The organism is Streptomyces sp. NPDC021562 (genome assembly GCF_040640875.1).
In the GTDB taxonomy this organism is placed as follows: Bacteria; Actinomycetota; Actinomycetes; order Streptomycetales; family Streptomycetaceae; genus Streptomyces.
Window position 1 is genome coordinate 1 of the sequence record NZ_JBFACN010000001.1, and the last position, 57,671, is coordinate 57,671.

Annotated in this window: 49 protein-coding genes and 1 rRNA gene; 39 read left to right on the forward strand and 11 right to left on the reverse strand. The window is 72.3% G+C overall.

Annotated elements, in window-relative coordinates; translation table 11 throughout:
• Positions 1-176 precede the first annotated feature (176 nt).
• The 3 genes from rrf (at position 177) to AB0G52_RS00015 (ending at position 2,374) form a co-directional block, all read left to right on the forward strand.
• Positions 177-293 (forward strand): 5S ribosomal RNA (gene rrf, locus AB0G52_RS00005).
• A 150-nt stretch (positions 294-443) separates the two neighbouring features.
• Positions 444-1,595 carry a hypothetical protein gene (locus AB0G52_RS00010; protein ID WP_361332334.1) on the forward strand — a complete coding sequence of 384 codons (1,152 nt, stop codon included), beginning with the start codon at positions 444-446 and terminating at the stop codon, positions 1,593-1,595.
• Positions 1,577-2,374, forward strand: coding sequence for a tetratricopeptide repeat protein (locus AB0G52_RS00015; RefSeq protein WP_361332337.1), 798 nt, complete (start codon positions 1,577-1,579; stop codon positions 2,372-2,374). Before AB0G52_RS00010 ends, AB0G52_RS00015 begins: the two co-directional genes overlap by 19 nt.
• Positions 2,375-2,469: 95 nt before the next feature.
• Here the strand turns inward: AB0G52_RS00015 and AB0G52_RS00020 are convergent, their stop codons facing one another.
• On the reverse strand, positions 2,470-3,753 hold the full coding sequence (locus AB0G52_RS00020) for a DUF1015 domain-containing protein (protein WP_361332340.1): 1,284 nt from the start codon (positions 3,751-3,753) through the stop codon (positions 2,470-2,472).
• Between the two features lie 83 nt (positions 3,754-3,836).
• Between AB0G52_RS00020 and AB0G52_RS00025 the strand changes: the two genes are divergently transcribed.
• From AB0G52_RS00025 to AB0G52_RS00040, 4 genes are all read left to right on the forward strand, one after another.
• On the forward strand, positions 3,837-4,865 hold the full coding sequence (locus tag AB0G52_RS00025; RefSeq protein ID WP_361332343.1) for an HAD-IIA family hydrolase: 1,029 nt from the start codon (positions 3,837-3,839) through the stop codon (positions 4,863-4,865).
• A 112-nt stretch (positions 4,866-4,977) separates the two neighbouring features.
• Positions 4,978-6,021 carry an iron chelate uptake ABC transporter family permease subunit gene (locus AB0G52_RS00030; protein WP_361332346.1) on the forward strand — a complete coding sequence of 348 codons (1,044 nt, stop codon included), beginning with the start codon at positions 4,978-4,980 and terminating at the stop codon, positions 6,019-6,021.
• The gene (locus AB0G52_RS00035) at positions 6,018-7,055 is read left to right on the forward strand and encodes an iron chelate uptake ABC transporter family permease subunit (RefSeq protein ID WP_361332349.1); all 1,038 of its coding nucleotides are present in this window, start codon (positions 6,018-6,020) and stop codon (positions 7,053-7,055) included. Before AB0G52_RS00030 ends, AB0G52_RS00035 begins: the two co-directional genes overlap by 4 nt.
• Positions 7,052-7,930, forward strand: a complete 879-nt coding sequence (locus AB0G52_RS00040; RefSeq protein ID WP_132889004.1) for an ABC transporter ATP-binding protein — start codon at positions 7,052-7,054, stop codon at positions 7,928-7,930. The genes AB0G52_RS00035 and AB0G52_RS00040 overlap by 4 nt, the downstream gene beginning before the upstream one ends.
• On the opposite strand, the gene AB0G52_RS00045 is transcribed toward AB0G52_RS00040, so the two are convergent.
• On the reverse strand, positions 7,914-8,261 hold the full coding sequence (locus AB0G52_RS00045; RefSeq protein WP_132889005.1) for an SCP2 sterol-binding domain-containing protein: 348 nt from the start codon (positions 8,259-8,261) through the stop codon (positions 7,914-7,916). The two genes, AB0G52_RS00040 and AB0G52_RS00045, sit on opposite strands and share 17 nt — an antisense overlap.
• Before the next feature lie 42 nt (positions 8,262-8,303).
• On the opposite strand from AB0G52_RS00045, the gene AB0G52_RS00050 reads away from it, so the two are divergent.
• From AB0G52_RS00050 to AB0G52_RS00070, 5 genes are all read left to right on the forward strand, one after another.
• Positions 8,304-8,609 carry a hypothetical protein gene (locus AB0G52_RS00050; RefSeq protein ID WP_132889006.1) on the forward strand — a complete coding sequence of 102 codons (306 nt, stop codon included), beginning with the start codon at positions 8,304-8,306 and terminating at the stop codon, positions 8,607-8,609.
• 7 nt (positions 8,610-8,616) lie between these two features.
• Entirely contained in the window at positions 8,617-9,432 is an 816-nt protein-coding gene (locus AB0G52_RS00055) for a TlyA family RNA methyltransferase (RefSeq protein WP_132889007.1), read from the forward strand.
• Complete coding sequence (locus tag AB0G52_RS00060) at positions 9,429-10,334, forward strand: NAD kinase (RefSeq protein WP_132889008.1); 906 nt, start codon at positions 9,429-9,431, stop codon at positions 10,332-10,334. Before AB0G52_RS00055 ends, AB0G52_RS00060 begins: the two co-directional genes overlap by 4 nt.
• A 160-nt stretch (positions 10,335-10,494) precedes the next feature.
• Positions 10,495-12,213: a DNA repair protein RecN gene (gene recN / locus AB0G52_RS00065; RefSeq protein WP_361332928.1), complete on the forward strand. Its 1,719-nt coding sequence runs from the start codon at positions 10,495-10,497 to the stop codon at positions 12,211-12,213.
• A 263-nt stretch (positions 12,214-12,476) separates the two neighbouring features.
• Complete coding sequence (locus tag AB0G52_RS00070; protein WP_361332356.1) at positions 12,477-13,607, forward strand: glycosyltransferase family 4 protein; 1,131 nt, start codon at positions 12,477-12,479, stop codon at positions 13,605-13,607.
• Here AB0G52_RS00070 and AB0G52_RS00075 read toward each other — a convergent pair.
• Positions 13,604-15,256: a PucR family transcriptional regulator gene (locus AB0G52_RS00075; RefSeq protein WP_361332359.1), complete on the reverse strand. Its 1,653-nt coding sequence runs from the start codon at positions 15,254-15,256 to the stop codon at positions 13,604-13,606. The genes AB0G52_RS00070 and AB0G52_RS00075 overlap by 4 nt on opposite strands.
• An 80-nt stretch (positions 15,257-15,336) precedes the next feature.
• A complete protein-coding gene (locus AB0G52_RS00080) occupies positions 15,337-17,139 on the reverse strand; it encodes a glycoside hydrolase family 15 protein (protein WP_132889296.1) in 1,803 nt (600 codons plus the stop codon).
• 518 nt (positions 17,140-17,657) lie between these two features.
• Here AB0G52_RS00080 and AB0G52_RS00085 point away from each other — a divergent pair.
• The 11 genes from AB0G52_RS00085 (at position 17,658) to AB0G52_RS00135 (ending at position 30,468) form a co-directional block, all read left to right on the forward strand.
• A complete protein-coding gene (locus AB0G52_RS00085; RefSeq protein ID WP_132889011.1) occupies positions 17,658-19,346 on the forward strand; it encodes a CTP synthase in 1,689 nt (562 codons plus the stop codon).
• 96 nt (positions 19,347-19,442) lie between these two features.
• A complete protein-coding gene (locus AB0G52_RS00090; RefSeq protein ID WP_132889012.1) occupies positions 19,443-20,069 on the forward strand; it encodes an NUDIX hydrolase in 627 nt (208 codons plus the stop codon).
• A 220-nt stretch (positions 20,070-20,289) separates the two neighbouring features.
• The gene (locus tag AB0G52_RS00095; protein WP_361332364.1) at positions 20,290-22,356 is read left to right on the forward strand and encodes a tetratricopeptide repeat protein; all 2,067 of its coding nucleotides are present in this window, start codon (positions 20,290-20,292) and stop codon (positions 22,354-22,356) included.
• A 143-nt stretch (positions 22,357-22,499) separates the two neighbouring features.
• Positions 22,500-23,615, forward strand: coding sequence for an alanine dehydrogenase (gene ald / locus AB0G52_RS00100; RefSeq protein WP_165939383.1), 1,116 nt, complete (start codon positions 22,500-22,502; stop codon positions 23,613-23,615).
• A 411-nt stretch (positions 23,616-24,026) separates the two neighbouring features.
• Positions 24,027-25,154 carry a ParA family protein gene (locus AB0G52_RS00105; protein WP_132889015.1) on the forward strand — a complete coding sequence of 376 codons (1,128 nt, stop codon included), beginning with the start codon at positions 24,027-24,029 and terminating at the stop codon, positions 25,152-25,154.
• Entirely contained in the window at positions 25,139-25,744 is a 606-nt protein-coding gene (locus tag AB0G52_RS00110) for a hypothetical protein (protein ID WP_132889016.1), read from the forward strand. The genes AB0G52_RS00105 and AB0G52_RS00110 overlap by 16 nt, the downstream gene beginning before the upstream one ends.
• Positions 25,745-25,762: 18 nt before the next feature.
• On the forward strand, positions 25,763-26,803 hold the full coding sequence (locus tag AB0G52_RS00115; RefSeq protein ID WP_361332368.1) for a segregation/condensation protein A: 1,041 nt from the start codon (positions 25,763-25,765) through the stop codon (positions 26,801-26,803).
• Positions 26,800-27,453: an SMC-Scp complex subunit ScpB gene (gene scpB, locus AB0G52_RS00120; RefSeq protein ID WP_361332371.1), complete on the forward strand. Its 654-nt coding sequence runs from the start codon at positions 26,800-26,802 to the stop codon at positions 27,451-27,453. The genes AB0G52_RS00115 and scpB overlap by 4 nt, the downstream gene beginning before the upstream one ends.
• Positions 27,453-28,574, forward strand: coding sequence for a pseudouridine synthase (locus AB0G52_RS00125; protein ID WP_132889019.1), 1,122 nt, complete (start codon positions 27,453-27,455; stop codon positions 28,572-28,574). Before scpB ends, AB0G52_RS00125 begins: the two co-directional genes overlap by 1 nt.
• 158 nt (positions 28,575-28,732) lie before the next feature.
• Complete coding sequence (locus AB0G52_RS00130; RefSeq protein ID WP_361332374.1) at positions 28,733-29,452, forward strand: NUDIX domain-containing protein; 720 nt, start codon at positions 28,733-28,735, stop codon at positions 29,450-29,452.
• The gene (locus tag AB0G52_RS00135; protein ID WP_361332377.1) at positions 29,449-30,468 is read left to right on the forward strand and encodes an ADP-ribosylglycohydrolase family protein; all 1,020 of its coding nucleotides are present in this window, start codon (positions 29,449-29,451) and stop codon (positions 30,466-30,468) included. The genes AB0G52_RS00130 and AB0G52_RS00135 overlap by 4 nt, the downstream gene beginning before the upstream one ends.
• A gap of 11 nt (positions 30,469-30,479) precedes the next feature.
• Here AB0G52_RS00135 and AB0G52_RS00140 read toward each other — a convergent pair whose 3' ends face one another.
• Both AB0G52_RS00140 and AB0G52_RS00145 read right to left on the reverse strand, forming a co-directional pair.
• Positions 30,480-31,160, reverse strand: a complete 681-nt coding sequence (locus AB0G52_RS00140) for a nucleotidyltransferase domain-containing protein (protein ID WP_361332380.1) — start codon at positions 31,158-31,160, stop codon at positions 30,480-30,482.
• Positions 31,161-31,183: 23 nt separating this feature from the next.
• Positions 31,184-31,654 carry a Rieske (2Fe-2S) protein gene (locus AB0G52_RS00145; protein WP_132889023.1) on the reverse strand — a complete coding sequence of 157 codons (471 nt, stop codon included), beginning with the start codon at positions 31,652-31,654 and terminating at the stop codon, positions 31,184-31,186.
• A gap of 225 nt (positions 31,655-31,879) precedes the next feature.
• On the opposite strand from AB0G52_RS00145, the gene aroH reads away from it, so the two are divergent.
• The 5 genes from aroH to der all read left to right on the forward strand — a co-directional run bounded on the left by aroH (position 31,880) and on the right by der (position 36,310).
• Positions 31,880-32,242: a chorismate mutase gene (aroH, locus tag AB0G52_RS00150; protein WP_132889024.1), complete on the forward strand. Its 363-nt coding sequence runs from the start codon at positions 31,880-31,882 to the stop codon at positions 32,240-32,242.
• Positions 32,239-33,324 carry a prephenate dehydrogenase gene (locus AB0G52_RS00155; RefSeq protein ID WP_361332384.1) on the forward strand — a complete coding sequence of 362 codons (1,086 nt, stop codon included), beginning with the start codon at positions 32,239-32,241 and terminating at the stop codon, positions 33,322-33,324. The genes aroH and AB0G52_RS00155 overlap by 4 nt, the downstream gene beginning before the upstream one ends.
• Positions 33,325-33,420: 96 nt before the next feature.
• Positions 33,421-34,107: a (d)CMP kinase gene (gene cmk / locus AB0G52_RS00160; RefSeq protein ID WP_132889026.1), complete on the forward strand. Its 687-nt coding sequence runs from the start codon at positions 33,421-33,423 to the stop codon at positions 34,105-34,107.
• Positions 34,108-34,160: 53 nt separating this feature from the next.
• Positions 34,161-34,748, forward strand: a complete 588-nt coding sequence (locus tag AB0G52_RS00165) for a lysophospholipid acyltransferase family protein (protein WP_132889297.1) — start codon at positions 34,161-34,163, stop codon at positions 34,746-34,748.
• 77 nt (positions 34,749-34,825) lie between these two features.
• The gene (gene der, locus AB0G52_RS00170; protein WP_132889027.1) at positions 34,826-36,310 is read left to right on the forward strand and encodes a ribosome biogenesis GTPase Der; all 1,485 of its coding nucleotides are present in this window, start codon (positions 34,826-34,828) and stop codon (positions 36,308-36,310) included.
• Between the two features lie 53 nt (positions 36,311-36,363).
• On the opposite strand, the gene AB0G52_RS00175 is transcribed toward der, so the two are convergent.
• Both AB0G52_RS00175 and AB0G52_RS00180 read right to left on the reverse strand, forming a co-directional pair.
• Positions 36,364-36,774, reverse strand: a complete 411-nt coding sequence (locus tag AB0G52_RS00175) for a hypothetical protein (protein ID WP_132889028.1) — start codon at positions 36,772-36,774, stop codon at positions 36,364-36,366.
• 59 nt (positions 36,775-36,833) lie between these two features.
• Entirely contained in the window at positions 36,834-37,616 is a 783-nt protein-coding gene (locus AB0G52_RS00180; RefSeq protein WP_132889029.1) for a hypothetical protein, read from the reverse strand.
• A 540-nt stretch (positions 37,617-38,156) separates the two neighbouring features.
• Here AB0G52_RS00180 and AB0G52_RS00185 point away from each other — a divergent pair.
• Both AB0G52_RS00185 and AB0G52_RS00190 read left to right on the forward strand, forming a co-directional pair.
• Positions 38,157-38,849 carry a transglycosylase family protein gene (locus AB0G52_RS00185; RefSeq protein WP_361332390.1) on the forward strand — a complete coding sequence of 231 codons (693 nt, stop codon included), beginning with the start codon at positions 38,157-38,159 and terminating at the stop codon, positions 38,847-38,849.
• A 384-nt stretch (positions 38,850-39,233) separates the two neighbouring features.
• Positions 39,234-39,449 (forward strand): I78 family peptidase inhibitor, encoded by a 216-nt coding sequence (locus tag AB0G52_RS00190; protein WP_132889031.1) that lies wholly within the window; start codon positions 39,234-39,236, stop codon positions 39,447-39,449.
• 50 nt (positions 39,450-39,499) lie between these two features.
• Here the strand turns inward: AB0G52_RS00190 and AB0G52_RS00195 are convergent, their stop codons facing one another.
• Positions 39,500-40,519 carry a phosphatase PAP2 family protein gene (locus tag AB0G52_RS00195; RefSeq protein ID WP_132889032.1) on the reverse strand — a complete coding sequence of 340 codons (1,020 nt, stop codon included), beginning with the start codon at positions 40,517-40,519 and terminating at the stop codon, positions 39,500-39,502.
• Positions 40,520-40,757: 238 nt separating this feature from the next.
• On the reverse strand, positions 40,758-42,017 hold the full coding sequence (locus AB0G52_RS00200; protein WP_361332394.1) for a mannosyltransferase family protein: 1,260 nt from the start codon (positions 42,015-42,017) through the stop codon (positions 40,758-40,760).
• Between the two features lie 259 nt (positions 42,018-42,276).
• Between AB0G52_RS00200 and AB0G52_RS00205 the strand changes: the two genes are divergently transcribed.
• Together AB0G52_RS00205 and AB0G52_RS00210 are read left to right on the forward strand one after the other, a co-directional pair.
• Complete coding sequence (locus AB0G52_RS00205) at positions 42,277-43,884, forward strand: MFS transporter (protein WP_132889034.1); 1,608 nt, start codon at positions 42,277-42,279, stop codon at positions 43,882-43,884.
• A 71-nt stretch (positions 43,885-43,955) separates the two neighbouring features.
• Positions 43,956-45,149, forward strand: a complete 1,194-nt coding sequence (locus AB0G52_RS00210) for an acyl-CoA dehydrogenase family protein (protein ID WP_132889035.1) — start codon at positions 43,956-43,958, stop codon at positions 45,147-45,149.
• A 37-nt stretch (positions 45,150-45,186) separates the two neighbouring features.
• Here AB0G52_RS00210 and AB0G52_RS00215 read toward each other — a convergent pair whose 3' ends face one another.
• A complete protein-coding gene (locus tag AB0G52_RS00215; protein ID WP_046728992.1) occupies positions 45,187-45,627 on the reverse strand; it encodes a cell division protein SepF in 441 nt (146 codons plus the stop codon).
• A gap of 255 nt (positions 45,628-45,882) precedes the next feature.
• Here AB0G52_RS00215 and AB0G52_RS00220 point away from each other — a divergent pair, with 255 nt between their 5' ends.
• The 7 genes from AB0G52_RS00220 (at position 45,883) to AB0G52_RS00250 (ending at position 57,151) form a co-directional block, all read left to right on the forward strand.
• A complete protein-coding gene (locus AB0G52_RS00220; protein WP_361332399.1) occupies positions 45,883-46,995 on the forward strand; it encodes a DUF5685 family protein in 1,113 nt (370 codons plus the stop codon).
• A 411-nt stretch (positions 46,996-47,406) separates the two neighbouring features.
• Positions 47,407-49,206, forward strand: coding sequence for an FAD/NAD(P)-binding protein (locus AB0G52_RS00225; RefSeq protein WP_361332402.1), 1,800 nt, complete (start codon positions 47,407-47,409; stop codon positions 49,204-49,206).
• Between the two features lie 70 nt (positions 49,207-49,276).
• Positions 49,277-50,107 carry an LLM class flavin-dependent oxidoreductase gene (locus AB0G52_RS00230; RefSeq protein WP_207921730.1) on the forward strand — a complete coding sequence of 277 codons (831 nt, stop codon included), beginning with the start codon at positions 49,277-49,279 and terminating at the stop codon, positions 50,105-50,107.
• The gene (locus tag AB0G52_RS00235) at positions 50,104-50,910 is read left to right on the forward strand and encodes a DUF1684 domain-containing protein (RefSeq protein WP_132889037.1); all 807 of its coding nucleotides are present in this window, start codon (positions 50,104-50,106) and stop codon (positions 50,908-50,910) included. Before AB0G52_RS00230 ends, AB0G52_RS00235 begins: the two co-directional genes overlap by 4 nt.
• 229 nt (positions 50,911-51,139) lie before the next feature.
• Positions 51,140-52,039 (forward strand): trypsin-like serine protease, encoded by a 900-nt coding sequence (locus tag AB0G52_RS00240; RefSeq protein ID WP_132889038.1) that lies wholly within the window; start codon positions 51,140-51,142, stop codon positions 52,037-52,039.
• Positions 52,040-52,721: 682 nt separating this feature from the next.
• The gene (gene dnaE, locus AB0G52_RS00245) at positions 52,722-56,174 is read left to right on the forward strand and encodes a DNA polymerase III subunit alpha (protein ID WP_132889039.1); all 3,453 of its coding nucleotides are present in this window, start codon (positions 52,722-52,724) and stop codon (positions 56,172-56,174) included.
• The gene (locus tag AB0G52_RS00250; protein WP_132889040.1) at positions 56,171-57,151 is read left to right on the forward strand and encodes an ImpB/MucB/SamB family protein; all 981 of its coding nucleotides are present in this window, start codon (positions 56,171-56,173) and stop codon (positions 57,149-57,151) included. Before dnaE ends, AB0G52_RS00250 begins: the two co-directional genes overlap by 4 nt.
• Positions 57,152-57,671 lie beyond the last annotated feature (520 nt).

The window sequence follows — 57,671 nt, forward strand, 5'->3', positions numbered from 1 at the left end:
GTTGATAGGCCGGATCTGGAAGCCAGGTAACTGGTGGAGGTGACCGGTACTAATAGGCCGAGGGCTTGTCCTCAGTTGCTCGCGTCCACTGTGTTAGTTCTGAGGCAACGACCGTTGCCGGCTAGAGCTGAACACACAATTGAAGAGTGTGCTTGTTCGCTCGAAACCATTAGGGTTTCGGTGGTCATAGCGTGAGGGAAACGCCCGGTTACATTCCGAACCCGGAAGCTAAGCCTCACAGCGCCGATGGTACTGCAGGGGGGACCCTGTGGGAGAGTAGGACGCCGCCGAACAATCTTTGGAGGACCCCTGGTCCCAGCGTTCAGCTGGGACCAGGGGTCCTTTTGTTTTTACAATGCTTGCGGTACCTAAGACAGGAGTCACCATGTCCACCAACTCTCCCGACGACCGACCGGAGCGCGACCAGCGGCGACGGGACAGTGGTGACCGTAACGACCGTGGGGACCGCGGTGGTTACGGCCGGCGCGACGTCCGTCGTGACGACAGCCGCGGGGGCGGTGGCGGCGGATACGGACGACGTGACGACCGGCGTGACGACCGGCGTGGTGACGATCGTGGTGGATTCCGCCGCGACGACAACCGTGGCAGCGGCGGTGGTTACGGCCGTCGCGACGACAACCGCGGTTCCCGTCCGGGGTTCCAGCGTGATGACCGCCGTGACGACCGTGGTGGCAGTGGTGGTTACGGTCGTCGTGATGACCGTGGTGACCGTGGTCCGCGTCGTGACGACCGCGGTGACCGTCCCGCGTTCCGCCGTGACGACCGCCGTGACGACCGTCGCGATGATCGTCGTGACGACCGGCCCTCGTTCCGGCGTGACGACCGCGATGACCGCGGTGGGTTCCGTCGGGACGACCGTCGTGACGACAACCGTGGCGGCGGTGGCGGCTACGGCCGTCGGGACGACAACCGCGGTGGCGGCGGTGGCTACGGCCGCCGTGACGACAACCGTGGTGGCAGTGGCGGCTACGGCCGTCGTGATGACCGTGGTGACCGTGGTCCGCGTCGTGACGACCGCGGTGACCGTCCCGCGTTCCGCCGTGACGACCGCCGTGACGACCGTCGCGATGACCGGCGTGACGACCGCCGTGACGACCGGCCCTCGTTCCGGCGTGACGACCGCGATGACCGCGGTGGGTTCCGTCGGGACGACCGTCGTGACGACAACCGTGGCGGCGGTGGCGGCTACGGCCGTCGTGACGACAACCGCGGTGGCGGCGGTGGCTACGGCCGCCGTGACGACCGGCGCGACGACCGCGGTCCCCGCCGCGACGACAGCCGCGGTGGCGGTGGCTACCCCCGCCGCGACGACAGCCGTGGCGGCAGCGGCTACCCGCGCCGCGACGACCGCCGTGACGACCGCGGCCCCCGGCGCGACGACAACCGCGGCGGCGGCTTCCGCAGGGACGATCGCCGGGACGACCGGCGCGACGACCGGCGCGGCGGTGGCTTCCGTGGCCGCGACGACCGTGACCGGGACCGCGACCGCGACCGCGAGCCGATCAAGAGGCTGCCGATCCCGGAGGATGTCACCGGCGACGAGATCGACAAGGACGTGCGCCAGGAGCTGCTGAGCCTGCCCAAGACGCTCGCGGACGACGTCGCCAGGAACCTGGTGATGGTCGCGCGGCTCATCGACGAGGACCCCGAGGGCGCCTACGGCTACTCCAGGGTGGCCCTGCGGCTGGCGTCCCGTGTCGCCGCCGTACGCGAGGCGGCCGGGTTCGCCGCCTACGCGAACCAGAAGTACTCCGAGGCGCTCGCCGAGTTCCGGGCGGCTCGGCGCATGACCGGCAGCGTGGAGCTGTGGCCGGTGATGGCCGACTGCGAGCGTGGACTCGGGCGGCCGGAGAAGGCGCTCGACATGGCCGGCGCCCCCGAGGTGCACAAGCTCGACAAGGCGGGCCAGGTCGAGATGCGGCTCGTCGCCGCCGGTGCCCGGCGTGACATGGGGCAGCTGGACGCGGCGATCGTGACCCTGCAGAGCCCCGAGCTGGCGTCCAACTCCGTCCAGCCGTGGACCGCGCGGCTGCGCTACGCCTACGCCGACGCCCTGCTGGCCGCCGGCCGGGTCGACGAGGCCCGGGAGTGGTTCGCCAAGGCCGTGGAGGCCGACCGGGACGGCAGCACGGACGCCTCCGACCGGCTGGCCGAGCTGGACGGGGTCGAGTTCCTCGACGCCCTGGACGAGGACGGGGACGACGACGCGAACGACGAGGCCGAGGTCGCCGTCACGGACGAGGGCAAGTCCGAGTCCGGCAGGTCCGAGTCCCTGGCCGACGGGACGGCCCACGAGCCCGACACCGACGACGGCACCGACGACGGCACCCACGACGACACCGAGCGGGACTGATCCCGGCGCGTGACATAGCGGCGTGACACAGCAGAAGGGGCGGGCTCCGATCCGGGGCCTGCCCCTTCCGCCTTCCCCCCAGGGCCCCAGGGCGCTCAGACGTCGAGCGCCCGCAGCACCAGCCCCGAGGCCGGCTTCGGACCGAAGGACGTCGACTTGCGGGGCATCGTCACACCCTGGCGGGCGAGGTCACGGACGACCTCCTCGCGGACCGGGTGCATGAGGACGGCCGTACTGCCGTCCTGTTCGGCCTTGGTGACCGTCGCCGCCGCGTCGTGGATGTAGGCGATGTGGGCGGGGGAGTCCTCGGGGATGTGCCAGACGTGTTCGAGGAGCGTGGTGTGCAGGACGGTGGCGTCCAGGGTGCGCCAGGGGGCCGGGCGGTCGGCCGGGACGGTGCGGGCCAGCAGGTCCGGGTCGGGACGGTCGAGGAGATGGAACGTGCCGTCCCCGGCCAGCAGGAACGCGTTGCCGGCGCAGGCCGCGTCCGCGAGCGCCTCCTGTGCCTTCGGCAGGGTCACGTCGAGCCGGCGCACCCGGAAGTGCCCCTCGACGGCCGTCAGGGCGTCCGCGACCGGCAGGCCGTGCAGCAGGCGGTGGATGGCGCGGACGCGCAGCGGGTAGCGGGCGGTGTCCACGAGGAGCACCAGGCCGTAGTCCCAGGGGCTGGGGGAGGCGTGCTCCGCGCGCAGCCGCAGGTAGGTGGCCCAGCGGTGGTGGCCGTCGGCGATCAGGGCCTGGTGGTGGCCCAGGTCGGACTGGATACGGGCCACCTCGGCGGGGTCGGTGATCGACCAGAGGCGGTGGTGGAAGCCGTCCTCCGTGGTGGTCGCGAGCAGCGGGGGCCGTCCGGTCGTGGCCTCGACGACCTCGGCGGCGGTGCCGTCGCCCCGGTAGGTGAGCAGCAGGGGTTCCAGGTTGGCGGAGGTGGCGCGCATCAGGGCCGCGCGGTCGGCGACGACCGGGGGCATGACCTCCTCGTGCGGCAGCACCACGCCCTCGGACGGCTCCGAGACGCGCAGGGCGCCGATGACCCCGCGCTGGAGCAGGCCGTTGTCGTCGCGCTGTTCGTAGACGTACAGGCCGGGTTCCGGGTCCAGGGCGAGGATGCCCTCGGCCTGCCAGCGGCGCAGGGTGTCCGCCGCCTGTCCGGTGCGGGCGCTGGGGGTGCCGGCCTGGGGAAGGATGAGGCGGACGATGTTGTGCGGGTCCGCGGACTGGAGGTGGTGGACTCCGTCGGGGCGTACGACGACGTCGTACGGCGGGGAGGTGACGGCCGCCAGACTGCCGACCCGGTCCGGGTCGTAGCGAAGGCCTCGGAACGGGGTGAGTTCCAGGCCTCGGCGCTCCGTTGCTTCCGAGTGACCTGCAGTGTTCATCCCGGCATCGTACGTGTGTCGATGCGTGCGGGATGATCGGTGGGGAAGGCGGGTCGAGCGAGAGTGACAAGGAGCGATGGGGAATGAGCCAGGGCACCAGGACTGGTCCCGAGGGCAGCGGACAGGCCCTGAGCACGGCGTACGACACGGCGCTGCTCGATCTGGACGGGGTGGTGTACGCGGGCGGCAGCGCGATCGCGCACGCCGTGGAGTCGTTGGAGGTGGCCCGCTCGGGCGGCATGCGTCTGGCGTACGTCACCAACAACGCGCTGCGGACGCCGGACGCGGTGGCCGGGCATCTCACGGAGCTGGGGATCCCGACGGAGGCCGCCGACGTCATCACCTCGGCGCAGGCGGTGGCGCGGCTGATCAGTGAGCAGGTGCCGGCCAGGGCGCGGGTGCTGGTGATCGGGGGTGAGGGGCTGCGGGTCGCGCTGCGGGAGCGGGGGCTGGAGCCGGTGGAGTCCGCCGACGACGATCCGGCTGCCGTGGTGCAGGGGTTCGGCGGGCCGGATCTGCCATGGGGCCGGTTCGCGGAGGCGTCGTACGCGGTGGCGCGCGGGGTGCCGTGGTTCGCGTCCAACACGGATCTGACGATCCCCAGTGGGCGGGGGATCGCGCCGGGCAACGGCGCGGCGGTGGAGGTGGTGCGGATCGCGACGGGTGCGGAGCCGCAGGTGGCGGGCAAGCCGCTGCCGCCGATGCACCGGGAGACGATCCTGCGGACGGGCGCGAAGCGGCCGTTGGTGGTCGGGGACCGGCTGGACACCGACATCGAGGGCGCGTTCAACGGCGGTGTCGACTCGCTGCTCGTGCTGACCGGCGTCACCGACGGGCCCCGGCTGCTGGCCGCGCCGCCGCAGCACCGGCCGACGTACGTGGACGCCGATCTGCGGGGGCTGCTCACCGGGCAGCCGGACGTGAGCGCCGAGGGTGACGGGTTCCGGTGCGGGGGGTGGACCGCCACGGCCGGAGCGGAGGAGCTGGAGCTGTCGGGTGACGGGGAGGCGCTCGACGGGCTGCGGGCGTTGTGCGCGGCGGCCTGGACGGCGGCCGGGGAGGGCTCCTGCGGGCTGGACGGGGGCAAGGCGCTGGCGCGGCTCGGTCTCTGACGGCCTGAGGGCTCCGTGCTCTGACGGCCTGAGGGCTCCGCGCCCGCGCGGGCGGCGTGCGTCGGCGGCACCGGACACCCCGACTTTTGCGAGGGTAGGCTAACCTAACCACGTGTTGGTCGACAGTCCCTCCGAGCAGCGCGCGGACACCGCCCCCGCGCCCCCAACCCACCGGGCGATACGGTCCCTTGGTCTTCTCGGTTCCGTCGGGATCCTGGTGCTCGTCGCCCTGGCGAGCATCGCGATCGGCGCCAAGGAGCTGCCGTGGGAGCAGGTCTGGCACGGTCTGTTCCACGACACCGGGACGTACGGGGACGTGGTCGTCGACGAGCGGCTGTCGCGGACCGTCCTCGGTCTGCTGGCCGGTGCCGCCCTCGGCCTGTCCGGGGCGGTGCTCCAGGCGCTCACCCGCAACCCGCTGGCCGACCCCGGGCTGCTCGGCATCAACGCGGGCGCCTCGGCCGCCGTGGTCACCGCCATCACCTTCTTCGGCGTCACCACGCTGCGCGGGTATGTGTGGTTCGCGTTCGCCGGCGCGGCCGTGGTGGGTGCGCTGGTGTGGTTCCTGGGCGGCAGCCGGGGCGCCACCCCGGTACGGCTCGCCCTCGCGGGCACCGCGATCAGCGCCGCGCTCTACGGCTATCTCCAGGCCGTGATGATCACGGACGGCGCGGCGCTCAACAAGCTGCGTTTCTGGACGGTGGGTTCGCTGGCCTCGGCGAGCGACGCGACGATCGTGCAGGTGCTGCCGTTCCTCGCGGTGGGCACCCTGCTCGCCCTCGGCCTGGCTCGGCCGCTGAACGCGGTGGCGATGGGCGACGACACCGCCCGTGCCCTCGGCGCGAACCTGGGCCGTACCCGGGCCCTCGCCATGCTCGCCGCCACCGTGCTGTGCGGCGCGGCCACCGCGGCCTGCGGTCCGATCGCCTTCGTCGGGCTGATGGTGCCGCACGTGGTGCGCTCCTTCACCGGCCCGGACCTGCGCTGGATCCTGCCCTACGCGACGGTCCTGTCGCCGGTGCTGCTGCTCGGTGCCGACGTCGTCGGCCGGATCGTCGCCCGTCCCTCGGAGCTCCAGGTCGGCATCGTCACCGCGGTCATCGGCGGGCCGGTCTTCATTCTTCTCGTACGACGGCGGAGGACGGCCCAGCTGTGAGGAACACGCGTACCCTGCGCACCCCCGGCGGGCTCTCCGTGCGGGCGGACCTGCGCGCGCTGGTCGTCGTGGTGGCGCTGCTGCTGGCCGCGGCCGCCGCGAGTGTCGTGCTGATCGGCACCGGCGACTTCCCGATCTCCTTCGGAGACGTGCTCAGGACGCTGGCCGGCGACGGCACCGCCGGGCAGGAGTTCATCGTCGACGAACTGCGGCTGCCGCGGGTCCTGGTCGGTCTGCTGGTCGGCGCCTCGCTGGGGCTCGGCGGAGCGCTGTTCCAGTCGATCTCCCGCAACCCGCTGGGCAGCCCGGACGTCCTGGGCCTGTCCCAGGGCGCCACGTCCGGCGCCCTCGTCGTGATCGTGCTGCTGTCCGGCAGCGCCACCCAGGTCACCGTCGGTGCGCTGATCGGCGGCCTGCTGACCGGCCTCGGCATCTATCTGCTCGCCTGGAAGCAGGGTGTGCACGGCTACCGTCTGGTCCTGGTCGGCATCGGTGTCTCCGCGATCGTCACCGCGGTCAACGGCTATCTGCTCACCAAGGCCGACCTGGTGGACGCCACCCGCGCGGTCGTCTGGATGACCGGATCCCTCAACGGCCGTGACTGGAGCCAGGTCTGGCCGCTGCTCGCGCTGTGCGCGGTCCTCGTCCCGCTGGTCCTCGCCAACGCCCGGGGCCTGCGCGTGACGGAGATGGGCGACGACGTGTCGTACGCCCTGGGGGTACGGGTGGAGCGGGTGCGGATGCTGCTCATGGTGTCCGCGGTGCTGCTGACCGCGGCCGCCACCGCCGCGGCCGGTCCGGTGAGCTTCGTGGCGCTCACCGCACCGCAGCTCGCCCGCCGCCTGACCCGCTCACCGGGACCCAACCTGGTGGCCTCCCTGTGCATGGGTGCCACCCTGCTCGTCACCGCGGACTGGGCGTCCCAGCGCGCGTTCGGCGCCGACCAGCTGCCCGTGGGCGTGGTCACCGGCGTCCTCGGCGGTGTCTACCTGCTCTGGCTCCTCGTCACCGAGCGCAGGGCGGGCCGGATATGAGCCCGATCCCCACCGGCGGGACGAACGACCCGAGGAGTACTGTGAACCGCCTGTCCGCCGAGAACGTCACCCTCGCCTACGACCGGCGGGTCATCGCCGAGCAGTTGTCGGTGGAGATCCCCGACAACTCCTTCACGGTGATCGTCGGTCCGAACGCCTGCGGGAAGTCGACGCTGCTGCGCGCCCTGTCCCGGATGCTCCGCCCCAGCCAGGGCCGGGTGCTCCTGGACGGCCAGGTCATCCAGTCGATGCCGGCCAAGAAGGTCGCCCGCACCCTCGGCCTGCTCCCGCAGTCGTCCGTCGCGCCCGACGGCATCACCGTCGCCGACCTGGTCGGCCGCGGCCGTTACCCGCACCAGGGCCTGCTGCGCCAGTGGTCGGCCGAGGACGAACGGGTCGTCCGGGAGTCGATGGCGCAGACCGGGGTCGCCGAGCTCGCCGACCGCTACGTCGACGAACTCTCCGGCGGGCAGCGCCAGCGTGTCTGGATCGCCATGGCGCTCGCCCAGCAGACCCCGCTGCTGCTCCTCGACGAGCCGACCACCTACCTGGACATCCAGCACCAGATCGACGTCCTCGACCTGTGCGCGGAACTCCACGAAGAGCAGGGACGGACCCTGGTCGCGGTCCTGCACGACCTCAACCACGCGGCCCGCTACGCCACCCATCTGATCGCGCTCAAGGGCGGCCGGGTCGTCGCGGAGGGCGCCCCGAACGACATCGTCACCGCCGCACTGGTCGAGGAGGTGTTCGGGCTGGCCTGTCAGGTGATCGACGACCCGGAGACGGGGACCCCGCTGGTGGTGCCGGCGGCCCGGAAGGCGCGGGCCGGCACGCGGGGGGCCGCGGCGAGCGGGGTCACAGCAACTTCCTGAGCCGGAACAGGTCCAGCAGGTTCGCCTCCAGCTTCACCCGGCCCGAGCCCCAGGCCCCGGCGAAGTTCAGCTCGCCGTCCACCAGGGCCACCAGGTCGTCGCCGGCCATGGCGAGTCTGATCTGCGCCTTCTCGCGGGGCGGCCCGGGGAACGTCTCCGCCACCTCGATCCGGCCGCCGGTGAGCCGGCCGGCGAAGGTGACGTCCAGGTCAGTGATGTGGCAGCTGACCGTGCGGTCCATGGCGGCGGCCGCCCGGACGCCGCCCTCGGCGCCACCCATGTTGTGCGAGAGCTTCTCGAGTGCGGCGCGGCACTCCTCGATCGTGGCCATCGCGATCGACGGTACCCCAGCGGTTCGGGGTAGCGTCGGGGCATGACCGACTCTGTGCCCGAGGGCCAGGTGGCGGAGACGAACCCGGTCGCGGTAGCCGCCGAACCCGAGTACGACCCCGCCGCCCCCGCCCCGCTGGACGTACCCCGCACCCCCACCGGCGACGCCGGGGTCGACGCCCTGCTCGACCGGCTGGGCGACGCCGACCACCTCGGCACCGACGGGCATCTGGAGGTGTACGAGGATGTACACCGGGGACTGCGCGACGCGCTCACGGCGCTCGACACCCGCCCGGGACCTCCGGGGCCCCCGGTGCCCGCACCGCCGTACCACCAGAGCAGGAGCTGAACCCACCGTGGCAGGAGTCGCACGTCGCCGTCTGGACGCGGAGCTGGTCCGCCGCAAGCTGGCGCGCTCGCGCGAGCACGCCAGCCAGCTGATCGCCGCCGGGCGGGTGTCCGTCGGCAAGACCGTCGCGACCAAGCCGGCCACGCAGGTGGAGACCGCCGCGGCGATCGTCGTGCAGAGCGACGACAGCGATCCCGAGTACGTGTCCCGGGGCGGGCACAAGCTCGCGGGCGCGCTCCAGGCGTTCGTACCGCGCGGCCTCGTGGTGGCCGGGCGGCGTGCGCTGGACGCCGGGGCGTCGACCGGCGGCTTCACCGATGTGCTGCTGCGGGCGGGCGCCGCGCACGTCGTCGCCGTCGACGTGGGGTACGGCCAACTCGCCTGGTCTCTGCAGAGCGATGAACGCGTCACCGTCAAGGACCGTACGAACGTACGCGAGTTGACGCTTGAAGCGATCGATGGGGAGCCTGTGGATCTAGTCGTGGGTGATCTGTCCTTCATCCCGCTCGGGCTGGTGCTGCCGGCCCTGGCGCGGTGTGTGAAGCCGGACGCCGACCTGGTGATGATGGTCAAGCCGCAGTTCGAGGTGGGCAAGGAGCGACTGGGCAGCGGGGGAGTCGTACGGAGTCCGCAGCTGCGGGCGGAGGCCGTGCGGGGGGTTGCCGACAAGGCGTGGGAACTGGGGCTCGGGGTGAACGGTGTCACCGCCAGTCCGCTGCCCGGTCCGTCGGGCAACGTCGAGTACTTTCTGTGGCTGCGGGCCGGCGCACCCCCGTTGGATCCGGCCGACGTTGACCGTGCAGTGGCGGAGGGGCCGCGTTGACACAGAACCGAGCTCGTACTGTTTTCCTCCTCGCCCACACCGGGCGGCCCGCGGCGATCCGCAGCGCCGAACTGGTGGTGAAAGGGCTGCTGGCGGCGGGAGTCGGCGTACGGGTCCTGGATTTCGAGGCCCGCGACCTGCCGCTGCCCGACGAGGTGGAACTCGTCGAGGAGGCGTCGCCGCACAGCCTCGACGGCTGTGAGCTGCTGATCGTGCTCGGCGGTGACGGGACGCTGCTGCGCGGCGCCGAGTTCGCGCGTGCCTCCGGGGTGCCGATGCTCGGCGTCAACCTCGGGAGCGTCGGGTTCCTCGCGGAGGCCGAGCGGGACGACCTGGACAAGGTCGTCGACCGGGTGGTGAGCCGGGCGTACGAGGTCGAGGAGCGGATGACGGTCGACGTCGTCGTGCACCGCAACGGGGACATCGTGCACACCGACTGGGCGCTGAACGAGGCGGCCGTGCAGAAGGCGGGCGCCGAGAAGCTCCTGGAAGTCGTGCTGGAGATCGACGGGCGGCCGGTGACGGGGTTCGGGTGCGACGGCATCGTGCTGTCGACGCCGACCGGGTCCACCGCCTACGCCTTCTCCGCCGGCGGGCCGGTGGTGTGGCCGGAGGTCGAGGCGCTGCTGATGGTGCCGATCTCCGCGCACGCGCTGTTCGCGAAGCCGCTGGTGACGTCGCCGGACTCGGTGCTCGCGGTGGAGGTGCTGCCGCACATCCAGCCGGGAGTGCTGTGGTGTGACGGACGGCGGACGGTGGAGCTGCCGCCGGGGGCGCGGGTGGAGGTGCGGCGGGGGGCGGTGCCGGTGCGGCTGGCACGGCTGCACCACGCGTCGTTCACGGACCGGCTGGTCGCGAAGTTCGCGCTGCCGGTCTCCGGGTGGCGGGGGGCACCGCACTAGCGGTTCGAAGGGGGCGGCGGGGAGCGTCGGCGAGTGCGGGTGCTTCGTGGCTTGTCGCGCAGTTCCCCGCGCCCCTCAGGCAGGGACACTCGCCCGAGTGACAAGGGCACCTCGCACTTCTCGGTCCCGACCTCGTAAGGTCTTCTTCGTGCTGGAAGAGATGCGGATACGGTCCCTCGGAGTCATCGACGACGCCGTCGTCGAGCTGTCGCCGGGGTTCACCGCCGTCACCGGTGAGACCGGTGCGGGCAAGACCATGGTGGTCACCAGCCTCGGGCTGCTGCTCGGCGGGCGGGCGGATCCCGCGCTCGTGCGGATCGGGTCCGAGAAGGCGGTCGTCGAGGGGCGCGTCACCGTGCCCGAGGGCGCCTCCGCGGGCGTACGGGCCGAGGAGGCCGGTGCCGAGCTGGACGACGGGGCGCTGCTGATCAGCCGTACCGTTTCAGCCGAAGGGCGTTCCCGGGCGCACCTGGGCGGGCGGAGCGTGCCCGTGGGGCTGCTCGCCGAGCTCGCCGACGACCTGGTGGCCGTGCACGGGCAGACCGACCAGCAGGGCCTGCTGAAGCTGTCCCGGCAGCGCCAGGCCCTCGACCGGTACGCGGGCGACGGCGTCGCCGTGCCGCTCGCCAAGTACGGCGAGGCGTACCGGCGGCTGCGGGCCGTGACGGTGGAACTGGACGAGATCGTCACCCGGGCGCGTGAGCGGGCCCAGGAAGCCGACATGCTGCGGTACGGGCTGGAGGAGATCGCGGCCGTGGAGCCGCGGCCCGGCGAGGACGTCGAGCTCGCCGAGGAGGCCGAGCGGCTCGGGCACGCCGAGGCGCTGTCGTCGGCCGCGACCGCCGCGCACTCCGCGCTCGCGGGCAACCCCGAGGACCCCGAGGGCATCGACGCGGCCACCCTGGTCGCGGGCGCCCACCGGGCCCTGGAGGCCGTACGGTCGCACGACCCGGCGCTCGCCGCGCTCGCCGACCGGATCGGTGAGATCGGGATCCTGCTGGGCGACGTGGCCGGGGAGCTGGCCGGGTACGCCGACGACCTGGACGCCGACCCGCTGCGGCTGGCGGCCGTGGAGGAGCGGCGGGCCGCGCTCACCGCGCTGACCCGGAAGTACGGCGAGGACGTCGGCGCGGTGCTGGCCTGGGCCGAGCAGGGTGCCGCGCGGCTCGGCGAACTCGACGGCGACGACGAGCGGATCGACGAGCTGACCGCGGAGCGGGACGCGCTCCGTGCCGAACTGGGCGCACTCGCGCAGGCGTTGACCGACGCGCGGACGGAGGCCGCCGAGCGGTTCGCCGCGGCCGTCACCGCCGAGCTGGGCTCCCTGGCGATGCCGCACGCGCGCGTGTCCTTCGCGATCCGGCAGACCGAGGACCCCGAGGGCGTGGAGGTCGGCGGCCGTCCGGTGGCCTACGGTCCGGCGGGCGCCGACGAGGTCGAGCTGCTCCTCGCCCCGCACCCCGGCGCCCCGCCGCGCCCGATCGCCAAGGGCGCCTCCGGCGGTGAGCTGTCCCGGGTGATGCTCGCGGTGGAGGTCGTCTTCGCGGGCACCGACCCGGTCCCGACGTACCTCTTCGACGAGGTCGACGCGGGCGTGGGCGGCAAGGCGGCGGTCGAGATCGGCCGGCGTCTCGCGAAGCTCGCCAAGTCCGCTCAGGTCGTCGTGGTCACCCACCTTCCCCAGGTGGCCGCCTTCGCCGACCGCCAGTTGCTGGTCGAGAAGACCAACGACGGCACGGTCACCCGCTCCGGCGTGAAGGTCCTGGAGGGCGAGGAGCGGGTCCGGGAGCTGTCCCGGATGCTGGCCGGCCAGGAGGACTCGGAGACGGCCCGGGCGCACGCGGAGGAACTGCTCGCGACGGCCCGCGCCGACCGCTGACAGAACACGGGGCGGCGCATCGGTGCGCCGCCCCGCGCCCGCCTCGGCGGGCCCCTTTCTTCACTCTCCCGGGTGACACGCTCCGGCGCATTGCCCCGGCCCGCCTCGGTATGTGCCGCCCTGGGGTACGCGGAACCCCCTTGTGTGCTGGCATCCTTGGCGGGGACGGGGTGTCCGGGGGAGGCGCACGGCGACCCCTTCGGCCCGATACCTTCTGTACGTTCCCTCGTGACCGCCCCACGCCGAACCAGGAGCACGGCCGCGTGAGCCCCGTGAGCAGCAACGCACCGCTCGGCCAGTCGCCGCTGCGCACCGTGCAGGTGCTGGGCGGCGGCAACGCCGGCAGCAGTGCGCACGTGCGTTCGCTGGCCGCCGGCCTCGTCGCGCGCGGCGTGCGGGTCACGGTGTGCGCCCCCGTGGAGGCCGAACGCGCCTACGGCTTCTCGGACGCCGGCGCCGACCACGTCCACGTGCCGCGCAGCAGCGACCCGGGGTCGGTCGCCGCGCTCCGGGCGGCCTGCACCGGTGCCGACCTGGTGCACGCCCACGGCCTGCACGCCTCCTTCCGTGCGGCGCTCGCACTGAGCGGCCGCAGCACCCCGCTCGTCGTCACCTGGCACAACCGGGCGCACGCCGAGGGTGCCCGGGCGCATCTGCTGCGGATGCTGGAGCGGCGCGTGGCGCGGGCCGCCGCGGTGGTCCTCGGGACCACGTCCGACCTGGTGGACCGCGCCCGCCGCACCGGAGCCCGGGACGCCCGGCTCGCCGCCGTGGCGCTGCCCGGACCGCGGCCCGCGAAGCCGGACGACCCGGAGGGGCTGCGGCCCAAGGTGCGCGCCGAACTCGGCGCCATGGGAAGGCCGTTGCTCATGGCCGTCGGCTCCCTCGACCGGCACCGCGGCTACGACGTCCTGCTGGACGCGGCCCACGCCTGGCGACGGCTCGACCCGGTACCGCTGCTCGTCGTCGCCGGAGAGGGCCCGCTCCGTGCGGAGTTGCAGCGGCGGATCGAGGCGGAGGAACTGCCCGTCCGGCTCCTCGGCCGCCGGGACGACGCCACCGAACTGCTCGCCGCCGCCGATCTCGCGCTGCTGCCCAGCCGTTGGGAGTCCCGCTCGGTCCTCGCGCAGGAGGCCCTGCACGCGCGCGTGCCCCTGGTCGCGACCGCCGTCGGCGGCACCCCCGACCTGGTCGGAGACGCGGCCGAACTCGTCCCGTACGGCGACGCGCCGGCCCTCGCCGCCGCCGTCGTACGCCTGCTCGGCGACCCCGAGCGGTGCGCGGAACTGCGCGAGAAGGGCGCCCGGCAGGCGGCGAGCTGGCCGACCGAGGACGAGACGGTGGCCCAGGTCCTCAGCGTCTACGACGAACTGACCCAGCCCCAGCCTTTCTAGGACACGTGCCTGCGGGCCCTGAGTGCCAGGCTCAGTGCCAGGACCACCTGCGGGTCGTCGAGGTCGGTGCCCAGCAGCTCCCCGATCCTGGCGAGGCGGTTGTAGAGGGTCTGACGGTTGAGGTGCAGTTCGCGGGCCGTCTCCGCCTTGCGGCCTGCGTGCGCCAGATACGTCTCCAGGGTGGGCAGCAACGGCGGCCTGGAGCGGTGGTCGTGCTCGCGGAGCGGGCCGATCGCACGGTCCACGAACGCGGCGAGGTCGGGGTGGTCGCGCAGCCGCCACAGCAGCAGGTCGATGTCCAGACGGCGGGCGTCGTACCAGGGGCGTTCGGGGAGCCCCTGGGCGGCCGTCGCCGTCTCCGCCGCGTGCCGCAGCCCCGCCGAGGCCGCCGCCCAGCCGCCGGCGGCCCCGACCACCACGACCGGCGCGGCCGCCCCGGGACGCCGCATCCCGGCGCGCTCCACGCCCGCCCGCAGCGCCGCCGCGACCCGGTCCGCGACCGTCGTCCGCTCCGCCTCCGAGCGCAGGCCCAGCAGCAGCGGCACCCGCCCCTCGACCGGCCGTACGCCCAGCAGGACCGGGACGCCCACCGCCGCCAGCTCCTCGCCGACCGCCCGGGCGAGCACGGCCCAGCCGCCGCCCGGGGAGCCCGGCGCGAGGGAGTCGGCGATCCGCATGACCACGGGCAGCAGCGGGCCGCCGCCCGGCCTGAAGCCGAGGACCCGGGCCTGGGCCGGGGCGTCCGCAGCGGTGATGCGGCCCTCGGCGAGGTCGGTCAGGAAGTCGCCGCGCCCGCGGGCCGCCAGCTCCTCCTCCTGGCGGGCCTGCATCAGCACGACGGCGACGATCCCGGCGGCGCGTTCGGCGGCGATGCGGTGGACGGGAGCGAGGGGGCCGCGCACCGGCAGCAGGACCAGCCGGGCGCGCACCGAGCCCGTGCCGGGTCCACCGCCCGGCACGTCCACCAGCACGGACCCGGTCGGCGGCGGCGCGTCCCGGTGCTGCCCGCGCAGCCCCTCCCACACCTGGAGCGGATCCGCGCCCTCGGGTCCCGACCCGGCGGCGTACAGCAACTGGCCGTCGGTGGTCTCCAGGAAGACCGGGTTGGCGCTGAAGTCGGCCAGGATGGCCAGCACCTGCGGCACCCCGCCGCCGCCCAGCAGGGCCTCGGTGCAGCGGCGGTGCACCTCCTCGGCGCGCTGGAGGAGCGTGTAGTGGTGGTTGACGATCTCGGTGTGGATCTCCTCCGTCACCGTCACGAAGGGCACCTCGCGGTGCAGCACGACGAGCGGCAGCCCGGTGGCCCGGGCGGTGTCGACGAGCGTGGCGGGCAGCCGGGAGAAACGCGGGCCCAGCTCCACCACCAGGGCGGCGATGCCCCGCTCCGCGAGGGTGCGCACGAACGCCCGCTGGTCGGTGGGCCGGGTGCCCAGGCCGTAGCCGGTGGTGAGCAGCAGCTCGCCGCCCTTCAGCAGCGAGGCGATGTTCGGCACCTCGCCCGCGTGCACCCAGCGCACCGTCCGGCCCAGCCGGTCCGGGCAGGCCAGGATCTCTGGGAGCCCGCTGCGCAGCCCGGGCAGCTCAAGCGCCCGCTGCACGGTGATCCCGCCGCCCTGGGTGTCGAATCCGCTCCCCGTCCCGCTGTCCATGGGGCGGACGCTACCTGGGCGAACGCCTCCACGGCACCTTCGGATCCCGCGGCCGGCGACGCCCGCCCGCCCCGCGGCGGCTACCCGCCGTACGCCCCGGACGCGGTCAGCCGCAGTGCCGTGTCGATCAGCGGCACGTGGCTGAACGCCTGCGGGAAGTTCCCCACCTGCCGCTTCAGCCGCGGGTCCCACTCCTCGGCGAGCAGCCCGAGGTCGTTGCGCAGGGCGAGGAGCTTCTCGAAGAGCTTGCGGGCCTCGTCGACGCGGCCGATCATCGCGAGGTCGTCGGCCATCCAGAACGAGCACGCCAGGAAGGCGCCCTCGTCACCGGGGAGGCCGTCGACGCCCTCGTCGCCGCCCGAGGTCGGGTAGCGCAGGATGAAGCCGTCCGAGGTGGACAGCTCGCGCTGGATCGCCTCGATGGTGCCGATGACCCGCTTGTCGTCCGGCGGCAGGAACCCCATCTGGGGGATCAGCAGCAGCGACGCGTCCAGCTCCTGCGAGCCGTACGACTGCGTGAAGGTGTTGCGCTCCTTGTCGTAGCCGCGCTCGCAGACGTCCCGGTGGATGTCGTCGCGCAGCTCCTTCCAGCGCTCCAGCGGGCCGTCCGCGTCCCCGGACTCGATCAGCTTGATCGTCCGGTCCACGGCGACCCAGGCCATCACCTTGGAGTGCACGAAGTGCCGGCGCGGGCCGCGCACCTCCCAGATGCCCTCGTCCGGCTCGTCCCAGTGGTCCTCCAGGTAGCGGATGAGCTTGAGCTGGAGCAGTGAGGCGTAGTCGTTGCGGGCGAGGCCGGTCATGTGGGCCAGGTGCAGGGCCTCGGTGACCTCGCCGTAGACGTCCAGCTGGAGCTGGTGCGCCGCGCCGTTGCCCACCCGGACCGGCGCGGAGTTCTCGTAGCCGGGCAGCCAGTCCAGCTCGGCCTCGCCCAGCTCGCGCTCGCCCGCGATGCCGTACATGATCTGCAGGTTCTCGGGGTCGCCGGCGACCGCGCGCAGCAGCCACTCGCGCCAGGCGCGGGCCTCCTCGCGGTAGCCGGTGCGCAGCAGCGAGGACAGGGTGATCGCCGCGTCGCGCAGCCAGGTGTAGCGGTAGTCCCAGTTGCGGACGCCGCCGATGTCCTCGGGCAGGGACGTCGTCGGCGCGGCGACGATGCCGCCGGTGGGGGCGTACGTGAGGGCCTTCAGCGTGATCAGCGACCGGATCACGGCCTCCCGGTAGGGGCCGTGGTACGTGCAGTGCTCGACCCAGTCGCGCCAGAAGTCCTCGGTCGCCTGCAGCGACTGCTCCGGCTCCGGCAGCGCCGGCGGCTCCTTGTGCGAGGGCTCCCAGGAAATGGTGAACGCGATCCGGTCGCCGGGGGCCACCGTGAAGTCCGCGTACGTGGTCAGTGACTTTCCGTAGGTCTCCGCGGCGGTGTCGAACCACACCGAGTCGGGGCCCGCGACGGCCACCGTACGGCCGTCGTGCTTGTGCACCCAGGGGACCACCCGGCCGTAGGAGAACCGCATCCGCAGGACGGAGCGCATCGGGACCCGGCCGGTGACGCCCTCGACGATGCGGATCAGCTGGGGCGCGCCGTCACGCGGTGGCATGAAGTCGGTGACCCGGACCGTGCCGCGCGGGGTGTCCCACTCCGACTCGAGGATCAGCGAGTCGCCGCGGTAGGTGCGGCGGGCCGCGGTCGGCGGCTCGGAGTCGGCCGCGTGCGCCGGGCCGAGCCGCCAGAAACCGTGTTCCTCGGTGCCGAGCAGACCGGCGAAGATGGCATGCGAGTCGAAGCGGGGCAGGCACAGCCAGTCGACTGTGCCGTCCCGGCAGACCAGGGCAGCGGTCTGCATGTCTCCGATGAGTGCGTAGTCTTCGATGCGCCCGGCCACGTGCAACTCCAGTCGAACGGCCACGTCACCCCCCGGGCATACGGGGGGCTGTCGCTAGTGCGGTCAAGGGGGGTTGTTGTTGTACGTCGTTGAGCGGTGAAGCAAAGCAGCCCGCCATGCCCTGAGGCAAAACGACAGTCATAGCTCAACGAACTGCCAGGCTCTCGTTGTTCCGGGAGTACGGGCGGGGGTGTGCCGTTTTTTTCCGGACGTGCTCGGCAGCGAGTGTCCGAGCATGGTACGACGCACGTAGATGATCTGCGTGCTGCTCCGGGCAACCGGTGTGGGCCGAACGGGTGAGCGCTGAGTGAAAAGCCGGTAAGCAGGACCCCGTGTCCGTGCCGGCGTGTGTACGGACCGTGGCCGGAAGCCATCTCCCCGAGGCGCTGATACCCTGGTAGCCCGTGGACCGGTGGGCGCGAAACCCCCGAACCGCAGCGACGGCACCACCCCCGGAAACGCCCGGACGGCCGCCGTACCGCACGACAGACCGCGACCACGGGAGCCCCCTCTTGGCCATGCCGCCGCATGCTTTCCGAAACAGCACAGCCACGACGACCAAGCACATCTTCGTCACCGGGGGTGTCGCCTCCTCGCTCGGCAAGGGCCTGACGGCCTCCAGCCTGGGCATGCTGCTCAAGGCACGGGGCCTGCGCGTCGTGATGCAGAAGCTCGACCCGTACCTGAACGTCGACCCCGGCACGATGAACCCCTTCCAGCACGGTGAGGTGTTCGTCACCAACGACGGCGCCGAGACCGACCTGGACATCGGACACTACGAGCGCTTCCTCGACCGCGACCTGGACGGCTCCGCCAACGTCACCACGGGCCAGGTCTACTCCACGGTGATCGCCAAGGAGCGGCGCGGCGAGTACCTGGGCGACACCGTCCAGGTCATCCCGCACATCACCAACGAGATCAAGCACCGCATCCGGCGCATGGCGACCGACGAGGTCGACGTCGTCATCACGGAGGTCGGCGGCACGGTCGGCGACATCGAGTCGCTGCCGTTCCTGGAGACCGTCCGCCAGGTCCGCCACGAGGTCGGCCGGGACAACGTCTTCGTGGTCCACATCTCGCTCCTGCCCTACATCGGCCCGTCCGGCGAGCTGAAGACCAAGCCCACCCAGCACTCGGTGGCCGCGCTGCGCAACATCGGCATCCAGCCGGACGCGATCGTGCTGCGCTGCGACCGCGAGGTGCCGACCGCCATCAAGCGCAAGATCTCGCTGATGTGCGACGTCGACGAGGCCGCGGTCGTGGCCTGCCCGGACGCCCGCTCGATCTACGACATCCCGAAGACCGTGCACGGCGAGGGCCTGGACGCCTACGTCGTCCGCAAGCTGGACCTGCCGTTCCGCGACGTGGACTGGCGGACCTGGGACGACCTGCTCGACCGCGTCCACAACCCCGAGCACGAGGTCACCCTCGCGCTGGTCGGCAAGTACATCGACCTGCCCGACGCCTACCTGTCGGTCACCGAGGCGCTGCGCGCCGGCGGCTTCGCCAACCGGGCCCGCGTGAAGATCAAGTGGGTGACCTCGGACGACTGCAGGACCCCGGCCGGTGCCGCCGCCCAGCTGTCCGACGTGGACGGCATCTGCATCCCCGGCGGTTTCGGCGATCGCGGTGTGCTCGGCAAGGTCGGCGCCATCCGCTACGCCCGCGAGAACCGGATCCCGCTGCTCGGCCTCTGCCTGGGCCTGCAGTGCATCGTGATCGAGGCCGCCCGCAACCTGGCCGACATCCCGGACGCCAACTCCACCGAGTTCGACTCCGCCACCGGCCACCCGGTCATCTCCACCATGGCCGAGCAGCTGGACATCGTCGCGGGCGAGGGCGACATGGGCGGCACCATGCGGCTGGGCATGTACCCGGCGAAGCTGGCCGAGGGTTCCATCGTGCGCGAGGTGTACGACGGCAAGGAGTACGTCGAGGAGCGGCACCGGCACCGCTACGAGGTCAACAACGCCTACCGCGCCGAACTGGAGAAGAAGGCCGGCATCCTGTTCTCCGGCACCTCCCCGGACGGCAAGCTCGTCGAGTACGTCGAGTACCCGCGCGACGTCCACCCCTACCTGGTCGCCACCCAGGCCCACCCGGAGCTGCGCTCCCGCCCCACCCGCCCGCACCCGCTGTTCGCGGGCCTGGTGAAGGCCGCGGTAGCGCGCCGGCAGGGCGCCGACCAGCAGGGGAATGCGAAGTAACACACCGGTTGTACGGTGGCCGGGGCGCACACCTTCACGGTGAGCACCCCGGTTTTCTTCTCTGCAGGTGGCAGGCGCGTGGAAGGGCGGCACGGCATGACGATCAAGGACACCCCCGAGGAGTGGGAGATCCGGGCGACGGAGACCCCCTTCGTGGGCAACAAGACCTCCGTCCGCACGGACGAGGTGGTCATGCCCGACGGCACGGTGGTCCGCCGCGACTACCAGGTCCACCCCGGCTCCGTCGCCGTCCTCGCCCTCGACGAGGAGGACCGCGTCCTGCTCATCCGCCAGTACCGGCACCCGGTCCGGCAGAAGCTCTGGGAGATCCCGGCCGGCCTGCTCGACGTCCCCGGCGAGAACCCGCTGCACGCCGCCCAGCGCGAGCTGTACGAGGAGGCCCACGTCAAGGCCGAGGACTGGCGGGTGCTCACCGACCTCTACACCACCCCCGGCGGCTGCGACGAGGCCGTACGGGTCTTCCTCGCCCGTGATCTCGCGGAGGCCGAGGGGGACCGCTTCGAGTCGGAGCACGAGGAGACCGACCTGGAGTACGCGCGCGTGCCGGTCGACGAGCTGGTCCGCCGGGTGCTCGCCGGCGACCTGCACAACACCTGCCTCGTCACGGGCGTCCTCTCCCTGGTCGCCGCCCGCGCGGGCGACGGCCTCGACGCCCTGCGCCCGGCCGACGCGCCCTGGCCGGCCCGCCCCTTCGAGTCCTGAACCCGCTCCTGGACCCGTGCTCCCGGACCCGTGCTCCTGGACCGGATTCCTTCCTGTGGCCGTACCGGTGTGACCATCGCCTGATCCGATCGGGCGATGCGCCCGCCGCGCTCCGCCGGGAACGTCCGCGCATGTGAACTAGGCTCGACGCGAGTGAGCCGAAACGCCCGAACCGGAGTCCCGGCGGGCTTGCGTGTGCGGTGGGACGGGAGTGTGGCCCGTGACGGATCAGGCGGTGGACACAGGCGGCGCACGACTGGCGGCGCCCGCGGCCCCGGACGACCAGTTCCTGGGCCGCACAAGGGAGTTGAAGGAACTGCGCGCGGACATCGAGCGCGCTGGCCTGGACACCATCGCGGGCCGCAAGGCCCCCCGTGCCCGCGTCCTGCTGATCGCGGGCCGGCCCGGATCCGGACGCACCGCCCTGGCCGCGGAACTGGTCCGCCGGGTCGCCGCCGACTACCCCGACGGGGTGCTGCGCGCCCGCCTCGCCGAGCCCGACGGCACCCCGGTCCCCGTCGAGCGCACCGCCCGCGACCTGCTCACCGCGCTCGGCCTGCCCACCCCGCCCGGCGCCGCCGAGGACGACCTCACGCACGCCCTGCGCACCGCCCTCGCCGACCGCCGGATGCTGCTCCTGCTGGACGACGCCCCGGGTGCCGAAGAGGTCGACGCGCTGCTCCCGGAGACCCCCGACTGCCTGGTCGTCGCCGTCTCCGGCGGCCCGCTCACCGGGATCTCGGACGTCCGCCCGTGCACCCTGGGCGGCCTCGACACCAAGTCGGCCGTGGAGCTGCTCGCCCGCTACACCGGCTCGGTCCGCATCACCGTCGACCCGCGGTCCGCCGAGGCGCTGGTGGAGGTGTGCCAGGCGCACCCCGCCGCGCTCACCCTGGCCGGCGGCTGGCTGGCCGCCCGCCCCCAGGCGGCCGTCTCCGACCTCGCCAAACGCCTGCACGCCGACGCCGACGACAGCAGTGCCCTGGCCCGGGTCTTCCGCTTCGTGCACGGCCAGCTGCCCGCCCAGCCCGCCCGGATACTGCGACTGCTCAGCCTGGCCCCGGCCGGCCTGGTCGACCCGCACACCGCCTCGGCCCTGGCCGGCTGCTCGGTCGACACCGCCCGCACCACCCTCGACGAACTGGTCCGCCTCGGCCTGCTGCACGTCGCGGCCTCCCCGCTGCCCCAGTACGAGGTCCCGGGCTGCCTGCACCCGCTGATCCGGGCCATGGCCGAGACCCACGAGCGGACCGGCGAGCTCCAGCTGGCCCGCGCCCGCATGCTGGAGCGCACGGTACGGCTGCTGCAGTCCTGCCGGGCGATCACCGAGACCGACAACCCGCAGGCCCGCGAGAAGCTCCAGGCACTCCCTCACGAGCTGCGCTTCCCCGCCCCCCGGGCCGCCGCCGACTGGCTGCGCGCCCGGCGCCCCGCCCTGCTGGCCGCAGCCCGCGCCGCGGTCGCCGACGGTGAGCTGGACACCCTGGCCCGCCGCCTGATGGCCCAGCTGGTCAAGGCCATGGTGGCGCACTTCGGCACCCGGGCCGCGGCCCCCGACCTGTACGGCGTCCACCGGCTCGTCCTCGACGTCGCCGAGCGCCTCGACCTGCCCCGCGAGCAGGCCGCGGCCCTGCTGAACCTGGGCGACCTGGACGCCCAGACCGGGCGGACCAGGGAGGCGCTGGTGCGCTATCGGTCCGCTCTGGACGCCGGACGCAGAGCACATGACCCGTACGCCACCGGTCGCGCGATGGAATCCGTAGGTGGTGCGCATCAGGAGCTGGGCGACTACGACCGGGCCGCCGACTGGTTCGGCCGCGCCCTCGCCCAGCGCCTGGCCCGTGACGAGCGCGCCGAGGCCGCCCGGCTCTACGGCCGTATCGCCGGCGCGCACACCTACGCGGGCCGTTACGGAGAGGCGCTCAGGGCCTGGCGGGCGGCTGTTTCCGGCCACCGCAAGAACGGCGATGTGGCCGCACAGGCACGGGCGTTGAGCGAACTCGCCCGGGTGCAGGAGTACGCCGGACGCCCGGAGGAATCGCTGCGCACCTGCCAGGAGGCGGTGGAGTGGGCGCGCCGTGCCGAGGACGCCCGGCTCCAGGCGGCGCTCCAGCTCCGGCTGGCCGACACGCTGGAGCGGCTCGGCGACTCCACCGCCGCGAGCCTGCACCGGGCGGCGGCCGAGCGCATGCTGGGGGAGGGGGCCGCGTCCCCCTCGGACTCGGACTCCGAGCCGGAACAGGGCGCTAACACCTACGAAATCCGTACTGGGTCACCAAAAGATTGATGCAATGAAAGGCTAGACACGCGGAACGCCTTCATTAAACTGGCTCTGCCGCCGGTTCTCCTGCGGTGTCTCCTGGTGTACCCCGTATGCCGGGTATGTGCAGTCATGCCCCCACACCCTCTGAGCCAAGGACCGTGATCGACGTGAAGGTCGGCATCCCCCGCGAGGTCAAGAACAACGAGTTCCGGGTGGCCATCACCCCGGCCGGCGTCCACGAGCTGGTGCGCAACGGCCACCAGGTCGTCATCGAGCGCGGCGCCGGGGTCGGCTCGTCGATCCCGGACGACGAGTACACCGCCGCCGGCGCCACGATCCTGGACACCGCCGACGAGGTGTGGGCCACCGCCGACCTGCTGCTGAAGGTCAAGGAGCCGGTCGCGGAGGAGTACCACCGGCTGCGCAAGGACCAGACCCTCTTCACCTACCTGCACCTGGCCGCGTCCAGGGAGTGCACCGACGCGCTCCTGGAGTCCGGCACCACGGCCATCGCCTACGAGACCGTCGAGCTGCCGAGCCGCGCGCTGCCGCTGCTCGCGCCCATGTCCGAGGTCGCGGGCCGGCTCGCCCCGCAGGTCGGCGCCTACCACCTGATGCGCGCCAACGGCGGTCGCGGTGTGCTCCCCGGCGGTGTCCCCGGCGTGCTCGCCGCCAGGGCCGTCGTCATCGGCGGCGGGGTCTCCGGCTGGAACGCCGCCCAGATCGCCATCGGCATGGGCTTCCACGTGACCCTGCTGGACAAGGACATCAACAAGCTCAAGGAGGCCGACAAGGTCTTCGGCACCAAGATCCAGACGGTGGTCTCCAACTCCTTCGAGCTGGAGAAGGCCTGCCTGGAGGCCGACCTCGTGATCGGCGCGGTGCTCATCCCGGGCGCCAAGGCCCCGAAGCTCGTCACCAACGAGCTGGTCTCCCGGATGAAGCCGGGAAGTGTCCTTGTCGACATCGCGATCGACCAGGGCGGCTGCTTCGAGGACTCCCGGCCCACCACCCACGCCGAGCCGACCTTCCGGGTCCACGAGTCGGTCTTCTACTGCGTCGCCAACATGCCCGGCGCGGTGCCCAACACCTCCACCTACGCGCTCACCAACGCCACGCTGCCGTACATCGTGTCGCTCGCGAACAACGGCTGGGCGGAGGCGCTGCGCCGGGACGCCGCGCTGGCGAAGGGCCTCAACACCCATGACGGCAAGGTCGTTTACAAGGAGGTCGCCGAGGCGCACGGCCTGGACCACGTGGACCTCGACACGCTGATCGGCTGAGCCGGAACGGCAGGCGGCCGCTAAGTCACCTTTTCGTAAAGGCGATACGTCAACAAGCCGCGTCAATCACTCGCGTCCGGCCGGACCTTGCCCGACAAGGTCCGGCCGGATGTGTGTATGGTCACTTTGCGGCTCTCGGTCAACTCGCCTCGAACGTAACCCTTCGACCGATTCGCACACCGGTGAAACCTGCTGTGCGACGGCCGTACGCCCTTGACAGCGACATGTTTCATTGCCGACACATCGTGCCGGGTCCGGCGGATTGTGTTGCTGCGGACGCCCGACACGCCATAGAGTCGCCAACCGTCGGCATGGTGCCACGCTGACCTGTCTAGAAGTTTCCTGGTCACCAAGGAGGTAAGACGACTTGTGAATGAGTCGACATTTTCTCCCGGGGGTGGTCAACCAGGAATGCCGGTACGGGACCAGGGTCCCGCGGGGTTCGAGGCTGTCGGCTCCGTCGCGGTGCGCACCTTCACAGCAGCCCGGAGTCCGCTGACCACGCGGACAGCACACCAGAGCATGGATGGCCATCACGTGAACGCCAGGGCCGGCGACGGAAGTGGCGCGCCCCACAACCACTTCGCCGACTACGACGAACTGCCCGACGGGCACTTCTACGACCCCGACGCCGAGTACGAGCCCGACCCGGAGTACGCGGCCACGCTGGCGCCCGACGCGGCCCGCCAGCGCCGCGAGCGCGTCGGCCCGACCGGACGCCCGCTTCCCTACTTCCCGATCCCGGGCCCGGTGACCAGTCACGGCCCCGCGACGATCATCGCGATGTGCAACCAGAAGGGCGGCGTCGGCAAGACCACGTCGACCATCAACCTGGGTGCCGCGCTCGCGGAGTACGGCCGGCGGGTGCTGCTCGTGGACTTCGACCCGCAGGGCGCGCTGTCGGTGGGTCTCGGCGTCAACCCGATGGAGCTCGACCTCACCGTCTACAACCTGCTCATGGAGCGGGGCATGGCGGCCGACGAGGTCCTCCTGAAGACCGCGGTCCCCAACATGGACCTGCTGCCCTCCAACATCGACCTGTCGGCCGCCGAGGTCCAGCTGGTCTCCGAGGTTGCCCGCGAGTCGACGCTGCAGCGCGCCCTCAAGCCGCTGCTGCCCGACTACGACTACATCGTGATCGACTGTCAGCCCTCGCTCGGCCTGCTCACGGTCAACGCGCTGACGGCCGCCCACAAGGTGATCGTGCCGCTGGAGTGCGAGTTCTTCGCGCTGCGTGGTGTCGCCCTGCTGACCGAGACCATCGAGAAGGTCCAGGAGCGGCTCAACCCGGAGCTGGAGCTCGACGGCATCCTCGCCACCATGTACGACTCCCGCACCGTGCACAGCCGTGAGGTGCTGGCCCGTGTGGTCGAGGCCTTCGACGACCACGTCTACCACACGGTGATCGGCCGCACGGTCCGCTTCCCGGAGACCACGGTCGCCGGTGAGCCGATCACCACGTACGCCTCCAACTCCGTCGGTGCCGCCGCCTACCGCCAGCTCGCCAGGGAGGTGCTCGCCCGGTGTCACGCCGAGTGAGTCTGCCGGGGGCCGACGAACTGTTCCGTACGACCGGGGGGATGGCGCTGCAGCCGTCCAGCCCCAGGCGCCCGGCCAACGGCGAGGCCCGGGTGCCGTCCCCCGCGACTCCCGTGGGGGAGAACGACGGCTCGGCGGCCGAACCCGCCGAGGACGCGCCGCACGCGGTGCCCGCGCAGGGCGGCGACGGCGAGGGCGCGGAGCACGTGGCGGCGGAGGCGGAACCGGCCGAGTCCGGGGAGTCCCGCAACCGCGGGGTCTCCGCCACCGTGGCCCCCTCGGGTGCGCGGCGGCAGCCGGTGCAGGAAGGTTCTGGCGCCGACGCCCAGGCCGCGCCCCGCAAGCAGCGCGGTGGCAGGGCGCCCGCCCGGCGGCCCAGCGGGCGCGAGCGGCACGACGAGAAGATCACCGTGTACGTCTCCGCCGAGGAGCTGATGGACCTGGAGCACGCCCGCCTCGTGCTCCGCGGCGAGCACGGACTCGCCGTCGACCGGGGACGGATCGTCCGCGAGGCGGTCGCCGTGGTGCTGGCGGACCTGGAGTCCCGCGGTGACGCGAGCATCCTCGTACGACGGCTGCGGGGCCGGTAGAGGTAGCCTGCGGGGGCCATGACCTCGACCGACGCCCCCGCTCCCGGCCCCTCCGGCGGCCGCCGACGCGCCCTGGGCCGAGGCCCGGGGGCAGCGCCTCCATCGACGCCCGAGTCCCCGGACCCGACCCCCGCGGCACCGCGCTCCGGGCCGGAAACCGCCCCACGGGCAGGTGCGGGCACCCCGCCGAAGCCGGCCGACGCACCGCAGCCGGCCCCCGCGCCAGAAGCGGGCGCGGCGGAAGCCGTTCCCGACGGGGTCTTCACGGTGCGGCTCGCCAACTTCGAGGGGCCCTTCGACCTCCTCCTCCAGCTGATCTCCAAGCACAAGCTGGACGTCACCGAGGTCGCGCTGTCCAAGGTCACCGACGAGTTCATGGCGCACATCCGGGCCATGGGACCGGACTGGGACCTGGACCAGACGACCGAGTTCCTCGTCGTCGCCGCCACCCTGCTCGACCTGAAGGCCGCGCGGCTGCTGCCCGCCGCCGAGGTGGAGGACGAGGCCGACCTGGCGCTGCTGGAGGCCCGGGACCTGCTGTTCGCGCGGCTGCTCCAGTACCGGGCGTACAAACAGGTCGCCGACATCTTCAACCGGCGCCTGGACGACGAGGCCCGCCGCTGGCCCCGTACCGTCGGCCTCGAACCGCACCTCGCCGAGCTGCTGCCCGAGGTCGTCATCAGCATCGGTCCCGAGGGGTTCGCGAAGCTCGCGGTCAAGGCGATGCAGCCCAAACCCAAGCCGCAGGTGTACGTCGACCACATCCACGCCCCGCTGGTCAGCGTGCAGGAGCAGGCCGGGATCGTGGTGGCGCGGCTGCGGGAGCTGGGGGAGGCCAGCTTCCGGGTGCTCGTCGAGGACACCGACAACACGCTCACCGTCGTGGCCCGTTTCCTGGCACTCCTGGAGCTGTACCGGGAGAAGGCCGTCGCCCTCGACCAGGAGACCGCCCTCGGGGACCTGATCGTGCGGTGGACCGGCGGGGACGCGGGGATCCAGCCCACGGTGACCGACGAGTTCGACCGGCCGCCCGAGCCGCCCAAGGAGGAGAAGCCGTGAGCGAGGACACCACGGACCTGCCGACGGGGCTGCGTCCCGTCGCCGACCTCGACCTCAAGCCGGCCCTGGAGGCGGTCCTGATGGTCGTGGACGAGCCCGCCACGGCCGAGCACCTGTCCCGGATCCTGGAACGGCCCCGGCAGACGATCACGAAGGCGCTGCGGGCGCTGGCCGACGAGTACACCGCGCAGGGCCGCGGCTTCGAGCTGCGGTTCGTCGCGGGCGGCTGGCGCTTCTACACGCGCGGCGAGTACGCGCCCGCCGTGGAGCGGCTGGTCCTGGAGGGGCAGACGGCACGGCTCACCCAGGCCGCGCTGGAGACCCTCGCGGTGGTCGCGTACCGCCAGCCGGTGAGCCGCAGCCGGGTCTCGGCCGTACGAGGGGTCAACTGCGACGGTGTGATGCGCACCCTGCTCCAGCGCGGTCTGGTCGAGGAGGCGGGCGCGGAACCCGAAACAGGTGCGATCCTGTACAGGACGACGAACTACTTCCTGGAGCGGATGGGCCTGCGCGGCCTGGACGAGCTCCCGGAGCTCGCGCCCTTCCTCCCGGAGGCCGAGGCGATCGAGGCCGAGACCCAGGAGGGTGTGCCGTCGTTCGATCCGGACGCTCCGGATTCCGAGGACGCAGACGACAAGACGGAACTTTGATGCGAAGCAGCAGCGGCAGGAACAGCAGCGGAAACAACGGCGGGAGCCGTGGTGGCAACAGCGGCGGCCGCGGCGGGAGCAGCGGTGGCCGCGGTAACTACCGCGGTGCCGGCAACGCCCGCGACGACAAGCAGGGCGGCCGGCCGAAGAAGCCGCGCCCGGAGGAGCGGCGCTACGACGTGGGCCCCGGCGCCACCCAGGACGGCCCGAAGTCGGGCCGCGGCGCCTCGGCGCGCGGCGGCGCCAAGGGCGGCCCGAGGCAGGGGCAGAGCACCGGGCGCGGCCGTACCGCTCCGGCGAGTTCCCGTGAGTACGACGCCCGCGCCGAGGAGCGCAACCGCGAGCGGTACGCGGGCAAGAAGGACGTGAAGCTCCCGAAGACCTTCCCGGGCGCGGAGCAGGAGGGCGAGCGGCTGCAGAAGGTCCTCGCCCGCGCGGGCTACGGCTCCCGGCGCGCCTGCGAGGAGCTGATCGAGCAGGCCCGTGTCGAGGTCAACGGCGAGATCGTCCTGGAGCAGGGCAAGCGGGTCGACCCGGAGAAGGACGAGGTCCGCGTCGACGGGCTGACCGTCGCCACGCAGTCGTACCAGTTCTTCTCGCTGAACAAGCCGGCCGGTGTGGTCTCCACCATGGAGGACCCGGACGGCCGGCAGTGCCTCGGCGACTACGTCACCAACCGGGAGACCCGCCTCTTCCACGTGGGGCGCCTGGACACCGAGACCGAGGGCGTCATCCTGCTCACCAACCACGGCGAGCTGGCGCACCGGCTGACCCACCCCAAGTACGGCGTGAAGAAGACCTATCTCGCGCACATCGTGGGCCCGATCCCGCGCGACCTCGGCAAGAAGCTCAAGGACGGCATCCAGCTGGAGGACGGCTACGCGCGCGCGGACCACTTCCGGGTCGTCGAGCAGACCGGCAAGAACTACCTGGTCGAGGTCACCCTGCACGAGGGCCGCAAGCACATCGTGCGCCGGATGCTGGCCGAGGCCGGCTTCCCGGTCGACAAGCTGGTGCGGGTCGCCTTCGGCCCGATCACCCTCGGCGACCAGAAGTCGGGCTGGCTGCGCCGCCTGTCCAACACCGAGGTCGGGATGCTGATGAAGGAAGTCGACCTCTAGAGCGCCTGTGCGCCCTTCTGACGGCCGGTCCCGGGTCCACCGGGACCGGCCGTCGTCGTTCCCGTGAAAGGGGCTCCCGCGGGCGTGGAGGGCTTGCGCGGTGATCGGACCGGGTTTTATAGTCGTTAAGACTATTAACGGGAGGGGGTGAAGAGACCGTGCAGGGTTACGACAAGTACGCCTACGAACCCTTCGCCGTCACCGTGGACCTCGCCGTCCTCACCCTGCGCGCGGGCGCCCTGCACGTGCTGCTCGTCGAGCGCGGACTGGAGCCGTACGCCGGCCGGTGGGCGCTGCCCGGCGGCTTCGTGATGCCCCGGGAGTCGGCCGAGACGGCGGCCCGGCGGGAACTCGCCGAGGAGACCGGCCTGGCCGACGTGTCGGGGCTGCGCCTGGAGCAGCTGCGCACCTACAGCGACCCGGACCGCGACCCGAGGATGCGGGTCGTCTCCGTCGCCTTCACCGCGCTGCTGCCCCATCCGCCCGAGCCGCACGGCGGCGGCGACGCGGCCCAGGCGCGCTGGCTGCCGTACGACCCCGCCCGGCCGCTCGCCTTCGACCACGACCGGATCCTCGCCGACGCCCACGACCGCGTCGGCGCGCAACTGGAGCACAGCTGCGTCGCCACCGCCTTCTGCCCGCCCGAGTTCACGCTCGGCGAGCTGCAGAACGTCTACGAGACCGTGTGGGGCGTCACGCTGGACCGCCCCAACTTCCGCCGCAAGGTCCTCACCACGCCCGGCTTCGTCGAACCGGTACCCGGAGCCGCCCGGCTGACCGGCGGGCGCGGCAAACCGGCCGCGCTCTACCGCGCGGGCCCCGCCACGACACTCCGCCCGCCCCTGCTCCGCCCGTCCCGGGAAGGACGCCCCGCATGACCTTCACCGCCCACAAACGCGCCGCCACCGGCTCCCTCATAGGTCTCGCCCTCGGGGACGCACTGGGCTTCCCGACCGAGTTCGACGACGTACCCGCCATCCTCGCCAAGTGCGGGCCCTGGCGGCGGATGGAGCTGCCGAAGCGCGCCTTCGTCTCCGACGACACCCAGATGACCCTGGCCGTCGGGCACGCGCTGCGCACCGCCATGGACCGCGGGGTGCTCGGGCCGAAGCGGCTGGAGCGGCCGCTGCGCGAGGAGTTCGTGAACTGGTACCAGTCGCCGGAGAACAACCGCGCGCCCGGCCGCACCTGCCTGCGGGCCTGCGCCCTCCTGAAGGAGGAGGGCCGGATCTGGCAGGACGCCAGCCAGATCGACTCCAAGGGGTGCGGCGCCAACATGCGGGTCGCGCCCATCGGCCTCGCACCCGGACTGAGCGACGAACAGCGGGCCGGTGCCGCGCAGTTGCAGTCCGCCCTCACCCACGGCCACCCCACCGCCCTGGCCGCCTCGGACCTCACCGCGCGCGCCGTGCTGCTGCTCGCACAGGGGACCGACCCGGTGGACCTCGTCGGACGGCTGCGGTCGTACGCCGTGGACAACCGCGCCCGCTACCACCACACCTGGCTTGGCGACCTGTGGACACGCGGCCACGACGCGAGCCCCGAGGCGTTCATCGCGCGCGGCTGGGACGAGTGCCTGGAGATCCTCGACCGCCTCCGGGACGCCGTCGCCGCCGTCTCCCCGGAGGACGACCCCTGTCAGGCCACCGGCGCCGGCTGGGTCGCCGAGGAGGCCCTGGCCACCGGGCTGCTGTGCTTCCTGCTCTTCCCCGAGGAGCCGTTGGCCGCCCTGCGCCGGGCCGCCTGCTCCTCCGGCGACTCGGACTCGATCGCCTGCCTCACCGGGGCGTTCGCCGGGGCCTGGCTGGGCGAGGACGCCTGGCCGACGGAGTGGGCCGACCGCGTCGAGTACCGGGGCGACCTGATGACCCTGGGCGCCCTCTGGGACGCCTGAACCGGGCCCGGTCACGCGGCCGAGGCGCGCCGGGTCCGGAACAGGAAGTCGGCCACGCGCGCGTGGTCGGGCTCCGCCGGGAGCGGGATGTGCCGCAGGGCCTCGTCGGTCTCCTCGGCCAGCCGGGCGAACCGGGACTCCACGACCGGCCAGGGCACCTCGCCCCGCTTCACCGCGAGCAGCGCCTCCCGGCCGTCGCCGACCTCGACCGTCAGCTCGCCGGTGCGCAGCAGGTCACGGGCGCTGGTCAGCAGCCGCAGCAGGTGCATGGCGTGCTTCCAGCGCGGCGCGCCGCGGGTGCGGACGTCCTCGTGGAGCTTGCGGCGCTGGGCGAGGGCATAGCCGGTGAAGGTGCCGTGGGCGCGGCGGGACAGAAAGGCGCCGCGCAGCGCGAGCAGTTCGCGGCCGGTGTCGTCGACGTGCTCCACCAGGGGCGAGTGCAGGCACTCCAGGATGTTCGGATTGGCCCGCAGCGCCAGTTCGCAGAACCGCTCCAGCTCCCAGGAGAACCGCTCCTCGTCCGGCCCCTCCACATGCGGCGGCGGCTTCTCGAAGCGCCAGAACAGGGGAGTGGGGGCGAGGAACACGCCCCGCCGGTCGGTGTCGCTGTCGCCGGTGGCCAGCCCGAAGGCGCGCGAGCCCATGACACAGGCGTAGATCGTGTGGTGGCGTACCAGGTCCTCGGGCTGCATGCCCAGGGAGCGTACGCGGCGGTTCAGGCTCGCATGATCGAATTTCCGCTCACGGTGATGGACTCGGCGGGCAGTGGCCGGGTGGCCGGGCCGTGCGCGACCGAGCCGTCGGCGATGTGGAACTTGCTGCCGTGACACGGGCAGTCGATGGTGCCGTTCACCACCTGGTTCACCGTGCACCCCTCGTGGGTGCAGATCGCCGAGAAGGCCTTGAACTCGCCCGCCTTCGGCTGGGTCACCACGATCTTCTGTTCCTTGAAGATCGTGCCGCCGCCCTCCGGGATGTCACCCGTGCTCGCCAGCGCCTTCCCGGTACCCGTACCGGCACCCGCGCTCGGGCTCCGACCCGCCGACTCCGAGGCGGACGAACCTGCGGTGGGCGACTGCGAGGAGGCGGAACCGCTGCCGTTGCTGTTGCTGCATCCCGCGCAGCCCACGGCGAGCGCGGCGGCGCCCGTCGCGAGAACCGTGCGTCGAGTGGAGCCGTCGGTCATGTCGTCACCCCGAACGTGCGGAAGAACCAGAAGGCGGAGGCCGGCGTCGCTCCGGGCGGAGCAGCAGCATCTTGACATCCGAAACGCCCAAGAAGAAGCAAGCTGGGGCACAACGTGGCAAAACGGGTGTCGCGTGTCTCAGCGGGCGGGCGCCGCCGACCCGCCGGGCGCGGTCTGACTAGGCTTGGACGAACCAACAGCCGACGTCAGAACAGGAGCGGTGCCGTGGCGGTACGAGCGGTCCGGGGGGCCGTCCAGCTGGAGCGGGACGAGGCCGGTCACATGGCCGAGCAGGTCGGAGCGCTGCTCACCGCCGTCCTGGAGCGCAACGGGCTGAGCACCGACGACCTGATCAGCATCTGGTTCACCGCCACCCCCGACCTGCACAGCGACTTCCCGGCGGCCGCCGCGCGCAAGCTCGGCATCGTCGACGTACCCCTGATCTGCGCCCAGGAGCTGGACATCGCGGGTGCCATGCCCAGGGTCGTGCGGATCCTCGCGCACGTCGAGTCCGAGCGGCCCCGCGCCGAGATCAACCACGTCTACCTCGGGGCCGCGGCCGCCCTGCGCAAGGACATCGCCCAGTGAGAACCGCGCTCGTCATCGGTACCGGCCTGATCGGTACCTCCGCCGCGCTCGCCCTCGTCCAGCGGGGCGTCGTCGTCCACCTCGCCGACCACGACCCCGAGCAGGCCCGCACCGCGGCCGCGCTCGGCGCGGGCACCGACGAGGCGCCCGCCGGCCCCGTCGACCTGGCGATCGTCGCCGCCCCGCCCGCCCATGTGGCGGCCGTCCTCGCGGACACCATGGGCAGGGGCGTGGCCCGCGGCTACATCGACGTGGCCAGCGTCAAGGGCGGCCCGCGCCGCGAGCTGGAGGCACTCGGCCTGGACCTGTCGTCGTACATCGGCACGCACCCCATGTCCGGCCGGGAGAAGTCCGGCCCGCTGGCCGCCACCGCCGACCTCTTCGAGGGCCGCCCCTGGGTGCTCACCCCGACCCGGGACACCGACACCGAGGTGCTGAACCTCGCCCTGGAGCTGGTCTCGCACTGCCGCGCCGTCCCGGTCGTCATGGACGCCGACGCCCACGACCGTGCCGTGGCCCTGGTCTCCCACATGCCCCACCTGGTCTCCAGCATGGTCGCCGCCCGCCTGGAGCACGCCGAGGAAGCGGCCGTACGCCTGTGCGGGCAGGGCATCCGGGACGTGACCCGGATCGCCGCCTCCGATCCCCGGATGTGGATCGACATCCTCTCCGCGAACCCCGGCCCGGTCGCCGACCTGCTCGCCGACGTCGCCGCCGACCTCGACGAGACGGTCCGCGCGCTGCGCGCCCTGCAGTCCTCGGACGAGTCCAAGCGGCGCGAGGGCGGCGCGGGCATCGAGGACGTGCTGCGCCGCGGCAACGCCGGCCAGGTCCGGGTGCCCGGCAAGCACGGCTCGGCACCGCGGGCCTACGAGGTCGTGGCGGTGCTCATCGACGACCAGCCCGGCCAGCTGGCCCGGATCTTCGCGGACGCCGGCGCGGCCGGGGTCAACGTCGAGGACGTGCGGATCGAGCACGCGACCGGTCAGCAGGCCGGTCACGTCCAGCTGTGGGTCGAGCCGAAGGCGGTGCCGGTGCTCACGTCGGCGCTGCGGGACCGCGGCTGGGCGCTGCGGCAGTAGGCCTGAATCCGGCGGTCCCGGGGGCCGGTAACCTTGTGCGGGGCGCACTGGCGCCCCGCACACCACCCACCACCTGCACCCGGAAGGTGTCCCCCCGTGGAAAACGGCGCCGCAAAGCCCGTGATTGTCGCGATCGACGGCCCCTCGGGCACCGGCAAGTCGAGCACGTCCAAGGCCGTGGCCGCGCAGCTGGGCCTCAGCTACCTGGACACCGGCGCCCAGTACCGGGCGATCACCTGGTGGATGGTGAACAACGGCATCGACCTCACCGACCCCACGGCGATCGCCGCGGTGGCCGGCAAGCCGGAGATCGTCTCCGGCACCGACCCGGCCCACCCGACGATCACGGTCGACGGCGTCGACGTCTCCGGCCCGATCCGCACCCAGGACGTCACCTCCAAGGTGAGCGCGGTCAGCGCGGTGCCCGAGGTGCGCACCCGGATCACCGAGCTGCAGCGCTCCCTGGCCTCCTCCGCCGAGGCCGGGATCGTCGTCGAGGGCCGGGACATCGGCACCACCGTGCTGCCCGACGCCGACCTGAAGGTCTTCCTCACCGCCTCCGCGGAGGCGCGTGCCGCCCGCCGCAGCGGCGAGCTGAAGGGCGCCGACGTCAACGCCACCCGTGAGGCGCTGATCCAGCGGGACGCGGCCGACTCGACCCGCAAGACCTCGCCGCTCGCCAAGGCGGGCGACGCGGTCGAGGTGGACACCACCGAGCTGACGCTGGCCCAGGTCATAGAGTGTGTCGTCACCCTCGTCGAGGAGAAGCGGGCCGGGAAGTGAGCCTTCCGTCGCAGCGGGGCGCCGAGACCGGGCGGCGCATCGGCGTCGGCCTCATGTACGGGCTGTGGAAGCCGCGCGTGCTCGGCGCCTGGAAGCTGCCCGCGCAGGGCCCGGCGATCCTCGCCGTGAACCACTCCCACAACATCGACGGGCCGATGGTGATGGGCGTGTCGCCGCGGCCGACGCACTTCCTCATCAAGCAGGAGGCGTTCGTCGGCCCGCTCGACCCGTTCCTGACCCGGATCGGCCAGCTGAAGGTGGACCGCCGGTCCACCGACCGCACGGCGGTCACCCGGGCGCTCGGCGTCCTGGAGGCCGGGGGAGTGCTCGGGATCTTCCCCGAGGGCAGCCGGGGCGACGGCGACTTCGCCGCGCTGCGCGCGGGCCTCGCCTACTTCGCGGTGCGCTCCGGGGCGCCCATCGTGCCGGTGGCCGTCCTGGGAAGTTCCGAGCGGCAGGGACGGTTGATAAAGGGGCTGCCGCCGCTGCGCTCCCGCGTCGACGTCGTCTTCGGCGACCCTTTCGAGGCGGGCGACGGCACCGGCCGCCGCACCCGCAAGGCCCTGGACGAGGCCACCGAGCGCATCCAGAAGCAGCTCACCGGCCACCTGGAAAACGCCAGGCGTCTGACCGGACGCTAGGCGACACTGAGTAGTGGACCGGCCCGGTACACGGCCGTTCCACCGATCACCACGATGAACGACGAGGTACGGACTTCATGAACGACCACAGCCAGCCCGGCGACTCGGCTGCGCACGAGTACGACCACGGGGCGCTCGGCGACGCCGAGTACGCGGAGTTCATGGAGCTCGCCGCCGAAGAGGGCTTCGACATCGAGGACGTCGAGGGCGCCATCGAGGCGGCGGGCCACGGTCCGCTGCCCGTCCTCGCCGTCGTCGGCCGCCCGAACGTCGGCAAGTCGACGCTCGTGAACCGCATCATCGGCCGCCGTGAGGCCGTCGTCGAGGACAAGCCCGGCGTCACCCGCGACCGGGTGACCTACGAGGCCGAGTGGGCGGGCCGCCGCTTCAAGGTCGTCGACACCGGCGGCTGGGAGCAGGACGTCCTCGGCATCGACGCCTCCGTGGCCGCCCAGGCGGAGTACGCGATCGAGGCGGCCGACGCGGTCGTGTTCGTCGTCGACGCCAAGGTCGGCGCCACCGACACCGACGAGGCGGTCGTACGCCTGCTGCGCAAGGCCGGCAAGCCCGTCGTGCTGGCCGCCAACAAGGTCGACGGCCCGAGCGGCGAGGCCGACGCGGCCTACCTCTGGTCCCTGGGCCTCGGCGAACCCCACCCGGTCTCCGCGCTGCACGGCCGTGGCACCGGCGACATGCTGGACGCCGTCCTGGAGGCGCTGCCCGAGGCCCCCGAGCAGACCTTCGGCGGGGCCGGGATCGGCGGCCCCCGCCGGATCGCCCTCATCGGCCGCCCGAACGTCGGCAAGTCCTCCCTCCTCAACAAGGTGGCGGGCGAGGAGCGCGTCGTCGTCAACGAACTCGCCGGCACCACCCGCGACCCCGTCGACGAGCTGATCGAACTCGGCGGTGTCACCTGGAAGTTCGTCGACACCGCCGGTATCCGCAAGCGCGTGCACCTCCAGCAGGGCGCCGACTACTACGCCTCGCTGCGCACCGCGGCGGCGGTGGAGAAGGCCGAGCTCGCGGTCATCCTGATCGACGCCTCCGAGTCCATCTCGGTGCAGGACCAGCGCATCGTCACCATGGCCGTCGAGGCGGGCCGCGCGGTCGTCCTCGCCTTCAACAAGTGGGACACCCTCGACGAGGAGCGCCGCTACTACCTGGAGCGCGAGATCGAGACCGAGCTCGGCCAGGTCGCCTGGGCGCCCCGCGTCAACGTCTCCGCGCGTACCGGTCGCCACATGGAGAAGCTGGTCCCCGCGATCGAGACCGCCCTCGCCGGCTGGGAGACCCGCGTGCCGACCGGCCGCCTCAACGCCTTCCTCGGCGAACTGGTCTCCGCCCACCCGCACCCGGTCCGGGGCGGCAAGCAGCCGCGCATCCTGTTCGGCACCCAGGCCGGCACCAAGCCGCCGCGGTTCGTCCTGTTCGCCTCCGGCTTCATCGAGGCGGGCTACCGCCGCTTCATCGAGCGCAGGCTGCGCGAGGAGTTCGGCTTCGAGGGGACGCCGATCCACATCTCCGTGCGGGTGCGCGAGAAGCGCGGCGCGAAGAAGAAGTAGGGACATGCGTGAGGGGCGGCCACCGGTGACGGTGGCCGCCCCTCACGCATGGGTCACATGCCCCGGCGCGGGCCCGGCGGAAGCGCCGCCGGCACCGGCGTCATCCCGGGGTTCTGGGAGCGGCCGAGCGGCCCGATCCGCTGCCACTGCGGTGGCTGCGGCGGCTGGTCGACGCCGTGCCGGGCGCTGTAGGCACCCGCGCTGTACGCGCCGTACGAGTTCCCGTGGTACAGCCCCGGGGCGTGGGTGCCGGTGCTGAACGGGGCGGTCCCGAAGGCGGTGAACCCCATCGCCTCCTCCCCGCTGCGGTCACCCGGCAGCGTGCGGAAGCTCTTGACCCACTCCGCGTAGAGCGAGTCGTAGATCGGCGTGGCCGAGAGCCCGCGTGAGGCCTCCTGAGCCACCCGGGCGGACGGAACGGTGGCGAAGGACGGCCGGCGAGGCGGAAGGTCGTATGCGTGCACGTATGTCCAAACGACCGGATGAGCGAAGAGATGCGGCTCGTCTTCGCTCCGGGCGGCCCTCAGACCCCCGCGAGCGGCAGCGCGGCCGCCACCAGCTTCCCGTTCGCCGCTGCCTTGTCGATCGCGTCGCGCAGCAGGTCCTCCCGGGGCTGCCGCCCGATCGACCCCACCGGCGCCGCGAACATCAGCACCTGCTGGTGCTTGTTGGCCGCCGCCCGCCACCCGTCCGTCACCTGCAGCGGCTGATGCGCCTGCCACCAGGCCACCGGCTGCCCGCCGTTCGCCCCCGGCTGGAGCACGGCGTGCAGCTGACCCACCGCCAGCAGCACCGACCACCCGTGCAGCACCGGCGGCACCGCGGTGAGCTGCGGCACCGGCATGAAGCCCTGCTCGATGAGCAGCGGCAGGAAGTCGTCGCCCACCCCGTCCGTGCCGGGCCGCACGATCGGCGAGGTCGGCTCGACGACGAGCGCCGGGTGCAGTTCCCCGGCGATCAGCACGAGCCCGCTGGTCACCCCGAGCACCGCCTGCTCGGGCGCCGACCTCTGCTGCCCGCCGGGCGCGCCGTCACCGCTGATGGAGCGGACCGCTCCCTGCAACTGCTCCTCGGTGACCTGGACGACCTGCGAGGGCAGGCAGGTGGCGTGGGCGAAGGCGAGGACGGCGGTCTCGTCCCCGACGAACAGGACGGTGCTGGTGCGCTCCTGTTCGGAGTCGCCCGGGGTGCGGCAGGACGTGCAGTCGTAACTGCCCGGGGCGTTGTCTCCGGCGAGCAGCCGGTCGGCTTCTTCGTCGCCGATCTCGGCGCGTACCTCGTTGCTGACGTCGAGCATGCGCGGCACGGTGGCTCCCTCGGGATGCGGTGCGTGAAGGGCCGGGTGGCTCCCGGTCCGTGAGCCCCTCGGGGTTGCGGGCTCATGAAGAAGACAACGGGCGATCTGTGGTGGGGGTCACGCATCAGGGGGATCGGGATCGAACCAACCACTGCGCACGGTCACCCTTCGTCCGGAATGGCCTACTCAAAGTCAACTCTTCGCAAGCCATAGGGGTTTGGGGCGGTGAACTGAATCACAGATCCGTCGAACCCGTGGTCGACAAATCCCGAAATCAAGGAATGTAGTGGGTGGCCGGAAATCGCCGCTACCTCCGGTAACGCCGAACTGGCCTGGCCCAACGGGGAGTTGGTTGATTTCGGACGTTCCCCGTCTCTAGATTCCTCCGCCGTGTGCAACGAGCACCGCTCGGGTACGTCCGCCGGCCGAACCAGGCAGAGCACCACCGCAGCACCGGCCGCGGCGGACGGGGCGAGTGCGGGAACCGCGTCCATCGCGCGGGGACCGTGCCTCGCCCGGGGGAGCCCGGGTACGTGGAGAGGGAAATACATGTCCGAGTGTGCCGATACCATCCGTGAGACCACCGCGAAGAACGGCTTCCGCAAGGGCCGTACGACCGCCACCCTGGCCGGAGCGGCGCTGCTCGCCCCGCTGGGCCTGCTGGCGGCGACCGGCAACGCCGCGGCGGCGGACAACGGAGTGTGGGACCGCATCGCGCAGTGCGAGAGCGGCGGCAACTGGCACATCAACACCGGCAACGGCTACTACGGCGGACTCCAGTTCTCCGCCTCCACCTGGCGCGCGTACGGCGGCACCGCCTACGCGTCGACGGCCGACCAGGCCTCCAGGGAAGCGCAGATCGCCGTCGCCACCAAGGTCCAGCACGCCCAGGGCTGGGGCGCGTGGCCGGTCTGTTCGGGACGGGCCGGTGCGAGCGGCTCGGCGCCCGAGAACGCCTCGGCGACCACGCGGAGCGGCACGGAGTCGGCGACGAGGTCGACGCCCGCCCACACGTCGAAGCCCGCCTGGAAGCAGGCGCCCGCGGCCAAGGCTCCGCAGCGCTCGACGGGCCACGGCGGCGGCAGCGCGGCCGGGGGCGACTACACCGTCCGCGCGGGCGACACCCTGAGCCGGATCGCCGAGCGGCACGGCACCACCTGGCAGCGCCTCTACGCCGCCAACAAGGCCGTCATCGGCGACGACCCGAACCTCATCGTGCCCGGGCAGCGCCTCGCGCTCTGACGCCCGCCCCGCTTCGCGCGACTCGCCCCGCCCGGTCCGAACCGGGCGGGGCGAGTCGCGTTCCGGAGGCGACATGAGCATGTTCCAAAACGGCCGTCGCCGTAGGGGGGTTCTGTGTCCGAGGAGTGAAACTCTTATGCGGTGTCAGCTGCCCCGGCGGCCCGTGGATTCGCGCGGAATTGGACACCGGGAGACCCCTGATCCTCGGCCCCGATCCTTTCCGGCGGTTTTTCGTAAGACCTCGCGGACGGGAGGGAATTGCGTTCGAATCCGCCAGGAAGAGGTACGGAACCCCTCGTACGGGTGACCCGGTACGGCACAAACGCGTGGCGTGATTCTGTGACAGAAGTGTGACCGGCCCCGGACACGGGATAGCGTGGCCGCATGGCACCGAATCCCGCTCCGAGCGAGGAGCCCCAGGACAGCCCGCAGGAGTACGTAGGCCTCGACGCGGGCGAAGCGGAACAGCGGGCCCGGCGGCGGGGCTGGTCCACGGTGCGCTCGCTCCCGCCCGGCGCGATCATCACCATGGAGTACCGGGCGGGACGGCTCAACTTCGAGGTGCGGGACGGGGTCGTGGCGCGCGCCTGGAAGGGCTGACCGTACGACGGGGGCGGGGCTGTGCGTACCGGGCCCCCGTCGCCGGGTGGTCAGCCGCCCGTCAGCGGGCGGGCCGCCTGGGCCGCGGTGCCGCGCGGCGGACGCTCGGGGTGCTGCGGGCGGCGGCTGCCCACCGGCGTCACCGGAGTGCGCTCCGAGCGGGCCGTGTGCGGGCCCGGCGCCAGGTGGATCGGGCTCCTGGGCGCGCGGGCCGAGGTGACCGGCTCGCGCTCCGGTGCCGCCTGCTCGACGGGCGCCGGACGCGGCTTGAGGACCACGGGGACCGGGGCGGGCGCGGGTGCCGGGACGCCGCGGCGGGAGCGCCAGCGGTCGCGCAGGTCGAGGATCCAGGTCTCCGCGCGGGCGATGAACGGCTCGCACCACGGCAGCGCCAGCAGGATCAGCAGTCCGGCGGCCCAGCCCAGCAACACGTCGCTCAGCCAGTGCGTACCGAGGTAGACGGTGGACATGCCGACGCCGAGGGAGGTCACCGCGGAGGCCGCGGAGAGCCAGCGGCGGGCTCTCGGGGTGGAGGCCAGATACGCCAGGATTCCCCATGTCACCACCGCGTTGGCGGTGTGGCCGCTGGGAAATATATCGCCGCCCAGGCCCATCTCGTTCGAGCCGATGACGGTCGCGTAGTGCGGACCGAGGCGCCCCATGCCGAGCTTGGCGGCGCCCACCGTGATGTTGAGCAGCAGCAGTGAGGCACCGAGTGTCAGCAGCGGGCGGATCGTGTGCTGCCGCCAGGAGCGCCAGCCGAGCCAGGCCGCGACCATCACGGCGGTGGGCCCGCGCTGGCCGAGGACCACGTAGTAGTCGACGAACCAGTGGATGGCCGCCCACTGCTGGTACGGCCGGAAGAACATGACCTGCCAGTCGAGCCGGACCAGCCACGAGGTGATCACGACGGCCCACACGATCGCCAGGTAGAAGGCCAGGGTCGCGGTGAACAACACGACCCGGTGCCGGCTCATCTTCGGCACATCAATGTGGGCCGGCCGTTCCGGCTCACGGTCCAGCCTGGCGAACACCCGGTCCAGACGGGTGAGGTTTCGTTCGGTACGCACCCAATCGACGTTACAGCGAGTGAGCTCTGTTCCCGGTCGAAACAGGGGCTTTGTGATGACGATGTGATGTGGGAAACCTCTCAGGAGGCCTCCGAATTCTAAGGATTCCGTAATCCTCGGCGGGTCCGCCCTTCAATTCCTTTGATCATTCCGGGTCGCCGTTTTATGGCACTTATGAATTCGTTAACCGGAGCATGGGGTGGAATTCTCCGGCTGCTCATCGGGCCCCTGGAAATGATCATGGAGGCCCCGAGCCGTTCAGCCAGAACGCGCCATACACCGCCGTGGCCACCGCGACACCGGCCGTGACCAGGACCGATCTGCCGGTCGGCAGCCGCGCGAGCGACCGGGCGAGCGGCAGCAGCAGCGGGAAGGCCGGCATCAGCAGCCGCGGTTTGGACCCGAAGTAACTCGAGGCGCACAGCGCCAGCGCGAGGACGACACCCGTGTAGACCAGCAGCGCGAGCGGCTGCCGCTGGCGGACGCCGGTCAGGTACAGCCACACCAGCAGGCAGACACCGACGACCAGACCCACGCCCGCCGGAGCGGACGGAATTGACGTGAACTTGTCGGCCACGAAGCGGGCGAACGCGTAGCCGCCGTCGAACCCGTTGCGCCAGCCCGCCTGGACGTCCAGATAGCCGAGCGGACCCTTGCCGGTGCGACGGCCCACCCACAGGACATAGGAGGCGGCGCCGAGGGGAGCGAGAAGCATGCCGAGGGCGCGGCGCCAGAAAGGGGCGCCCGTTGCCGGTGCAACGCGCCGGGCGTGCGCGGCGCCGGGCACCTCGGGGGCGCGTTCCCCCTCCTGCACGCCGTGCCCATCTCCCACGCCCTGGCCCCGCGCGCCCCCGCTCCGATCCCGCACGAACGAGACCACCCCCACCGTCCACACCGCCGCCACCACGGCGAGCCCCACCGGCCGGGTCAGCCCCGCCAGCGCGGCCAGGACGCCCGCGGTCATCCAGCGGCCGGTCAGCACGGCGTACAGCGACCACGCCGCCAGGGCCGTGAACAGCGACTCGCTGTACGCCATCGACTGCACGATCCCGACGGGCAGCACCGCCCACAGCAGTACCGCGCAGACCCCCACCCGGGGTCCGTACACCAGGTCCGTCACCGCGAAGACCCCCCAGGCCGCTGCGACCGAGGCGAGCAGGCTGACCGCGAAGCCCGCGCCCGCGTACGAGAGGGGGGTGAGCGCGTGCAGCGCCCGCTCCAGCCAGGGCAGCAGCGGGAAGAACGCCAGGTTCGAGTGGACGTCGCCGTTCGGCAGCCGCACCTCGTAGCCGTAGCCCCTTTCGGCGACCCGCGTGTACCACAGCGAGTCCCAGCGCGCCGTCAACAACGTGTAGGCGTTCTTGCCGCGCGCCGCGCTCCACACGGCCAGCGTGAGCAGGCCCAGGGCACGCACGGCCGCGTACCCGAGCAGGGCGGGGGCCGCCCGGCGCAGGGCCGGGACGCGCGGTGCCGCCACGGGCCTCTCAAGATCGGTCACGGACTCGATTATCGACGGGGCGGGCCGGCGCGGGGCCCGGCGGGACGTGGTGGGCGGCTGGGCCAGTGGCGTACGCCACATAGTTCGGTGCGGAGTGTGAGAGGTCCGCCACGTGCCCGCAGAACGGACTCGCGTACGCTGACGTGTCACTCGCGTTCGTCCGCGCGGGCCGGAGACCCCGCTCCTCTCCGGCCGTACGACGGGGAGTCCCCGCCCCGCCGATCCGCCGCACGCGAGGGACCATCTGGGAGGTACGTACATGTCCGGGACGACCACGGCTGCCGTACGGCCGCGCCGGCGGGCGCCCGGATCCGCGGCCGGCGCCAACCGGTGGGTCGTCCTCGTCGTCCTGTGCGTCAGCCTGCTGCTCGTCGCGCTCGACGCGACCGTGCTGCACGTCGCGGTACCCGCCGTCACCGAGGACCTCAAGCCCGGTGCGATGCAGCTGCTCTGGATCGTCGACGTCTACCCGCTGGTCTGCGCCTCGCTGCTGATCCTGTTCGGCACGCTCGGCGACCGCGTGGGCCGGCGCCGCGTGCTCCTCCTCGGATACGCCCTGTTCGGCGTCGCCTCCGCGGCGGCGGCCCTGGCGCCGAGCGCCGGGACCTTGATCCTCGCGCGGGCGCTGCTCGGCGCGGGCGGCGCGATGATCATGCCCGCGACGCTGTCGATCCTCCGGCAGGTCTTCCCGGACCGCCGGGAACGGGCCCTGGCCATCGGTGTCTGGAGCGCGGTGGCGGCGGTCGGTGCGGCCGTCGGCCCGCTCCTCGGCGGCTTCCTCCTCGAACACTTCTGGTGGGGCTCCGTCTTCCTGGTCAACATCCCGTTGATGCTGGTCAGCCTTCCGGTGGGACGCATTCTGCTCCCGGAGTCCCGCGGCGACCGCGACGGCCCCTGGGACGTGGTCGGCGCCCTGATGGCGGCGGTCGGCCTGTTCGGCGTGGTGTTCTCGGTCAAGCGCCTGGGCGGCGGCGAACCGGCGGGCAGCGTGCTCACGCTGGCGCCGCTCCTGCTCGGCGCGCTCCTGCTGGCTCTCTTCGTACGACGGCAGCGGCGCCGCGCCTTCCCGCTGGTGGACCTGAGGATGTTCGCGCGGCCCGCGTTCAGTACGGCCGTGTGCTGCATCGTGCTGGCGATGCTCGCGCTGGTGGGCCTTGAGCTCATCGCCGCGCAGTACCTGCAACTGGTCCTCGGCCTGTCCCCGCTGCGGACGGGACTGCGCCTGCTCCCGCTGACGCTCGCCGCGATGGCGGCCGGCCTGGCCGGGGCGCGGATGCTGCGGCGCTTCGGGCCGCGCCGGATGGTGTGCTTCGGGTTCTTCCTGACCGCGGCCGCGGTGTTGACGCTGACGGCGATGGGCGGGGTCGACAACGCCGGCCTGCTGCTGCTCGGCTTCGTGCTCCTCGGCTTCGGCCTGGAGACCACGCTCTTCGGCGCGTACGAGTCGATGCTGAGCGAGGCCCCGGCCGCCCAGGCGGGCGGCGCGGCGGCGATCGGCGAGACGTCGTACCAGCTGGGGGCGGGTATCGGGATCGCGCTCCTCGGCAGCGTGATGAACGCGGCGTACGCGCCCGGCCTCGCCGGGGTGCCGGGCGTACCGGAGTCGGCCTCGGCCGCGGCGGGGCATTCGCTGGGCGAGGCGTACGACGTCGCCGGGCGCCTCGGCGGACCGGCGGGCGCGGCCCTGCGCCGGGCGGCCCGCGACTCCTTCGTGCACGGGCTGCACGTGACGCTCCTGGTCAGCGCGGGTCTGCTGCTCCTGGGCGCGGTGATGGCACTGCGGCTGCCCCGGGTCATGCAGTGCGAGCAGGCTCCGATGGAGGTCCCGGCCCCCAGGGAACCGGCCCGCTCGCGCGTCTCGGCGTAGCGCACCGCCCGCGAGGGCGGCGGCGGGGTAGTCTGTCGCAACTAGCGGTGCTAGTTTTCGGGAGGGTTCTCATGTCCGCGTCCGTGAAGTCGCCTCCGTTCGACGCCGGGGATCCGCTCGGGCTCGACGATCTTCTGGAGCCGGAGGATCTCGCCGTCCGGGAGACGGTGCGCAGGTGGGCGGCGGATCGGGTGCTGCCCTTCGTCGCCGAGTGGTACGAGAGCGGGGAACTGCCCGGGATCAGGGAGCTCGCCAGGGAGCTGGGGTCCATCGGGGCGCTCGGGATGTCGCTCAGCGGGTACGGCTGTGCCGGCGCCTCCGCCGTGCAGTACGGGCTCGCCTGTCTGGAACTGGAGGCCGCCGACTCGGGGATCCGCTCGCTGGTGTCCGTGCAGGGTTCGCTCGCCATGTACGCCGTCCACCGGTTCGGGAGCGAGGCGCAGAAGCAGCGGTGGCTGCCGGCCATGGCGGCGGGCGAGGTCATCGGCTGCTTCGGGCTCACCGAGCCGGATCACGGGTCCGACCCGGCCGCCATGCGGACGTACGCCAAGCGCGACGCCGGCGGCGACTGGGTGCTCAGCGGCCGCAAGATGTGGATCACCAACGGGTCGGTGGCCGGGGTGGCCGTCGTATGGGCGCAGAGCGACCACGGGATCCGGGGGTTCGTCGTGCCCACGGACACGCCCGGGTTCTCGGCGCCCGAGATCAAGCACAAGTGGTCGCTGCGGGCCAGCGTCACCAGTGAGCTGGTCCTCGACGACGTACGGCTGCCGGCGGACGCGGTGCTGCCGGAGGTCACCGGGCTCAAGGGGCCGCTCAGCTGCCTGTCGCACGCCCGGTACGGGATCGTGTGGGGAGCCATGGGTGCGGCGCGCAGCTGCTTCGAGGCCGCCCTCGACTACGCGAGGTCGCGGGAGCAGTTCGGCCGGCCCATCGGCGGCTTCCAGCTCACCCAGGCCAAGCTCGCCGACATGGCGGTCGAACTGCACAAGGGGATCCTGCTCGCCCATCATCTGGGGCGGCGGATGGACGCCGGCCGCCTGCGTCCCGAGCAGGTCAGCTTCGGCAAACTCAACAACGTACGGGAGGCGATCGAGATCTGCCGTACGGCGCGGACGATTCTCGGGGCGAACGGGATCTCGCTGGAGTATCCCGTGATGCGGCACGCGACCAACCTGGAGTCCGTGCTCACCTACGAGGGCACGGTCGAGATGCACCAGCTGGTGCTGGGCAAGGCGCTCACCGGACTCGACGCCTTCCGGTGAACCCTGCGCGGGGGCAGGGCCGGTGAGCGGCCCTGCCTCAGCTCTGGTTGTAGAAGCCGTCCTCGCGGCGCGCGGCCGGCTCGCCGCTGACGATCTCCGTGTGGGCGGGGGTCAGCAGGAAGACCCGGTTGGAGACCCGCTCGATCGAGCCGCGCAGGCCGAAGATCAGGCCGGCCGCGAAGTCGACGACCCGCTTGGCGTCGCCGGACTCCATGGCCGTGAGGTTCACGATGACCGGCACGCCCTCACGGAACAGCTCGCCGATCGCGCGGGCGTCCCGGAAGCTGTCCGGGGTGACCGTGCCGATCCGGCGGCCCTTCTCCTCGGCGGTGTCCGAGGCCACCTTGACCCGGGGGTCGGTGACCCAGGCGTCCCCGGGCTGCTCGGTCCCTTCGGAGTAGTCGTCGTCGTAGTAGCGCTCGTCATCGTTGTCGTCGACGAGGCCAAGCCAGGCACTCGCCTTGCGTACCGATCCCATGGACGCCTCCTCTCACAGCGGTCTTGCTTGCTTCCGCATCCCTATGGTCGTCCATGATGCGGATGGTGCGCCAAGTGGATAGACGCCGCACGGGGGGTTTGTGACGGTACTGGTGCAGAGCCAGTACGTCGAGAGCCCAGGTGCCCCAAGGGCCGTGACTCACACCTCTGCTGACTGAGAGTGAAATATGATTGTTCCCGGCGTACGGGTGATGAACAGTGCGTCAGGGTGAAGGGGTACGGGGGGAATTCGCGCATGTTCGGGATGGTCAGACCATGTGGTCATCGACTCGGGGACAGGTTCCGTGCGCAGTGGCTGGCGCACCTGTGCGGGCTGTGTCTCGCGCTCCGCGGCGACCACGGACAGCTCGCACGCGTCGTCACGAACTACGACGGGCTGCTGATATCCGTTCTGACGGAGGCTCAGGCCGAACGGCCCGCCGACGGCCGGCGCACGGCGGGACCGTGCCCGCTGCGTGGGATGCGGACCGCCTCGGTGGCGCGCGGCGAGGGCGCGCGGCTCGCCGCCGCGGTCTCCCTGGTGCTCGCCTCGGCCAAGGTGCGCGACCATGTCGCCGACCGGGACGGGCTGCTGGCCCGCCGGCCGGTCGCGGCGGTCGCCCGCCGGGTCGCCGCCGACTGGGGACGGGCCGGGGCCCGGAGCGGCGCGGCCGTCGGGTTCGACACCGGGATCCTGGTCGACGCCGTCGACCGGCAACTCGCCGTCGAGGCGCTCGCAGGGCCGGGCACGCCGCTGCTGACGGTCACCGAACCGACCGAGACCGCCACCGCAGCGGCCTTCGCGCACACCGCCGTCCTGGCCGGCCGGCCGGGCAACGCCGCACCGCTCGCCGAGGCCGGCCGGCTCTTCGGCCGGCTCGCGCATCTGCTGGACGCCGTCGAGGACCGGGCCGCCGACGCCGCCACGGGCGCCTGGAACCCGCTCGCCGCGACCGGCACCTCCCTGTCCGAGGCGCGACGGCTCGCCGACGACGCGCTGCACGGGATCCGGCTGACGCTGCGGGACGCGGAGTTCGCGGACGGCGGGCTGGCCCATCTGCTGCTCGTGCACGAACTGGCGCGGTCGGTGGACCGGGCGTTCGGGACCGTACCGGCCTGCTCGGCCCACGGGCCGGAGCCGAAGGCCCCGCCGGAGAAACGGGACCTCCTCGCGGGCTGCGGGATGTTCGCGCTGCTGTGCTGCACCTGCCAGATGTGCTGCGCGGAGGAGTACGAGGGGCCCTGGTCGCGCAAGAAGCGCGAGGGCTGCTGCCGGGACTGCGACTGCCCGTGCGACGGCTGCGACGGCTGTGACGGGTGCGACGGTTGTGACGGCTGCGACTGCTGCTGTCCTTGCGACGGTTGCTGAGCAGCGGCGGTCTCCCTGGGTCGGCAGGGCGGGGAACGCGAGGGGAGGGGTGCGCGTGTGAAGGCGAAGGGCGGTGCGCGAGAGAGAACGCGGGAGATCCCCGCCGACGGCGGGGCGCGCAGTGGGTCAGCTCAACAGGAACAGGACCACACGCGACCGAAGTCGATGTGGGAGCGGGTGACCAGCCACTGCTGCGGATGCATGGGCCAAGTGGAACAGGTATCCGGTTTTCCGTCAACTGACCTGAGACGCGCCGCCCACAGTCCGGACAGCCTTGACAGCGAGGGGAAACACCGCCGTAGAGTCGACGGACGGCCCTGCTGAGGGGCTCGGCCGTAGGGCACCGCACAGCGGTGTTCCCGTGTGTGAAGGCAATCACCGTGTTCTCGCTGTCCGTCACGGAGCCTTCCCATGCCATACGACTCTCTGCCGCACGCCCCGGCCGGCGGCCCGATCAGACCCCAGCTCGTGATCGTGGGGGCCGGGCCGCGGGGGACCGGTCTCCTGGAGCGCATCGCCGCCAACGCCCCGGAGCTGTACGCCGGTTCGGGCCTCGACATCCATCTGGTCGACCCGCACCCGCCGGGCGCGGGCCGCATCTGGCGGGCCGCCCAGTCGCCGCTGCTGTGGATGAACTCGCACGCCGAGGACGTCACCATGTTCACCGACGAGACGGTGCGGATGGCCGGCCCGGTGAAGGAGGGGCCCACCCTGCACGAGTGGGCGGGCCTGGACGGCCGTACCTTCGCCGACCGGCAGATCCAGGGCCGCTACCTGCGCCACGTCCACGACCAAGCCGTCGCCGGCCTGCCCGACGGCGTCACCGTCCACCACCACCGCCACCGGGCCCTGCGGGTGAGCGGGCCGCGCGAGGGCCGCCAGCAGGTATGGCTGGAAGGCCGCCCGCGCCCCCTCCCCGCCGACCTCGTCGTCCTCGCCCTCGGCCACCTCGACGCGGAACTGGACGAGGAACAGGCGGAGTTGGCCGCGTACGCCGACGCCCACCACCTGGTCCACCTGCCGCCCGACTTCACCGCCGACAGCGAGCTGTCCGCACTGCGGCCCGGCGAGCCGGTGCTGGTGCGCGGGTTCGGGCTCGCCTTCGTCGACCTCATGGTGCTGCTCACCGAGGGACGGGGCGGCCGCTACGACGGGGACACCTACCTGCCCTCCGGGCAGGAGCCGGTCCTCTACGTGGGATCGCGGCGCGGAGTGCCGTACCACTCGAAGATCGGGTACGACTGGACCGGCGAACGCCCGCCGCTGCCGCGCTTCCTCGGGCCCGCCGAGATCGACGAACTGCTCGCCCGGCCGGCCGGCTTCGACTTCCGGCGGGACGTGTGGCCGCTGGTGGCGAAGGAGCTGGGGTTCGCGCACTACCACCGTCTCTTCACCGTCCACCCCGAGCGGACGGCCGTCGCCTGGCCGGACTTCGACGAGAAGTACGCCGCCGCCGACGGGGACGCCGAGATATGGGCGCTGGTCGCCGCCGCCGTACCGGACCCCGCCGACCGGCTCGACCTGACGGCGCTCGACCACCCGCTGGACGGGGTGCGCCACGGCTCGCACGAGGAGTTCCAGGACGGACTGCGCGGATACATCGAGGCGGACCTGGAGCGCCGGCACGACCCGGCGTACAGCCCCGACCTCGCCGTGTTCCTCGGGCTTCTCTCCGTCTACGGCCAGTTGACGCAGCTCGGGAACATCGGCTCCTGGTGGCACGGGTTCTTCAGCTACCTCGCCTCCGGGCCGCCCGGACCCCGGCTGCGGCAGATGCTCGCGCTGTCCCGGGCGGGTGTGCTGCGGTTCGTAGGCGCCGGGATGACGGTGACCGCGGCGGACGGGGTGTTCCGGGCCGCCTCCGACACCGTGCCGGGTTTCACCGTCGAGGCACGGGCGCTCGTCGAGGCACGGCTGCCCGAACCCACCCTCGGCCGCGCCCGGGACCCGCTGCTGCGCACCCTGCACGCCGACGGCGCCGTGGAGACGCCCGGCGGACTGCTCGCGGTCGACCCCGCCGACGGGCGGATCCTCGACGGGAACGGGCGACCGCATCCCCGGCGGTTCGCGCTCGGCCCCTTCACCGACAGCCGCACCCCCGGCGCCTTCACCCGGCCCCGCACCGGAGGACCCGCGTTCCGGCAGAACGACGCCACGGCCCGCGCGGCCCTGGCCTTCCTGCGCGGCCTGTCCGAACAGGCCGCCGCGTAACGCCCGTTGCGAAGTCCCGCCGTCCGGCGAGAAGGAGGAGTTTCGTGGTTCTCGGAGAGGCTGGTGTCCTGTGACCGGCTCGTACGGGCGGGGGCTGCTGCATCTGGCCGCCGCCGTGGACCAGGTCGGCGTGTTCGACGCCGAGCGCTACGCCGAGCTGGTGCGGCTGGCCGAGAGCGGCGGGCTGGACTTCGTGACGCTCGACGGCCGGTTCGGGTGGGCGGAGAGCGACCCGGTCACCGTGCTGTCGTGGGTGGCCCCGGTCACCCGGCGGATCGGGCTGGTGCCCCTGGTGACCGCCCCGCCGGGGGCCGCTGCCCACCTCGACCGGGTCAGCGGGGGCCGGGCCGGCTGGTGGAGCGAGCAGCCGGAGCCGGGACCCGCCGGGACGTTCCCGGTGCGGGTGGCCGACGCCACCGAGGAGGCCGCCCGGCGTCCGGTCGCCCGGTACGCCGATGTGGCCCTGGTGCGGGCCGCGAGCTCCGCGCAGGCCGCCCTCGTACGGGACGAACTGCGCTCCCGGGCGCAGGAGTCCGGGCGGGACCCGGAAGCGCTGCGGGTGCTGGTGAGTCTCCTGGTGGACCTGGGGGGCGGGGAGCGGGCGGCCGAGCCGGGGCACGGCGGCGGCGGGCCCCGGGGGACCGTGCAGGGTCCGCTGTACCGGGGCGGTCCGGTGGACCTGGCGGAGCTGATCGCGAGCTGGCACGGCGAGGGCGCCACCGACGGCTTCCACCTCGTCCCCGCCGAACCCCGCCGGGACCTGGAGCGGCTGGTCAACGGGACCGTGGCCCTCCTCCAGCACCGCGGTCTGTTCCGCACCTTCTACCCGGGCAGCACCCTGCGCGAGCACCTGGGCCTCGCCCGGAGCATGGCCAACGAAGCGAAAGGGCTCTTCATATGACGAATGTGACGGATAGGGCGGATGTGATCACCGGCGACGCGTCCGGCGACTGGAAGCGCTGGCAGGAGCAGCGCGTGGAGCAGGTGTCGGCGCCCTACGGGCCGCTCGCCCTCGTCGGCACGCACTGGATCGAGGACCATCCGGGCGGCCGCCTTCCGAACGTTCCCGGGATCTGGAGGGCCGACGGTGACGAAGTGGTCCTCACCGCCGCCGAGGACGACGGCCTGGCCCTGGACGGCGAGCCCTTCGCCGGGGAGATCAGGCTCGCCGCCGACCGCGAACCGGCGGCCCGGGTCACGCTCGGCGAGCGCCACCTGGTCGTGCTGGTCCGCGAAGACGTCTGGGGGATCCGGGACTACGACCCGTCCGCCGCGGCGCGCCGTGCGTTCCGGGGCATCGACGCCACCCCCTACGACCCGCGCTGGTCGGTCCCCGGCCGCTTCACGCCGTACGGCGACCGGCGCTCCGTCCGGGTCGGCAACGCGGACGGGCGGGAGCGCGCACTGGTGCTCGCCGGTGAACTCGCCTTCACCCTGGCGGGTGAGGAACGGGCGCTCCAGGTCGCCGAACAGGCTGACGGGCGGCTGTGGGCGGTGTTCGCCGACCGCACCAGCGGCCACAGCAGTTTCCGGTTCAGGTTCCTCTATTCGGCCGCCCCGGGCGCCGACGGCTCCACCACCGTCGACCTCAACCGGGCCCAACTGCCGCCGTGCGCCTTCGCGGACCACTTCATCTGCCCCTTCCCGCCCCCGGGGAACACCCTGGGCGTCGCCGTCGAGGCGGGGGAGCGACGGCTGGGCTGAGGGAGACGGCGGGGGGCCGACCGGGGCGAGATCGCACAAACGCACCACAGTTCACTCACGGTCGCACGGCCGAAAGGCGCCCTTGCGGATGGCGGTCGATCGCCCGAATACTCCCCCACAGCGCTTGTCAGGGGCATTGCGTGTCCGGAATCCGGGCGTCCCCCCTGGCTGCGCCTCACGGGCCCCGACCCCACGCGGGCCCCCGACGTCCCCTGGGAGGGAACGACAAGTGAGGATCAAGCGCACGACCCCCCGCAGCGGTATCTCGAGACGGACCCGGCTGATCGCCGTGGGCACCGGCTTCCTGGCCGCGGCAGCGTTCGCCGTCCCCACCGCGAGCGCGAGTGACGTCCACACCTTCAGCGCAACCCAGTTGAAGGCCGTGAACAGCTCCGTCCTGAAGGCCGACGTACCCGGCACCGCCTGGGCCGTCGACAGCAAGACCGGCCGTGTCGTCGTCACCGCCGACGCCACGGTCTCCAACGCAGAGATCGCCAAGATCAAGCGGCAGGCGGGTGCCAACTCCGGCGCGCTCACCATCAAGCGCACCCCCGGCACCTTCAAGAAGCTGATCAGCGGCGGCGACGCCATCTACGGCGGCTCCTACCGCTGCTCGCTCGGCTTCAACGTGCACAGCGGCAGCACCTACTACTTCCTGACCGCCGGGCACTGCGGTGAGGTGGCCTCCACCTGGTACAGCAACTCCAGTCACAGCACGGTCCTGGGCACCAACGTCGGCTACAGCTTCCCGGGCAACGACTTCGCGCTGGTGAGGTACACCAACAGCTCGATCGCGCACCCGAGCGCGGTCGGCAGCCAGACCATCTCCAGCGCCGCCACGCCGAGCGTCGGGACCACGGTGTACCGCCGCGGTTCGACCACCGGCACGCACAGCGGCCGCGTCACCGCGCTCAACGCCACCGTCAACTACGGCAGCGGTGACATCGTCTCCGGTCTGATCCAGACCACGGTCTGCGCCGAGGGCGGCGACAGCGGCGGCCCGCTCTACGGCGGCTCCGTGGCCTACGGTCTGACCTCCGGCGGCAGCGGCGACTGCACCTCCGGCGGTACGACCTTCTTCCAGCCGGTCACCGAGGCGCTGAGCTACTACGGCGTGAGCATCGGCTGACGATCCGCCCGGATCGGCTCCCGGCACCGGGCCCCCGTACGCGACCGCGTGCGGGGGCTCCCTTCTGGCCGATGCCCCCCACGTGGACGTGCGCTCAGCGCATTCGGCGGCCGACAGGGTGCCGTCCGCATCGCGGAGCGTGCGCTGCTCGAGGCCGGCCGTCTCCAGGCCCAGGCCCCTTCGGGGGTCCGGCGACAGCAGCGTGGACGGAGGAGCCGGCCGCGTGGCGCAGACCCTGGTGAGTGTCTGCGGCTGGTCGCCCTCTGCCTTGCGGCACACGGGGATTTCTTGACTGGCCGCGGGTGTGCCGAGATGGACCGCATCGCACATGAGTGTGGGCTCGCTCCTGCCGCTCTTCCTCTCCTGGAGAGCTGACGGTGACCGAACAGAGAACGCCTTCCGTTACGGAAAGTGACGTTCGTTCGACAAGTCGTTGTTGGTCCGCCTTGCCTTGAGTCGCTGAATCACCGCGCTGTGGAGGCGTCTTCTTCCAACTGCTCCGTCCTGCTGGGGAGCTGACGGGGCGGTGCCTGCTTTAACGCTTTGCACCTCTCTCAAGAATCGCTGATGTGTTCGAATGTGGGTCGCTGACCGGCGCTGATGGGGTTAGAGTAATCGAACGCGAGTACGATGAATATATCGGGCGTATGGCTGAAAAGGGGTGGAGGGATGGAGGTGCGGCATGGAGGGTTTCGCCCACGTGCACGTCGCGTCCGGTTACTCCGCCCGCTACGGCGCATCCCATCCCGAGCAGCTCGTCCGGCGGGCGGCCGAGCGGGGTATGTCCGCGCTCGCGCTCACCGACCGCGACACGGTGACCGGTGCCGTGCGGTTCGCCCAGGCCTGCGCGAAGGACGGGGTCCGGCCGCTCTTGGGTGTCGACCTGGCAGTGGAGGCCATCGCGCCCCCGCCGCCCGGTCGACGCCGCCGTACCCCGGCACGCGGCGGCGTGCACGTCGTCGAGCCGCCGCTGCGGTTCGTGCTGCTCGCACAGAACCGGGAGGGCTGGGCGCGGCTGTGCCGCATCACCTCGGCCGCCCATGTCGGCGCCCTGTCCGGTACGCCGCCGGTGGTGCCCTGGGAGGCGCTGCGCGAGTACGGCGGCCCCGGCCTGACCGTGCTGCTCGGGCCGCTCTCAGAACCGGTGCAGGCGCTATCGGTGGGCCGCGAGGACGTCGCGATGAAGCTGCTGGCCCCCTGGAAGGAGATCTTCGGGAGGGGAGTCCGATTGGAAACCGTTGCGCAGAAACGTTCCGGCGTCGGTCCGGGATCCCTGCGCCTGGCCGCCCGCACCCTCGCGCTGGCCGACCGCACCCGCACCACCGCCGTGCTCTCCAACGCCGTCCGCTACGCCGACCCCGACCAGCACCGCCTCGCCGACGTCCTGGACGCCGCCCGGCTGCTGAGGCCAATCGACCGGCGCCACCTGGACAGCGGACAGCGCTGGCTCAAGGACGAGCGAGGAATGGAGACCGTCGCGCGGATGATCGCCGAATGCGCCGGAGGGGACATCCGTCGGACCCGCCGTCTGATGGCGGACACCGCCGCCACGGCGGCCGCGTGCACCGTCGATCCTGCCGCGGACCTCGGGCTCGGCGCCCGGCACTTCCCGGAACCGGCGCTCTTCGGCGCCGACCCCAGAGCGGGCGGAGCCGCACAACTGCTGCGCCGGCAGTGCGAGGAGGGGCTGGTCAGGCGTGACCTGGACCGTGACCGGACGGCACTCGACCGGCTGGAGCAGGAGCTCGCCGTGATCTCCGAGCTGAACTACGACTCGTACTTCCTCGCCGTCGGCCAGGTCGTCGCCGACATCCGCGCCAAGGGCATCCGGGTCGCGGCCCGCGGCTCCGGCGCCGGATCGATGGTCTGCCACGTGCTGGGCATCGCCACCGCCAACCCGCTCGACCACCGTCTGCTGTTCGAACGCTTCCTCAGCGTTCGCCGGGCCTCACTGCCCGACATCGACATCGACGTGGAATCGGCCCGACGGCTCGAGTGTTACGACGCCATCTTCGAACGCTTCGGCAAGGAACGGGTTGCGGTCACCGCGATGCCCGAGACCTACCGTGCCCGCCGCGCCCTGCGCGACACCGGCCTCGCACTCGGCATCGCGCCCGCGGACGTCGACCGGATCGCCAAGAGCTTCCCGCACCTGCGGGCCAGTGACATCACCGGCGCACTCGCCGAACTGCCCGAGTTGCGGCAGCTGGCCGCCGAAGCGCACCGGTACGGGCCGCTGTGGGAGCTCGCCGAAGGCCTCGACTCCTTGGTCCACGGCATGGCCATGCACCCCTGCGGCGTGGTCATCAGCGACGCCACCCTCCTGGACCGGCTGCCGGTGCAGCCCACGCCGCAGGGCGACTATCCCATGGCTATGGCTGCAAAAGAGGAGATCGAGGCGCTGGGCAACATCAAGCTCGACGTCCTGGGCGTGCGGATGCAGTCCGCGATGGCCCATGCCGTCGCCGAGATCGAACGGACCGTCGGCAACCGCATCGACCTCGACGACCCCCGGCAGGTGCCGCTCGACGACGTCTTCGCGTTCAAGCTCATCCAGGACAGCCGCACCTTGGGCCTGTTCCAGCTGGAGTCGCCCGGGCAGCAGGATCTCCTGTCCCGGCTGCAGCCGCGCGATGTGCAGGATGTCATCGCCGACATCAGCCTCTTCCGTCCCGGGCCGGTCGCCGGGGGCATGCCCGAGCGCTACATCGCCGCCCGGCACGGCGGCACGCCGTCGTACGCGCACCCGGACTTGAAGCCGGTGCTCGCCGACACCTACGGCGTGACCATCTGGCACGAGCAGATCATCGAGACCCTGCGGGTGATGACCGGCTGCGACCGGGCCTTCGGAGAGATCACCCGACGGGCCCTCGGCGACAAGGAGCAACTGCCCAGGATCAAGGAGTGGTTCCTCGAGCGGACACGCGCGCGCGGCTACAGCGCGGCCGTGCGGGACGAGGTCTGGAAGACCATCGAGGCCTTCGGCGCATACGGCTTCTGCCGTGCCCACGCGGTTGCCTTCGCCGTACCGGCACTGCAGAGCGCCTGGCTCAAGGCGCACTTTCCAGCATTTTTGCTGGCTGGCTTGCTTGAACACGACCCCGGGATGTGGCCCAAGCGTGTCCTGGTCGCCGACGCCCGCCGGGGCGGCGTACAGGTCCTGCCCGTCGACATCAACCACTCCCAGGTGAGGCACACCGTGGAAAAGGCCGACGGGGACCAGTGGGGCGTACGGCTTGCCCTGTCCGCGGTGCACGGCATCAGCGAGGACGAGTGCGCTCGGATCGAGGAGGGACAGCCGTACGGATCGCTGTCGGACTTCTGGCAGCGGGCCCGTCCCCGCAGGCCCATCGCCGAACGCCTCGCGGAGATCGGCGCCCTGAACTGCCTGCACGACGGCCGCCTCACCCGACGTGATCTGCTGCTCCAGATCGCCGAGTTGCATCGCCAGTCCCGCACCCGGTCCGCGCACGAGGGCCAGCTGCCCATCGTGGCGGGCGTAGTCGGCGGTGCGGAGCCGAGCGGGTTGCCGGAGATGACCGGACGCGAAGCCCTCAGCGCCGAGCTGAGCACCCTCGGCATCGACGTCTCCAAACACCTGATGGAGCACCATCACCGGCTGCTGCGGGAGATCGGCGCGACCGACGCCGCCCACCTGGCCGGGATGCGCGCCGGTCAGCAGGTCCTCGTCGCCGGGGTACGGGCGTCCACCCAGACCCCGCCGATCGCGAGCGGCCGGCGGATCATCTTCGTCACCCTGGAGGACGGCTCCGGCCTGGTCGACCTGGCCTTCTTCGAGGACTCCCACCCGGCCTGCGCGCACACCGTCTTCCACAGCGGGCTGCTGCTGGTGCGTGGCACGGTCCAGGTGCGCGGCACCCGCCGTACCGTCGTCGGAACCATGGCCTGGGACCTGGACGAGATCGCCGCCGCCCGCCGCGACAACGGCCCCGAAGCCGCCCTCGCCCTCCTCGGCGCCAGCCGCCCGCACCCGACCCCCGCCCAACCGCAGCGCACCCTCGCCAACGGCACCACCGGCGCCCGCCTCCACCCCTACGCCGACCTCCAGCCCGCCGGCACCCGCTCGGCCGACCTGAAGAAGTTCGGCCATCGCAGTCCGGGGAGCGCGGGATGAGTACACGGCAGCGGCACATCGCCCACCTCCACCTGCATTCCTCGCTGACCGAGGCCCAGTACGGCGACGTAATCGAACTGATGTCTGGTGTCACTCCTCATGTCCAGGCCGTACCGCCCAACGCCGTTCAACTGGATCTGACTTCGGCGCTCCGGTACTTCGACCTGTCCCCCTACGACGTGGTCCAACTGGCGAAGATGAGGCTGAAGGCTTTCTACGACATTGAAAGCAGCGCCGGGCTTGCGAGCAACCGCATGCTGGCGGCCATGGCGGCCGACGCGTCGGCGCCGGGAGACACCATCTGGGTCCCTGCCAGTCACGTCACCGACTGGCTGTATCCGCGGCCGGTCACCGCGCTGCCCGGGATCGGCCGCACCACCGCAGAGACGCTCAGCAGGTACGGACTGCACACCATCGGCCAGCTCACCGACCTGCCTGCGACAACCCTGCAACGACTCCTCGGCGCCGGCCAGGCGCGGTTGCTGGCCGAGCGAGCCCGCGGCCACGACCCCCGTCCGGTCGTCCCCGCGGAGCCGGCGGCGCACCTGACCGCCGATCTCGTGCTGGAGCAGGACTGCCTCGACCCGGCACAACACCACCGCGCGGTACTGGGACTTGCCGACCGGATCGGCCAACGGCTGCGGGAGGAAAGCCAGATCGCGAGCCGGATCACCCTCACGGTGCGGTACGCCGACCGCAGCTCGAGCACGCGCACGCGTGCGCTGCCCGAACCCACCCACCACACACCTGCCCTCGCCGCGGACGCGCTGAGCCTGCTGACCGGTCTCGGACTGCAGCGAGCGAGAGTACGCGCTTTCGTGATCCGCGCAGACAACCTGCTGCCGGCCAACAGGGCTTACCACCAGCTCTCTTTGGACCCCGGCGATGCCCGCGCCCGAGCGGTTGAAGCCGCCGCAGACCGCGCCCGTCGACGCTTCGGACCAGAGTCTGTACTGCCGGCCGCTCTGGCGAACTGACTGCCAAAGACAAGGTCGTCAGGGCCCTCGGCGCGAGGGTTGTTCTTCTTCATACCAAACTCAACTGCCGCCGAGGGCCCGTCAGTTACGGCCGCAGGCGTGTGGTTACGGGCGTGCGGTGAACCGTCCCTCGGGCCGTTTGCGCAGCCAGCCGCGGTCGGCAAGCCCTTAGGGCTGATCTCCGTCACCGGCCCGGGAACGGAACGGCCTCTTGGCGCGCACGCGCGCGGCACCGCTGCGGCGACTCCCCGATAACGCGCTTGAACGCCGTGCTGAACGCGCTCGCCGCCGAGCTGGGCCAGCAGCATGCGCCACCGGCCCAGGTAGGTGAGCGGCGGTACACCGGCAGCCTCGCGAAACTGCTCCACGAATGTGGTCCGGGACATCGCGGCGGCGCGCGCCAACTCCTCCAGCCCCCACGCGTGTTCGGGGCGGCCGTGGAGCAGGTCGACGGCGGGGCGCAGGCGCTCGTCGACGAGCAGGCGCAACCAGCCGGAGGGCAGAAGGGTCTGGTCGACGT

Coding starts and splice junctions, on each gene's coding strand:
- AB0G52_RS00020 (WP_361332340.1), bottom strand. CDS start 3,753: ATGAACACTGCAGGTCACTCGGAAGCAACGGAGCGCCGAGGCCTGGAA.
- AB0G52_RS00025 (WP_361332343.1), top strand. CDS start 3,837: ATGAGCCAGGGCACCAGGACTGGTCCCGAGGGCAGCGGACAGGCCCTG.
- AB0G52_RS00040 (WP_132889004.1), top strand. CDS start 7,052: ATGAGCCCGATCCCCACCGGCGGGACGAACGACCCGAGGAGTACTGTG.
- AB0G52_RS00045 (WP_132889005.1), bottom strand. CDS start 8,261: ATGGCCACGATCGAGGAGTGCCGCGCCGCACTCGAGAAGCTCTCGCAC.
- AB0G52_RS00050 (WP_132889006.1), top strand. CDS start 8,304: ATGACCGACTCTGTGCCCGAGGGCCAGGTGGCGGAGACGAACCCGGTC.
- recN (WP_361332928.1), top strand. CDS start 10,495: ATGCGGATACGGTCCCTCGGAGTCATCGACGACGCCGTCGTCGAGCTG.
- AB0G52_RS00075 (WP_361332359.1), bottom strand. CDS start 15,256: ATGGACAGCGGGACGGGGAGCGGATTCGACACCCAGGGCGGCGGGATC.
- AB0G52_RS00085 (WP_132889011.1), top strand. CDS start 17,658: ATGCCGCCGCATGCTTTCCGAAACAGCACAGCCACGACGACCAAGCAC.
- AB0G52_RS00090 (WP_132889012.1), top strand. CDS start 19,443: ATGACGATCAAGGACACCCCCGAGGAGTGGGAGATCCGGGCGACGGAG.
- AB0G52_RS00105 (WP_132889015.1), top strand. CDS start 24,027: ATGCCGGTACGGGACCAGGGTCCCGCGGGGTTCGAGGCTGTCGGCTCC.
- AB0G52_RS00115 (WP_361332368.1), top strand. CDS start 25,763: ATGACCTCGACCGACGCCCCCGCTCCCGGCCCCTCCGGCGGCCGCCGA.
- AB0G52_RS00125 (WP_132889019.1), top strand. CDS start 27,453: ATGCGAAGCAGCAGCGGCAGGAACAGCAGCGGAAACAACGGCGGGAGC.
- AB0G52_RS00135 (WP_361332377.1), top strand. CDS start 29,449: ATGACCTTCACCGCCCACAAACGCGCCGCCACCGGCTCCCTCATAGGT.
- AB0G52_RS00140 (WP_361332380.1), bottom strand. CDS start 31,160: ATGCAGCCCGAGGACCTGGTACGCCACCACACGATCTACGCCTGTGTC.
- AB0G52_RS00145 (WP_132889023.1), bottom strand. CDS start 31,654: ATGACCGACGGCTCCACTCGACGCACGGTTCTCGCGACGGGCGCCGCC.
- AB0G52_RS00165 (WP_132889297.1), top strand. CDS start 34,161: ATGTACGGGCTGTGGAAGCCGCGCGTGCTCGGCGCCTGGAAGCTGCCC.
- der (WP_132889027.1), top strand. CDS start 34,826: ATGAACGACCACAGCCAGCCCGGCGACTCGGCTGCGCACGAGTACGAC.
- AB0G52_RS00185 (WP_361332390.1), top strand. CDS start 38,157: ATGTCCGAGTGTGCCGATACCATCCGTGAGACCACCGCGAAGAACGGC.
- AB0G52_RS00190 (WP_132889031.1), top strand. CDS start 39,234: ATGGCACCGAATCCCGCTCCGAGCGAGGAGCCCCAGGACAGCCCGCAG.
- AB0G52_RS00205 (WP_132889034.1), top strand. CDS start 42,277: ATGTCCGGGACGACCACGGCTGCCGTACGGCCGCGCCGGCGGGCGCCC.
- AB0G52_RS00210 (WP_132889035.1), top strand. CDS start 43,956: ATGTCCGCGTCCGTGAAGTCGCCTCCGTTCGACGCCGGGGATCCGCTC.
- AB0G52_RS00215 (WP_046728992.1), bottom strand. CDS start 45,627: ATGGGATCGGTACGCAAGGCGAGTGCCTGGCTTGGCCTCGTCGACGAC.
- AB0G52_RS00220 (WP_361332399.1), top strand. CDS start 45,883: ATGTTCGGGATGGTCAGACCATGTGGTCATCGACTCGGGGACAGGTTC.
- AB0G52_RS00225 (WP_361332402.1), top strand. CDS start 47,407: ATGCCATACGACTCTCTGCCGCACGCCCCGGCCGGCGGCCCGATCAGA.
- AB0G52_RS00235 (WP_132889037.1), top strand. CDS start 50,104: ATGACGAATGTGACGGATAGGGCGGATGTGATCACCGGCGACGCGTCC.
- dnaE (WP_132889039.1), top strand. CDS start 52,722: ATGGAGGGTTTCGCCCACGTGCACGTCGCGTCCGGTTACTCCGCCCGC.
- AB0G52_RS00250 (WP_132889040.1), top strand. CDS start 56,171: ATGAGTACACGGCAGCGGCACATCGCCCACCTCCACCTGCATTCCTCG.